At 44.1% G+C, this 57,496-nt stretch carries 53 protein-coding genes; 27 read left to right on the forward strand and 26 right to left on the reverse strand.

Annotated elements, in window-relative coordinates; translation table 11 throughout:
• Nucleotides 1-37: 37 nt before the first annotated feature.
• The 3 genes from rseP to EXU57_RS06015 all read right to left on the reverse strand — a co-directional run bounded on the left by rseP (nt 38) and on the right by EXU57_RS06015 (nt 4,335).
• Nucleotides 38-1,384, reverse strand: coding sequence for an RIP metalloprotease RseP (gene rseP / locus EXU57_RS06005; RefSeq protein WP_133267269.1), 1,347 nt, complete (start codon nt 1,382-1,384; stop codon nt 38-40).
• 239 nt (nt 1,385-1,623) lie between these two features.
• Nucleotides 1,624-2,781, reverse strand: a complete 1,158-nt coding sequence (locus tag EXU57_RS06010) for a 1-deoxy-D-xylulose-5-phosphate reductoisomerase (RefSeq protein ID WP_207955403.1) — start codon at nt 2,779-2,781, stop codon at nt 1,624-1,626.
• 51 nt (nt 2,782-2,832) lie between these two features.
• Nucleotides 2,833-4,335, reverse strand: a complete 1,503-nt coding sequence (locus EXU57_RS06015) for a GH3 auxin-responsive promoter family protein (RefSeq protein ID WP_133267271.1) — start codon at nt 4,333-4,335, stop codon at nt 2,833-2,835.
• A gap of 166 nt (nt 4,336-4,501) precedes the next feature.
• Here EXU57_RS06015 and rplU point away from each other — a divergent pair, with 166 nt between their 5' ends.
• The 3 genes from rplU (at nt 4,502) to EXU57_RS06030 (ending at nt 5,551) form a co-directional block, all read left to right on the forward strand.
• Complete coding sequence (gene rplU, locus EXU57_RS06020; RefSeq protein ID WP_133267272.1) at nt 4,502-4,807, forward strand: 50S ribosomal protein L21; 306 nt, start codon at nt 4,502-4,504, stop codon at nt 4,805-4,807.
• A gap of 161 nt (nt 4,808-4,968) precedes the next feature.
• Nucleotides 4,969-5,223 (forward strand): 50S ribosomal protein L27, encoded by a 255-nt coding sequence (gene rpmA, locus EXU57_RS06025; protein ID WP_133267273.1) that lies wholly within the window; start codon nt 4,969-4,971, stop codon nt 5,221-5,223.
• An 82-nt stretch (nt 5,224-5,305) separates the two neighbouring features.
• Nucleotides 5,306-5,551, forward strand: a complete 246-nt coding sequence (locus EXU57_RS06030) for a hypothetical protein (RefSeq protein WP_133267274.1) — start codon at nt 5,306-5,308, stop codon at nt 5,549-5,551.
• 178 nt (nt 5,552-5,729) lie between these two features.
• Here the strand turns inward: EXU57_RS06030 and EXU57_RS06035 are convergent, their stop codons facing one another.
• On the reverse strand, nt 5,730-6,338 hold the full coding sequence (locus EXU57_RS06035) for a tRNA-(ms[2]io[6]A)-hydroxylase (protein WP_133267275.1): 609 nt from the start codon (nt 6,336-6,338) through the stop codon (nt 5,730-5,732).
• Between the two features lie 202 nt (nt 6,339-6,540).
• Here EXU57_RS06035 and EXU57_RS06040 point away from each other — a divergent pair, with 202 nt between their 5' ends.
• The 4 genes from EXU57_RS06040 to EXU57_RS06055 all read left to right on the forward strand — a co-directional run bounded on the left by EXU57_RS06040 (nt 6,541) and on the right by EXU57_RS06055 (nt 12,640).
• Complete coding sequence (locus tag EXU57_RS06040) at nt 6,541-9,006, forward strand: penicillin acylase family protein (RefSeq protein ID WP_133267276.1); 2,466 nt, start codon at nt 6,541-6,543, stop codon at nt 9,004-9,006.
• A gap of 10 nt (nt 9,007-9,016) precedes the next feature.
• Nucleotides 9,017-9,388 carry a hypothetical protein gene (locus EXU57_RS06045; RefSeq protein ID WP_133267277.1) on the forward strand — a complete coding sequence of 124 codons (372 nt, stop codon included), beginning with the start codon at nt 9,017-9,019 and terminating at the stop codon, nt 9,386-9,388.
• Between the two features lie 322 nt (nt 9,389-9,710).
• Nucleotides 9,711-9,908 (forward strand): hypothetical protein, encoded by a 198-nt coding sequence (locus EXU57_RS06050; protein ID WP_133267278.1) that lies wholly within the window; start codon nt 9,711-9,713, stop codon nt 9,906-9,908.
• A gap of 296 nt (nt 9,909-10,204) precedes the next feature.
• Nucleotides 10,205-12,640: a DUF5686 and carboxypeptidase regulatory-like domain-containing protein gene (locus tag EXU57_RS06055; RefSeq protein ID WP_133267279.1), complete on the forward strand. Its 2,436-nt coding sequence runs from the start codon at nt 10,205-10,207 to the stop codon at nt 12,638-12,640.
• Nucleotides 12,641-12,841: 201 nt separating this feature from the next.
• Here EXU57_RS06055 and argS read toward each other — a convergent pair whose 3' ends face one another.
• Complete coding sequence (gene argS / locus EXU57_RS06060; protein WP_133267280.1) at nt 12,842-14,641, reverse strand: arginine--tRNA ligase; 1,800 nt, start codon at nt 14,639-14,641, stop codon at nt 12,842-12,844.
• 68 nt (nt 14,642-14,709) lie between these two features.
• On the opposite strand from argS, the gene EXU57_RS06065 reads away from it, so the two are divergent.
• The 4 genes from EXU57_RS06065 to EXU57_RS06080 all read left to right on the forward strand — a co-directional run bounded on the left by EXU57_RS06065 (nt 14,710) and on the right by EXU57_RS06080 (nt 18,481).
• Complete coding sequence (locus EXU57_RS06065; protein WP_133267281.1) at nt 14,710-15,222, forward strand: GtrA family protein; 513 nt, start codon at nt 14,710-14,712, stop codon at nt 15,220-15,222.
• A 95-nt stretch (nt 15,223-15,317) separates the two neighbouring features.
• On the forward strand, nt 15,318-15,941 hold the full coding sequence (locus EXU57_RS06070; RefSeq protein ID WP_133267282.1) for an exosortase/archaeosortase family protein: 624 nt from the start codon (nt 15,318-15,320) through the stop codon (nt 15,939-15,941).
• A gap of 243 nt (nt 15,942-16,184) precedes the next feature.
• Nucleotides 16,185-18,092: a molecular chaperone DnaK gene (gene dnaK, locus EXU57_RS06075; RefSeq protein WP_133267283.1), complete on the forward strand. Its 1,908-nt coding sequence runs from the start codon at nt 16,185-16,187 to the stop codon at nt 18,090-18,092.
• 128 nt (nt 18,093-18,220) lie between these two features.
• Nucleotides 18,221-18,481, forward strand: coding sequence for a hypothetical protein (locus EXU57_RS06080; protein WP_133267284.1), 261 nt, complete (start codon nt 18,221-18,223; stop codon nt 18,479-18,481).
• Between the two features lie 66 nt (nt 18,482-18,547).
• Here the strand turns inward: EXU57_RS06080 and EXU57_RS06085 are convergent, their stop codons facing one another.
• From EXU57_RS06085 to rocD, 3 genes are all read right to left on the reverse strand, one after another.
• The gene (locus EXU57_RS06085; protein WP_133267285.1) at nt 18,548-19,222 is read right to left on the reverse strand and encodes a hypothetical protein; all 675 of its coding nucleotides are present in this window, start codon (nt 19,220-19,222) and stop codon (nt 18,548-18,550) included.
• Nucleotides 19,223-19,368: 146 nt separating this feature from the next.
• Nucleotides 19,369-20,064: a hypothetical protein gene (locus tag EXU57_RS06090; protein WP_133267286.1), complete on the reverse strand. Its 696-nt coding sequence runs from the start codon at nt 20,062-20,064 to the stop codon at nt 19,369-19,371.
• A gap of 276 nt (nt 20,065-20,340) precedes the next feature.
• Nucleotides 20,341-21,573 (reverse strand): ornithine--oxo-acid transaminase, encoded by a 1,233-nt coding sequence (gene rocD / locus EXU57_RS06095; RefSeq protein WP_133267287.1) that lies wholly within the window; start codon nt 21,571-21,573, stop codon nt 20,341-20,343.
• Between the two features lie 404 nt (nt 21,574-21,977).
• On the opposite strand from rocD, the gene rpmB reads away from it, so the two are divergent.
• The 6 genes from rpmB to tpiA all read left to right on the forward strand — a co-directional run bounded on the left by rpmB (nt 21,978) and on the right by tpiA (nt 26,012).
• Nucleotides 21,978-22,214 carry a 50S ribosomal protein L28 gene (gene rpmB / locus EXU57_RS06100; RefSeq protein ID WP_133267288.1) on the forward strand — a complete coding sequence of 79 codons (237 nt, stop codon included), beginning with the start codon at nt 21,978-21,980 and terminating at the stop codon, nt 22,212-22,214.
• Nucleotides 22,215-22,238: 24 nt separating this feature from the next.
• Nucleotides 22,239-22,421, forward strand: a complete 183-nt coding sequence (rpmG, locus tag EXU57_RS06105; protein ID WP_133267289.1) for a 50S ribosomal protein L33 — start codon at nt 22,239-22,241, stop codon at nt 22,419-22,421.
• Nucleotides 22,422-22,478: 57 nt separating this feature from the next.
• Nucleotides 22,479-22,652, forward strand: coding sequence for a DUF4295 family protein (locus tag EXU57_RS06110; RefSeq protein WP_133267290.1), 174 nt, complete (start codon nt 22,479-22,481; stop codon nt 22,650-22,652).
• 100 nt (nt 22,653-22,752) lie between these two features.
• Nucleotides 22,753-23,718 (forward strand): signal recognition particle-docking protein FtsY, encoded by a 966-nt coding sequence (gene ftsY / locus EXU57_RS06115; RefSeq protein ID WP_133267291.1) that lies wholly within the window; start codon nt 22,753-22,755, stop codon nt 23,716-23,718.
• 315 nt (nt 23,719-24,033) lie between these two features.
• On the forward strand, nt 24,034-25,203 hold the full coding sequence (locus EXU57_RS06120; protein WP_133267292.1) for a putative sugar nucleotidyl transferase: 1,170 nt from the start codon (nt 24,034-24,036) through the stop codon (nt 25,201-25,203).
• Nucleotides 25,204-25,250: 47 nt separating this feature from the next.
• Nucleotides 25,251-26,012 carry a triose-phosphate isomerase gene (gene tpiA / locus EXU57_RS06125; RefSeq protein WP_133267293.1) on the forward strand — a complete coding sequence of 254 codons (762 nt, stop codon included), beginning with the start codon at nt 25,251-25,253 and terminating at the stop codon, nt 26,010-26,012.
• Nucleotides 26,013-26,147: 135 nt separating this feature from the next.
• Here tpiA and EXU57_RS06130 read toward each other — a convergent pair whose 3' ends face one another.
• Nucleotides 26,148-26,627 carry a response regulator gene (locus EXU57_RS06130; protein WP_133267294.1) on the reverse strand — a complete coding sequence of 160 codons (480 nt, stop codon included), beginning with the start codon at nt 26,625-26,627 and terminating at the stop codon, nt 26,148-26,150.
• Between the two features lie 983 nt (nt 26,628-27,610).
• Between EXU57_RS06130 and EXU57_RS06135 the strand changes: the two genes are divergently transcribed.
• A complete protein-coding gene (locus tag EXU57_RS06135) occupies nt 27,611-28,906 on the forward strand; it encodes a lipopolysaccharide biosynthesis protein (protein WP_133267295.1) in 1,296 nt (431 codons plus the stop codon).
• On the forward strand, nt 28,879-30,096 hold the full coding sequence (locus tag EXU57_RS06140; protein WP_133267296.1) for a glycosyltransferase: 1,218 nt from the start codon (nt 28,879-28,881) through the stop codon (nt 30,094-30,096). Before EXU57_RS06135 ends, EXU57_RS06140 begins: the two co-directional genes overlap by 28 nt.
• On the opposite strand, the gene EXU57_RS06145 is transcribed toward EXU57_RS06140, so the two are convergent.
• Nucleotides 30,093-30,350 (reverse strand): acyl-CoA-binding protein, encoded by a 258-nt coding sequence (locus tag EXU57_RS06145; protein WP_133267297.1) that lies wholly within the window; start codon nt 30,348-30,350, stop codon nt 30,093-30,095. The genes EXU57_RS06140 and EXU57_RS06145 overlap by 4 nt on opposite strands.
• 234 nt (nt 30,351-30,584) lie before the next feature.
• Here EXU57_RS06145 and EXU57_RS06150 point away from each other — a divergent pair, with 234 nt between their 5' ends.
• Entirely contained in the window at nt 30,585-31,691 is a 1,107-nt protein-coding gene (locus tag EXU57_RS06150) for an ABC transporter permease (RefSeq protein WP_133267298.1), read from the forward strand.
• Between the two features lies 1 nt (nt 31,692).
• Nucleotides 31,693-32,199 carry an SRPBCC family protein gene (locus EXU57_RS06155; RefSeq protein WP_133267299.1) on the forward strand — a complete coding sequence of 169 codons (507 nt, stop codon included), beginning with the start codon at nt 31,693-31,695 and terminating at the stop codon, nt 32,197-32,199.
• A gap of 599 nt (nt 32,200-32,798) precedes the next feature.
• Here the strand turns inward: EXU57_RS06155 and EXU57_RS06160 are convergent.
• From EXU57_RS06160 to EXU57_RS06170, 3 genes are all read right to left on the reverse strand, one after another.
• Nucleotides 32,799-33,443 carry an alpha-ketoglutarate-dependent dioxygenase AlkB family protein gene (locus tag EXU57_RS06160; protein ID WP_207955404.1) on the reverse strand — a complete coding sequence of 215 codons (645 nt, stop codon included), beginning with the start codon at nt 33,441-33,443 and terminating at the stop codon, nt 32,799-32,801.
• A gap of 237 nt (nt 33,444-33,680) precedes the next feature.
• Nucleotides 33,681-34,397: a GNAT family N-acetyltransferase gene (locus tag EXU57_RS06165; RefSeq protein ID WP_133267300.1), complete on the reverse strand. Its 717-nt coding sequence runs from the start codon at nt 34,395-34,397 to the stop codon at nt 33,681-33,683.
• 81 nt (nt 34,398-34,478) lie between these two features.
• Entirely contained in the window at nt 34,479-36,185 is a 1,707-nt protein-coding gene (locus EXU57_RS06170) for a M28 family metallopeptidase (RefSeq protein ID WP_243745526.1), read from the reverse strand.
• Between the two features lie 269 nt (nt 36,186-36,454).
• Between EXU57_RS06170 and EXU57_RS06175 the strand changes: the two genes are divergently transcribed.
• Nucleotides 36,455-37,000, forward strand: coding sequence for a hypothetical protein (locus EXU57_RS06175; protein ID WP_133267301.1), 546 nt, complete (start codon nt 36,455-36,457; stop codon nt 36,998-37,000).
• Nucleotides 37,001-37,119: 119 nt separating this feature from the next.
• Here the strand turns inward: EXU57_RS06175 and EXU57_RS06180 are convergent, their stop codons facing one another.
• Together EXU57_RS06180 and EXU57_RS06185 are read right to left on the reverse strand one after the other, a co-directional pair.
• Nucleotides 37,120-37,776 carry a head GIN domain-containing protein gene (locus EXU57_RS06180; RefSeq protein WP_133267302.1) on the reverse strand — a complete coding sequence of 219 codons (657 nt, stop codon included), beginning with the start codon at nt 37,774-37,776 and terminating at the stop codon, nt 37,120-37,122.
• Nucleotides 37,777-37,883: 107 nt separating this feature from the next.
• Entirely contained in the window at nt 37,884-38,075 is a 192-nt protein-coding gene (locus tag EXU57_RS06185; RefSeq protein WP_133267303.1) for a hypothetical protein, read from the reverse strand.
• Between the two features lie 345 nt (nt 38,076-38,420).
• On the opposite strand from EXU57_RS06185, the gene EXU57_RS06190 reads away from it, so the two are divergent.
• From EXU57_RS06190 to EXU57_RS06205, 4 genes are all read left to right on the forward strand, one after another.
• Nucleotides 38,421-41,495, forward strand: coding sequence for a two-component regulator propeller domain-containing protein (locus EXU57_RS06190; RefSeq protein ID WP_133267304.1), 3,075 nt, complete (start codon nt 38,421-38,423; stop codon nt 41,493-41,495).
• A 101-nt stretch (nt 41,496-41,596) separates the two neighbouring features.
• On the forward strand, nt 41,597-42,703 hold the full coding sequence (locus EXU57_RS06195; RefSeq protein WP_133267305.1) for an acyltransferase family protein: 1,107 nt from the start codon (nt 41,597-41,599) through the stop codon (nt 42,701-42,703).
• Between the two features lie 610 nt (nt 42,704-43,313).
• Complete coding sequence (locus tag EXU57_RS06200) at nt 43,314-43,946, forward strand: response regulator (protein WP_133267306.1); 633 nt, start codon at nt 43,314-43,316, stop codon at nt 43,944-43,946.
• 376 nt (nt 43,947-44,322) lie between these two features.
• Complete coding sequence (locus EXU57_RS06205; protein WP_133267307.1) at nt 44,323-46,146, forward strand: tetratricopeptide repeat protein; 1,824 nt, start codon at nt 44,323-44,325, stop codon at nt 46,144-46,146.
• 109 nt (nt 46,147-46,255) lie between these two features.
• Here EXU57_RS06205 and EXU57_RS06210 read toward each other — a convergent pair whose 3' ends face one another.
• The 9 genes from EXU57_RS06210 to EXU57_RS06250 form a co-directional block, all read right to left on the reverse strand.
• Nucleotides 46,256-46,651 (reverse strand): YidH family protein, encoded by a 396-nt coding sequence (locus EXU57_RS06210; RefSeq protein ID WP_133267308.1) that lies wholly within the window; start codon nt 46,649-46,651, stop codon nt 46,256-46,258.
• Between the two features lie 131 nt (nt 46,652-46,782).
• Nucleotides 46,783-47,319: a hypothetical protein gene (locus EXU57_RS06215; RefSeq protein ID WP_133267309.1), complete on the reverse strand. Its 537-nt coding sequence runs from the start codon at nt 47,317-47,319 to the stop codon at nt 46,783-46,785.
• Between the two features lie 148 nt (nt 47,320-47,467).
• A complete protein-coding gene (locus EXU57_RS06220) occupies nt 47,468-48,574 on the reverse strand; it encodes a PKD domain-containing protein (RefSeq protein ID WP_133267310.1) in 1,107 nt (368 codons plus the stop codon).
• A 2-nt stretch (nt 48,575-48,576) separates the two neighbouring features.
• Nucleotides 48,577-49,104: a type VI secretion system TssO gene (gene tssO / locus EXU57_RS06225; protein ID WP_133267311.1), complete on the reverse strand. Its 528-nt coding sequence runs from the start codon at nt 49,102-49,104 to the stop codon at nt 48,577-48,579.
• Nucleotides 49,105-49,280: 176 nt separating this feature from the next.
• Nucleotides 49,281-50,420, reverse strand: coding sequence for a hypothetical protein (locus tag EXU57_RS06230; protein WP_133267312.1), 1,140 nt, complete (start codon nt 50,418-50,420; stop codon nt 49,281-49,283).
• Nucleotides 50,421-50,430: 10 nt separating this feature from the next.
• Nucleotides 50,431-51,282: a TssN family type VI secretion system protein gene (locus tag EXU57_RS06235; protein ID WP_133267313.1), complete on the reverse strand. Its 852-nt coding sequence runs from the start codon at nt 51,280-51,282 to the stop codon at nt 50,431-50,433.
• Nucleotides 51,283-51,429: 147 nt separating this feature from the next.
• Complete coding sequence (locus EXU57_RS06240) at nt 51,430-52,803, reverse strand: type VI secretion system contractile sheath protein TssC (RefSeq protein ID WP_133267314.1); 1,374 nt, start codon at nt 52,801-52,803, stop codon at nt 51,430-51,432.
• A 44-nt stretch (nt 52,804-52,847) separates the two neighbouring features.
• Entirely contained in the window at nt 52,848-53,294 is a 447-nt protein-coding gene (locus EXU57_RS06245) for a hypothetical protein (protein ID WP_133267315.1), read from the reverse strand.
• 489 nt (nt 53,295-53,783) lie between these two features.
• A complete protein-coding gene (locus EXU57_RS06250) occupies nt 53,784-54,980 on the reverse strand; it encodes a hypothetical protein (RefSeq protein ID WP_133267316.1) in 1,197 nt (398 codons plus the stop codon).
• A gap of 474 nt (nt 54,981-55,454) precedes the next feature.
• Here EXU57_RS06250 and EXU57_RS06255 point away from each other — a divergent pair, with 474 nt between their 5' ends.
• Entirely contained in the window at nt 55,455-55,634 is a 180-nt protein-coding gene (locus tag EXU57_RS06255) for a DUF3606 domain-containing protein (RefSeq protein ID WP_133267317.1), read from the forward strand.
• Between the two features lie 17 nt (nt 55,635-55,651).
• Here EXU57_RS06255 and EXU57_RS06260 read toward each other — a convergent pair whose 3' ends face one another.
• Together EXU57_RS06260 and EXU57_RS06265 are read right to left on the reverse strand one after the other, a co-directional pair.
• Entirely contained in the window at nt 55,652-56,098 is a 447-nt protein-coding gene (locus tag EXU57_RS06260) for a hypothetical protein (RefSeq protein ID WP_133267318.1), read from the reverse strand.
• Nucleotides 56,099-56,159: 61 nt separating this feature from the next.
• Nucleotides 56,160-57,011 carry a type 1 glutamine amidotransferase gene (locus EXU57_RS06265; RefSeq protein WP_133267319.1) on the reverse strand — a complete coding sequence of 284 codons (852 nt, stop codon included), beginning with the start codon at nt 57,009-57,011 and terminating at the stop codon, nt 56,160-56,162.
• Nucleotides 57,012-57,496 lie beyond the last annotated feature (485 nt).

Consider the following 57,496-nt stretch of genomic DNA (forward strand, 5'->3'; position numbering starts at 1 on the left):
ACTTTTAACAAGATCTCAAACCAGGTTGCTGCAATGCTTACCTGAAGAGTCGCCAGAAATCGAGACCCAGCGCATACGCCATAATACCCAATAACAAGATCATTCCTACCATCTGTGCGTATTCCATAAACTTATCGCCGGGTTTACGGCCGGTTACCATTTCTACAATCGTAAACAGCGCGTGTCCGCCATCAAGTGCAGGTATCGGCAAGATGTTCATAAAGGCAAGTATAATCGAAAAGATTGCCGTCAGTGTCCAGAATTTTTGCCAGTCCCAAACACCCGGGAAAGTATTACCGATACTAATAACACTGCCAAGGGAATCGCTGGCGTTTACCTTTCCGGTAAACAATTGTTTAAGCCCGGTTACATATCTGCCCAGCGTTTCAAAACACTTGGTAAAACCAGCGGGGATCGACTCCATCAAGGTATACTTCTTCACGGTTGTGCCAAACAACTCGGCAGGGCTCTTGGGATAAAACAGCACTGTTTTCTTTTCGTCGGCAAAGTACCTTAGGTTAACCGTATCGGAGTTACGGAGCACGGCTACATTTACTTCCTGGTTTTTGATCTTCTGCCGCTCCGCCTTTATCTCATCAAAAAATTGTACGGACTTGTTATTGTATCCAACAATCTGGTCGCCGGCTTCCAACTTGCCGGAAATAAATTTTGCCTGAGGTCCTACACTGTCTACAATCGCCGGAAAACGAATGTCAACAAAGCCCTCAAGTTTGCTTTTGTTCAACTTTTTGATAAAATCGTCGGGTATGGCAATGTTAACCATTTCGTTACCCCTTTGAACCAACAGGTTTTTACCGTCTTTCAATACAATCTCTGCTTCAACTGTTCCAAAGTTTTCAAGTGGGCGTCCGTCGATGGAGATCAGTTTGTCACCATTTTGAATACCAATACTGCGGGCGAGTGAGTCGGCATAGACACCATACTTCAGGTTTTTTGCAGGCAGGTATTCTTCGCCCCATACGTACATAAGCATGATGAATAAAACAATGGCAAGTACAATGTTTACCACCACACCGCCGATCATGATAATAAGTCGTTGCCATGCCGGCTTGCTTCTGAATTCATGTGGCTCGGGCGGTCGCTTCATCTGTTCTTTATCCATGCTTTCGTCTACCATTCCCGAGATCTTTACATAACCTCCAAACGGAACCCAGCCCAAACCGTATTCGGTTTCGCCCTTTTTGGTTTTCCATAAACTAAACCATGGATTGAAGAAAAGGTAGAACTTCTCAACCCGGCATTTAAACCACTTCGCCGGAAAAAAGTGACCCATTTCGTGGAGCACTACAAGGATGGAAAATGATAATATAAACTGGCCTGTTTTAACTGCGACGCTGCTCCAGTCAATTGCTAATAATGTCATAGAACCGAATTCCGCAAGGCGGAAGATTTGTTAATTAAAAATTCAGACAGGGGATAGGCTGTCTATTACTAAAACTTTTTAAGCTTGCCAGAATACCTGATTGATATAGACCATGCGCCGGCAGCGTAACTCGGGTTTGTATTTTGTTGATATTGCCGATACCGTACAAGAGTGCGACGCAACGGCTGCCAAATAGCCAACCTAAAGCCGGGTCCATAAAAAACCGTTGGTTTGGCTGGTTACATTTGGATAAGCGATGCCGCAAAACTCCTGGCCTCACCGTCACTTTCAAAGTATTCATCAAGTGTTGGCGACTCTATAAACGCAACTTTACTCATTGTTTGTTCCACCACTTCTGTCATGTCGAGAAACCCAATCCGGTTGCGTAAAAATGCATAAACGGCTATCTCGTTTGCAGCATTTAATATGCTGGGCATATTACCGCCTTTGTTTAATGCCTCGATTGCCAGCGCCAGGTTTCTAAACGTTTTAAGATCCGGTTCCTCAAAAGTAAGTGTGGAAACAGATTTAAAATTGTAGCGTGGTAAGTCATTCGGTATGCGTTGCGGAAAGGCCAGTGCATACTGGATCGGCAGCTTCATGTCGGGTAAACCCATTTGCGACTTTATGCTGCCATCCTCGAACTGGACCATGCTGTGAATAATACTTTGCGGATGGACAACAACCTTTATCTGATCTGGTTTTAAATTGAACAACCATTTTGCTTCAATCATCTCCAGCCCTTTGTTCATCAGGGTAGCACTATCAATCGTAATTTTCGCACCCATGGTCCAGTTAGGGTGTTGCAGCGCGTGATCGCGTTTTACGTTAACCAAAAAATTGGGCTTCTTTCCCCTGAACGGTCCACCACTGGCAGTAAGAATAACCTGTTCAATTTTGTTACGAGTTTCGCCAACAAGACATTGAAAAATGGCAGAGTGTTCGCTATCGACCGGGATAACGGCGGCTCGCTTTTCAATTGCTTTTTGCATTACGATATCGCCCGCAACAACCAGGGTTTCTTTATTTGCCAGGGCAATAGGCTTGCCTATTTCGAGCGCCTGTAGTGTAGGTTTAAGCCCCGCATAACCTACAATCGCAGCCAGCATCAGGTCGTAACAGTCCATTGCAGCAACCTCTTCAAGCGCAATTTCACCTGCAAATACTTTGATATGTGTTTTTTCGAGGGCCGACTTTACCTTGTTGTATTTCTTCTCGTCACCAATTACTACAATATTCGGGTTGAATTGCAAGGCCTGGGTAATCAGCAGTTCTTCGTTGGTTTGGGCAGTAAGGATTTCAGCAGAAAATAAATTTGGGTTAGCTGCTATTACTTCTAGAGCCTGTGTACCAATGGAGCCTGTTGAACCAAATATTGCAATTCTTTTTTGAGACATGATTGTTTATTAGTCGGGCGGTAAAGATAATGGATGATGCAAACCCAATTGTTAATGATTATGGAATATAAATGGCTTCAGACTGTCGGCAAGTTTGCGATCGTTGCTTAGCCTCGGCACCTTATTTTGCCCTCCAAGTTTACCAATGCTCTTCATATAATCGCGGAAACCATTTTTATTTACCCTGGCTATTCTTAAGCGCTGAAGTATATTTCCTGCAATCAGGTCGTCGTAGTAAACGTTTTTTGCTCTAAGGCGATCGTCAACTTTCCTGGCGAAAGCGTCCATGTCGGCAGGCAGGTTTTCAAATTCGATAAACCATTCATGATAGCTTTTGCCCTGCGCCTGTTCAATAAACGGAGCAACGGTAAATTCTGTTACCTGCACGTTTTCTTCATTGGCAACCGTCAACAAGGCATGTTCTACTTCCTCGGCGATCACGTGCTCGCCAAATGCCGAAATGAAGTGTTTGGTGCGACCGCTAACCAGCAGGCGATAGGGGCGAACACTTAGGAATTTAACCGTATCGCCGATGTTGTACGACCACAATCCTGCATTATTGCTGATGATCAGTGCGTAGTTTTCGCCCACCTGAACATCGCGTAAAGTGAGCCTGGTTGGGTTTTCCCGGTTAATTTCATTTGCGGGTATAAACTCGTAATATATTCCGGAATTTGTGTTTAGTAACAGGCCCGGCTCGCGGTAATTATCCTGGAAGGCAAAGAAGCCTTCTGAGGCAGGAAATAGTTCAATGGTATCAACGGGCCGGCCGATACTATCCAGCAACTTTGCTTTGTAAGGTTCGAAGTTTACACCTCCCTGCACAATGACCGACAAATTCGGAAACAGCTCACCGATAGGCTTGCCACCGACTTGTTTAAGTCTGTCGAAATACATTTGCATCCAGGGTGGAATTCCGCTGATGAGGGTCATGTTCTGGTTGATGGTTTCTTCAACGATCTTGTCCAGCTTCGTTTCCCAATCTTCAATGCAGTTGGTTTCATAGCCTGGTAACTGGTTGGTGCGTAAATAGCCCGGCACATGGTGATTTACAATCCCACTCAAACGGCCGGTTGGAATGTCGCCAACGCGTTCAAGCACCGGTGAGCCGCTTAGAAAGATGAGTTTGCCCGAGGCAAAAGCATAGTTGCCACTTGCGGCCATATAGCATAACAGGGCATTCCTGGCCGTATTAATATGATTTGATATCGAGTCTTTGGTGATCGGGATGTATTTCACCCCACTGGTTGTGCCACTGGTTTTAGCAAAATAAATGGGCTTGCCCTTCCATAATACGTTTTGTTTGCCGGCCTTGATTTTTTCGATATAGGGCTTTAGCTGTTCATAATCCCTAATGGGAACAGCGGAAGCATAATCCGCATGGGAGCTTATCTTGTTGAAATCATGATCCTGGCCAAATTGGGTGATCATGCCGGTTTTTACAAGTGATTTCAGGATCGACTCCTGGTCCTCAACAGCACTGTCCATGCCTTTTTTCACCTGGTTGCTGATGTAAAGCGCAAAAGGTTTTGCAACAAGAGTTTTTACGTTCATCGTATTTTTGCGGCATATACCGGGCAACAAATATAATCAGGGCACACTAAATCCAAGGCCGGCAGGGTGGCGGGAAAGTTTAAAACAATTCGCCGGAAATTTTTCTTTTTTCGTGTTGCTTTAAACTGTAAACCCATACCTTTGCAAACCTAATTTTGGACTAGTTATGTTTGCAGTAGTAAAAATCGCAGGACAGCAATTTAAAGTAGAAGCCGGTCAGAGCTTATACGTACCTCACCTGCAGGGTAAGTCAGGAGACAAGGTGGAATTCAGTGATGTGCTCTTAGTAAATGGTGATGGCAACTTTTCTGCCGGTGCGGATGTGAAAGCAACTGTGAAAGCTGAGATTGTATCCGACCTGATTAAAGGTGATAAAGTAATCGCCTTTAAGATGAAGCGGAGAAAAGGCTTCCGTAAAAAACATGGACATCGTACGTTCTACACAAGAATTAAGATCGAAAGCATCGCTTAATTGTTAAAGCTTGTTAATTTATGCATGCGGATCTTAGTGGTCGGCAGGTATAAGATTAAGCTAACCTTAAAGACCTGGATCATTTAGTTATTTTGAGAACCGGTTTTATTCTTTTGAATATGCCGCTTTCGGAATTATAAAATTTATAAAAACAGTTTTGTATGGCTCACAAAAAAGGTGAAGGTTCGGTAAAAAATGGCCGCGACTCACAAAGCAAACGCCTCGGTGTAAAAATATTTGGTGGTCAACCAGCTACTGCCGGCAACATCATCATCCGTCAGCGTGGAACCGTTTATCATCCCGGTAAAAATGTAGGTGTTGGCAAGGATTTTACCTTGTTCGCTTTATCGGATGGCCTGGTTGAATTCAAGCGCGGACGCAACGAAAGAACAACAGTATCAGTGGTTTCCGCATAGTTACATACGTAAAATTTTTTTGGGATTAAAAAATAAGTAATTATTTTTAATACTTATTTACTAACCCACTAAATTTTACAACATGGCAACTGCAAAAAAAGCAGCTACTAAAAAGGCTGCTGCTGCGCCTAAAAAAGCTGCGGCCGCTCCTAAAAAAGCTGCTGCGCCGAAAAAGGCTGCTACCGCAAAAAAAGCTGCTGCTCCTCAGAAAGCTGCTGCTCCTAAAAAGGCTGCTGCTGCTCCTAAAAAAGCCGCTACCAAAAAAGCCGCTGCTGCACCTACAGCTAAGAAAGGTGCTACAAAGAAAGCTGCTGCCAAAGGCAAATAGTTTTCGAAGGCTGGTTATAAAATTTGTCCCGGGACTTTCCCGGGATTTTTTTTGTCTTATAAGGTCGTTGCAATGCTAATTGCGGGCCCAATGTTCATCTTCTTCATTGAAAGGCCTGTATGATCCAATAGTATAATGCCGCAAATACAATCATTATGATAGCCCGGTTATACCTGTATTAGTGCATCCGGTCGCCCCTTACTTCCATTTCATCCATCACCTGCTTTTCAAACTCCAGCCACTGCCTCCATCGCGTTCTCACTTTTGCCGGATCGATATATGTCTCAGCAAGGTCGATAAATAATGCATAATGGCCTGCCTCGCTTTCCATAAACCGACGGTAAAAATTGGAAAGATATTCATCGTTTAAGCCCTCACTGAGTCGTTTAAACCGTTCGCAACTTCTTGCTTCTATCAAAGCAAAAATCAGGAGTTTGTCAAGAAAAAAATCTTCCTCACTTCCTCCCTTCACCTGGAAGGTCATTAGCTTGTTTACATATTCATCTTTCCGCTGTTTGCCAAGCGATAATTTTCTTTTCCGCAATTCGCCGAGCACCAGCCTGAAGTGTCCCCATTCTTCAGTTACTATCGGTGATAGCTCATTCACAAGTTTTTCCTTTTCCGGGTATCTTTGAATCAGTGAAATGCAACTTGTAGCTGCTTTTTGTTCACAGTATGCGTGATCGGTAAGTATAGCCTGAAGTGAAATACTGGCAAGGTCAACCCAACGCGGGTCAGTTGGCAGTTGTAGCCCAAGAATATTCTTTTGGTATTCTGATTCTTCCATCACGGATCTTAGTTTTAAGTTAGCGGTTCCGACCCTGCCAGAAAAGAAGCAGGTAGTGCATTCGTTTCCCGGCAAGGGGCAGCAAAGATCAGCAAAGAACGAATAGTTTTCACATCAGTCATCAAATGCTTAATTCAATGGTATCTTGCGCGCCCGCCTGGCGGATACCCTTTAAAACATTCTTCCACATCAACCCCTACATATGAAATGGATAGCATTCCTGGTTTCCTTAATGCTAACAACAGGACTCATCATAGTTCTAAATGTTCCCCTTCCGGCAGGTGGAAATAAAACCCCGCGTATTGGGGCCTTCTTAAGTCCCCAACATGGCTGCTGGCAAAATGCAGAACCTTTAGATGCTGACTTCAATGCTGACCTTCGTCTCGCAGGCATTTCGGGCAAGGTCACGGTAAGTTTCGACGAGCGGCTTGTGCCACATGTAAATGCTGCTAACGATCGGGATGCCTATTTTGTACAGGGATACTTACATGCAAAATTCAGGCTGTGGCAAATGGAATTTCAAACCCATGCAGCAGCAGGAAGACTCAGCGAGATCATGGGTGCAAAAAGTGGTGGAACTGACTTCGTACAGATCGATAAGTACTTCCGTCGACTAGGTATGGTGTCGGCTGCCGAGGCTTCACTGATAGAAATGGAAAAGAACCCGGTTACCAAAGCTGAGTCCGATGCTTATACTGCCGGGGTAAACGCTTACATCAGTGCACTCTCCCCCAACAAATTTCCGCTTGAATATAAACTGCTGGGTTATCATCCCGAACCATGGACGAACCTTAAGTCGGTTTTGTTTTTAAAGTATATGTCGTTCGACCTTGCAGGCGGTGAAAACGACTTTGAAATGACCAATGCAAAAAGCCTGTTTTCTGTTAAGGAGATTGAACAGCTTTATCCTGTTGTTGCTGATAGCCTTGATCCTGTAATTCCAAAAGGAACGGTTTTTTCTAATCCCGGGTTAAGCTTGAAGGTGCCGGTAGGTGCGGACTCAGCTTACTATAACGAACGGGATACCGCCGCGGTTGCTGTAAACATAAAACCCGATCGCGACAATGGCAGTAATAATTGGGCAGTAGCAGGAAGCCGCACAGTAAGTGGTAAACCCATCCTTTGCAACGATCCGCATCTTGGCCTTAACCTGCCATCACTCTGGTACGAAATGCAGATCACTACCCCGTCTTACAACGCATACGGCGCAACGTTTCCCGGTTCCCCATCAGTAATCATTGGCTTCAACGATAGTTGTGCATGGGGCTTTACAAACGCTCAACGCGATGTAAGAGATTATTATGAGATCCGTTTCCGGGATACAACAAGAAAGGAATATTGGTTTAATGGATCATGGCACAAAGCAGGTAACAGGAGGGAGGTAATCAGGGTAAAGGGACAGCCTGACATTATAGAAAATATCGCCTTAACCCTATTCGGGCCGGTAATGTACGATCCCACCTACAGCAATAAACTTAACAATGGCAAGTCGTATGCTGTTCGTTGGAAGGCGCATGACCCCGGAAACGAATTGCTGACTTTCAACAAGCTTGAACACGCAAAAGTTTACAACGATTTTGTTGAGGCAATATCAACTTATAAATGCCCCGGGCAAAACATGTTGTTTGCAGCAAAAAACGGCAACATTGCCATCGTGCAGCAAGGTGAGTTCCCTGCCAAATGGCGAAGGCAGGGCGATTTTGTAATGCCCGGTAACGATAGTGCGTACATGTGGCAGGGCAACATTCCGATGAATGAAAATCCTATGATGGAAAATCCGGCGCGCGGTTTTTTAAGTAGTGCGAACCAGTTGCCTGTCGATGGCAGTTATCCCTATTACCTTGGTGGGAGTTTCACCCCGTATCGCGGCATTATCATCAACCGCAGGCTGGGCAATATGGTTAATGTCACCGCCGATAGTATGAAGCAGTTGCAAACTGACAACTATAACATTTTCGCCGAAATGGTAAGGCCGGTGCTGCTGAAGTACCTGGATGTTGCGAAGCTCCAAACCGGGGAAGCAGCATACGTTAACCAGCTGAAAAACTGGAACCTTCGGAACGACATCGATGAAACCGGACCCACAATTTTTAAAGTTTGGTGGGACAACCTTGAGTCAACGCTTTTTAATGACGAATTTGCAAGGGCAAACCTGCCGCTCAAGTGGCCTGATAACAGTGCGGTGCTGGAAGGCATCATCCGCGACTCTTTGTACCACTTTGCCGATGATATTCGCACACCGGTAAGGGAGGATCTTAAAATCGCTGTCCATCGTGCCCTTACAAAATCCACCATGCAGCTGGATAGTCTTAGAACAGCAGGAAAACTTTCCTGGGGCAAATACAAGAGTACTGCTGTCCGGCACCTGCTACGTATACCGGCGTTAGGCAGGTACAGTTTACCTATCGGTGGCGGCGTGCATATCATAAATGCAACAAAGCCTTACCACGGACCAAGCTGGCGAATGATCGTTCATCTTACTAATGAAATTGAGGCTTATGGGGTATATCCTGGTGGACAAAGTGGCAATCCCGGAAGTCGTTATTACGACAGCTTTATTGACACCTGGGCCGCCGGAAAATATTATAAGCTGCTATTTATTCCACGAGGTACGGCTTCCAAAAACGTGGGTCAGCTCAGGTGGACAATGACCTTTTCGAAAGCATAATCAACCAATCATGAAATTTACAGCTGCGCTTATACTTACGATGCTACTGGCTTTTGCCATGTGTTTATTTCTTCCCTGGTGGACGATTGCATTGGCAGCTATGATTGTGGCAGTTTGTATATATCAATGGCCATTAAGAGCTTTTTTCGCGGGCTTTCTTGCGCTTTTTTTATTGTGGGGAATGCAGTCCTTTTTCATCGATCAGCAAAATGGCCATCTGCTTGCGTCTAAGGTAGCCCAAATCTTACCCCTTGGTGGATCTCCCTTTGCATTAGTACTGGTTACTGCATTCGTAGGAGCATTGGTTGCCGGAATGGGAGCACTAACAGGCAGTTTGCTGCGACGAGCAATAGAAGGCTCAGGAGCCCGGCAGATGTTTTAATCCCTGGTTTGGTCCTGCTTTCCGCTGTAGCCCTCGCTGAGCGCGCAGCCAACCCACGTCGGGGCTGCCGCTCCAATCAGGGCTATGATCCCGGCCGCTGGTCTTTGGTGGTCATTTACCGGGTATCACCAAAATTGTTTTTCTAAATACTTGCTTTCCGGAAAGTCTGCTAATTGCTGCCGATGATCCAAAATCCTCAATCTCCTGCTGTTCACTACCCCGTGGTAAACGGTAAAACTTATTCAAGCAAAGAGTCTTTTACCGGTTCTTAATAAACCAACCTGGTGGCACAGTATTGGTACCCATTTATAAAAAAGAACTTATGCCAATTTCAAACGATAACCAGGACTATAAAGACGAACCGGTACAGCAGCAGAAAGATAAAAAGCAAGGTGAAGGAGCCGACAAAAACACTCCAACTCCAACACCGGAATTTGATTCAGACGACCTCAAAGGAAAAAAGATTGATGCTGACCTTGACCGGCCCGAGGATAGACCTGCGGATCAAAAAGGTAATTGATCTGTTCCTGCAAATGAAAACCCATTTGCAAATTTTAGTTTAAGCACGTCCTGGTATTTCGCCGAGACGTTTTTGTTTATCCCCTAACCCTCCGCTAATTATGGATCGTAATTTTCGACACTGTACCTTCCTGGGGGGTTATCCATTTTGAAAAGCTGCACTGTGACGAATGGTAAATTGGGCGTGGGTCAAAGTTGTTTAAATCGTTAGCCGATATCCAGTGATAACAGGGGATAAAGTTTGCTGCTAAACTTGCTTTACATAGTTAACATCCACCTGCTTATTTTCGTAAGTATATGCGGTTATTTCTTGTTTTTCTTTTGTTGTCTTTATATCAGCTTGCTATTGCCGGCAAAGTCACCGGGCTCATTACGGACTCTTTAAACGCGCCACTACCATTTTCCTCTGTAATCATTAAGGGCACAACAAAGGGTACCTCGGCAAACAACATCGGGGTCTATTCGCTTACCCTGCCAGCAGGTGAGTATACCCTCCTTTGTCAACACATAGGCTATAAACCGGCTGAGTTAAAAGTAGTTGTAGCCGGGGGAGATTCCCGGGTTGATTTCAAGCTTGCTGAGCAGCAGTATAATCTCGATGCCGTTACAATTAAAAATGGAGAAGATCCCGCATATGCGATTATCAGAAATGCTATTCGCAAAAGAAGCTATTATGAAAATGAGCTGAAGCGTTTCCAGGCTGATGTATATATCAAGGGACAGTTTAGTTTCCGGGACTATCCAAATCGTATTTTTGGCCGGCCAGTTGACCTAGAAGATGGTGATACGAGTAAACGAAAGATGATTTTCTTGTCGGAGACTTTGGCGAGGTACTCTGTAGATAACAAACGCAGTAAGGTAGAGGTTTTGTCTACAAGGGTAAGTGGTGATAAGGATGCGTTTGGCTTTAGCAACCCGCAGATTATCTCTTTTTATGCCAATAACATCAACCTGGTTACATTAAACCCAAGGGGATTCATTTCACCAATTGCATCGAGCGCATTGAATTACTACAATTACCATTTTGAGGGCACCTTCTTCGAGAGTGGCAAGATGATCAATAGGATTAAAGCCAGCCCGAAGAGAAAGTATGAACCCCTTTTTAATGGTTACATAAATATCATTGAAGACGACTGGCGTATACACAGTGTTGATCTTTTTCTTTTCCGCGAGAACCAGATGCAACTAGCCGATACACTTAAAATAGAACAGGTATATATTCCTGTCGGAAACGTTTGGGTGATCAAACAACAAACTATTTACCCTTCGATAGACGTGTTAGGGGTTAAGGCGGCAGGCAGCTTTGTTCAGGTCTACGAAAATTTCAACCTGGATCCGGCTTTCTCTCCAGGATTTTTCAACAACACTATCCTGAAGGTTTACGATAGTGCCAACAAGAAAACCGCCCTGTACTGGGATACCATTCGTCCGGTGCCATTGCTGGCAGAAGAACAACTTGACTATAAAAAGAAAGATAGTCTCGAATTAGCCGGGCAGGATCCTCGCTATAAGGACTCGCTTGACAGGGTAAGAAATAAACCCAACATTGTGGCACTGCTAACCACAGGGCAAACATTTTCCAATTCAAACCGGCATACCTCGGTTAAGGTAGATGCACTCGCCGATGTCTTAAACTTCAACACCGTTGAAGGTGCAGTTATTAACTTGTCTCCGGTAATCACTTATCGCCGGAGAGAAAATGGCCGCAGCTCGTTTTCGCTTACCCCGAATGCCAGGTTTGGGTTTAGTTCTAAACGGTTTAATGCACACTTAACGGGGACATACACTTTTGGCAAAAAGTATCTTTCATCGGTAACGCTTTCCGGTGGCCGGCGAATCTTCCAGGTGGATAACACCAGTCCGGTCGCCAGCCGTACCAATACCTTTAGCACATTGTTGTGGGAAAATAACCTGATTAAGCTGTACGAAGCCCGGTTTGGAAGATTAACGGTGAGCAAGGGTCTTGGAGATGGGTTGACCATTGGCGCAGGGTTCCAGTTCCAGGACAGGGTGGGCTTGCAAAACACCACCTTGCACAAATGGCGCGATATTAAAGAGCGGGAGTTTACCCCGAATCTTTATTTTCAGAACCACCAGGCTGCGATCGCATCCGTTAATCTTACCTGGCAACCTGGAGCAAAGTATATCGAATTACCTGGAAGCAAGATTAATGTAGGTTCGAGGTTCCCTACTGTTTCGCTATCCATTGTTTCGGGAATTAAAAACGTCCTTGAAAGCGACGTTGATTACACCAAATGGAAGGCAGGTATTACTGATAAGCTGGATATTAAACTTGCTGGTAGGTTTGATTACAGAATTACAGCAGGTGGTTTTTTAAACAGAAAACAGGTTTTTCTTCCGGATTACCAGCATTATTTCGGTAATCAAACCAACACCGCAGCACCCTACCTCAACAGCTTTCAGTTAATGCCATATTATTCATTCAGCAACACTGAAAGATTTCAGGCAACTGCCCATGTTGAGTACCACCTGAACGGATTTTTGACCAATAAAATTCCGGTATTTAAAAAGCTGAACTGGTTTTTAGTAAGCGGAAACAATACCTTGTACCTCAATAATCGCGACGTTTACACCGAAGTATTTGCAGGCCTCGAAAATATTTTTAAAGTTTTCAGGATTGATTTCGTGAAGTCGTTCAGCAATAGCAGGGTGGGGGCAACAACAGGTTTGCGGTTTTCCTTGCCTGGTGTATTATCAGGCGAAGCAGATTAACCGAAAAAAGCAGAATTTTAACACTTGAATTCTATCATCAGTTTTAATCGCCACTCACAATAATAATTCATGGCGTTTCCTACTTTTTACGTCTATTTACTGCATAGTAATAACAACATCTACTACAGATAAAGTTTTCTCATGTGCGTTTGAATTTTGCAAATGTACAACGGCGGGTATTTCAATACCTGCCCCTTTTTTTTACATACGTTCCGGTACGCTAATACCTAATAAGTGCATGCCGTAAGCGATTACTGAAGCAGTTAGTGAGGCAATTTTCAAACGTAATGCTTTCTTTCCCGGAGTTTCAGCATTTGCAATCGAGTGTTCAGTATAAAAGGCATTAAAGCCCTTTGCGAGGTTAAATACATAAATGGCAATCTTTGATGGGTCAAGTTCTGAACCCGCTTCCCTTACCACTACAGGAAATTGTTCAAGTTGCGAAATCACCTGTTTTTCCAGCGGCAGCAATGTATCCTGTCCATCCCCGAAAACAGGATTTGTTTGAATAGTTCCCTGGCCTTCTTCTATTTTGCGCAACACGCTTTTAATCCGGGCATGGGTATACTGCACAAATGGACCGGTAAACCCATGGAAGTCGATGCTTTCCTCCGGGTTAAAAACCATTTTCTTTTTTGGATCTACTCGGAGCAGGAAAAATTTCAGGGCACTAAGACCAAGCACATTATATAGCTCCGATAGTTCTTCAGGATTGAAATCTTTTACTTTTCCAAGTTCTTCTGTTTTCCCTCTCGCTACGGTGATCATCTCATCGAGTATATCATCTGCATCTACAACTGTTCCTTCCCGGCTTTTCATTTTACCGGTAGGTAACTCCACCATCCCATAACTCAGGTGATGTATGCCGTTTGCGTAAGGGGCGCCAAACTTCTGCAGGATGAGTTTCAAAACCTTCATATGATAGTTTTGCTCATCCCCAACTACGTAAATGCTTTCTTCAGCGCCAAATTGTTCATATTTCTGTTGCGCCAGCCCAAGGTCCTGTGTAATGTAAACAGAGGTGCCATCCTTACGCAATACCAGTTTTTCGTCAAGTCCGTCAGCAGTCAGGTCTATCCAAACGCTTCCGTCGTTCTTTTTATAAAGGATGCCCGTTTCGAGTCCTTTCTCTACAATGTCTTTGCCCAGTAGATAGGTTTGACTCTCGTAATAGACTTTGTCGAAGTCGCTGCCGATTCGTTTATAAGTAACATCGAATCCGGCATATACCCAGCTGTTCATCCGGGTCCAAAGCTCCATAACATCCGGATCACCCTGTTCCCATTGTTGCAACATCTCCTGGGTTGCCTTCATAATGGGCGCTTCTTTTTCTGCAAGCTCTTTTGCTATTCCGGATTGCACCAACTCTTCGACCTGGCGTTTATACTCATCGTTAAACTTAACGTAGTAGTCTCCAACAAAATGATCTCCTTTTGTGCCGGCGCGTTCAGGGGTGTCACCATTACCAAACATTTGCCAGGCAATCATGCTTTTGCAAATATGAATGCCCCGGTCGTTTACAATGCAGCTTTTAATCACTTCATTGCCATTTGCATGAAGTATTTCTGCAATGCTCCAACCAAGGAAATTGTTCCTGAGGTGGCCAAGGTGTAAAGGCTTATTAGTATTCGGTGAAGAGTACTCCACCATTACTTTGCTTCCTGTTGCGGGCTGTTTTCCAAACTGAGTTGTTGCGTTATGCGCTTCCAGGAAACTGACCCAATAGGCTTGATTAATTACAAGGTTCAGGAACCCTTTTATCACATTATAGCTTGTAAACAATGTGGGATGATCTTGCAATAGCTGATCTCCCAGTTCTTTTCCAAGCACATCAGGTGATTTCCTGAGAGGCTTGGTAAGCGCAAAGAGCACAACAGTATAATCGCCTTCAAACTCGGGTTTTGTAGCATTAATCAGGATATTGGTAGTTGCACCTTCATATTGGTATAATGCGGCAATAGCGTCGAAGGCGGCTGTTCTTATTTTATCTACGATACTCATTCTCATCAATTGGGGGGCAAAAGTACAAATTTAAGCGCCTAACTTCGCAGGCATTCAGATGTGATGCAATGGGAAAGTATATACTGCAATTTATTGATCTGTTTTATCCGTTCTTTCGAAGGTTGATGCCACTTCAGACATTCCGTTACGCCGCCTGTGGTGGTTTTAACACTGCACTCGACATCTTCATTTTTTTTATCAGCTACAATTACCTTTTTAGAAAGCAAAATGTCGATCTCGGCAATTTGGTTATGAGTCCGCACATTGCCTCCTTTGCTACTGCCTTCATCATTACCTTTCCCATAGGATTTTACCTCAGCCGTTATGTTGTTTTCACGTCCAGTAACCTCCGAGGACGGGTGCAGTTACTCCGGTATTTTCTGTTAGTAATGGCATGTATTGCCTTAAATTATACCTTCATCAAAATTTTTGTCGAGCAGCTCAATATCTATCCAACTGTTTCGAAAATGCTTACTACTGTAATTGTGGTTACGTTTAGTTACTTCACCCAAAAACATTTTACGTTTAAAACCGCTCCCCGGCCCGCAACAAAAACCATCAAGATCCACCTGCCCGATTAAGGATATCTGAAAACCTTCGCCACATACGTCAGGCAAAGATCAAGGATTGGTCCCCTGCTGTCATTCTGCCGGGCAAATCAGCAAATTATTATTGTATGAGTTGGTTACCACAAAACAAAGGTTTCATTTACATTATTAAATTCCTGTGTTGGTTTGCTGTGTTATATGGAGGCACTATTTTCTTTATTGGTTTAACCTCACCGGCAGGAGGTTTTTACAGCTCCTTTCTCGACAACAACCTCAATTACATCAACTGGTGGCGTACAGCGATTCTGGAAGTCTCCAACATTTTCGCTCATCTTTTTGGAATGAACACTTTTGTACAACATCCTATGAAACTGAAGGCGGTTGATGGTGCCGGGGTAAGAATGGTTTATTCGTGTATCGGCTATGGTGTAACAAGCTTCTGGTGTGCCTTTGTGCTTGCTAACGAGGGCAAGTGGCAAAAAAAGTTATTTTGGGCGATTGCGGGCGGGGTAGGTCTGTTCTTAGTTAATTGTCTTCGTGTATCCTTACTATTACTCGCCGTTCAGAGCCGCTGGCAGGTCAACCGGTTCTTCGACCATCATACCTTGTTTAACATCGCAGCTTATGCGCTGATCTTTTTCTTGATGTACATATATACACGAAACTCCGCCAGCGACCTTGCTGCTGCCGACCATTTGGCTCTTCAGAAAAAACTGTCTGAACCAGGAAATGTAAGTCATCCCGAACGATAGTAATCGGCTGTGTTTACCTTTTTATTCGTGCTTAAATCAAGGCGGTTACTATTCGGCTAAGTTGGCGTGATTGGGCGTTCACTTGCCTGACTGATTTTGCAATACAGTTGTTTATTCCCTGCCATATGTAAGTGTGTACCCGATGTTTGTTCGCCCTATGACATTTTTACATTGAAAAATCCGTTGGCACAATGATTGAACACTTGCCTAGACAATTCGAAAATCAATTTAAAAGCATATTATATGGGAAAAATTATTGGCATTGACCTTGGAACCACCAACAGTTGCGTGGCAGTTATGGAAGGTAATGAGCCAGTGGTGATTGCTAACGATGAGGGTAGGAGAACTACACCGAGTATTGTTGCTTTTTTACCAAACGGTGAACGTAAAGTGGGTGACCCGGCCAAACGCCAGGCAATTACCAATCCATCAAAGACCATTATGAGCGTAAAACGCTTTATGGGTCATAAACATGATGAAATTACCCAGGAAGCCGGACATTGGAGTTATAAAGTTATTAAAGGTGACAATAATACGGTACGTATTGACATAGACGGCCGTCAATATACCCCGCAGGAGATTAGTGCGATGATCCTGCAAAAGATGAAGAAAACAGCCGAGGACTACCTGGGACAAGAAGTAAGCGAAGCAGTGATCACTGTTCCTGCCTATTTTAATGATGCTCAGCGCCAGGCTACCAAAGAGGCAGGTGAAATTGCTGGTCTTAATGTTAGACGTATTATAAATGAGCCTACAGCAGCTGCACTGGCGTATGGTCTTGATAAAAAACATGCTGATCAAAAAATCGCTGTATTCGACCTTGGAGGCGGTACATTCGACGTATCTATTCTTGAACTTGGTGAAGGCGTATTTGAGGTGAAGTCAACAAATGGTGATACACATCTTGGCGGTGACGACTTTGATAAAGTAATCATGGATTGGTTGGCCGATGAATTCAAAAAAGACGAGGCAATCGATCTTCATAAAGATCCAATGAGCTGGCAGCGTTTGAAAGAAGCTGCCGAAAAAGCAAAAGTGGAATTGAGCTCCTCAAGTGAAACAGAGATCAACCTGCCTTATATTACTGCAGTTGATGGTGTTCCTAAGCACCTGGTTAAAAAGCTTAGCCGTGCTAAATTTGAGCAGTTAAGTGATAAACTTTTCGAAAGGTGTTTAAAACCTTGCGAGCTGGCATTGAAGGATGCAGGTTATTCAACTAACGATATTAATGAAGTAATCCTAGTTGGTGGTAGTACGCGTATCCCTAAGGTGCAGGAAATTGTAGAAAAGTTCTTTGGCAAAAAACCAAGTAAAGGAGTAAACCCGGATGAAGTGGTTGCAATAGGTGCAGCTATCCAGGGTGGAGTACTTACCGGCGAAGTTAAAGACGTGTTGTTGCTCGACGTTACACCACTTAGTCTTGGTATCGAAACCATGGGCGGCGTAATGACCAGGTTAATCGAAAGCAATACAACCATTCCTACCAAAAAGACCGAAGTATTCTCCACTGCCAGCGATAACCAGCCAGGTGTACAAATTCATGTACTGCAAGGTGAAAGACCTATGGCGACCCAAAATAAAAGTCTTGGAACCTTCAACCTGGATGGTATTCCTCCGGCGCCAAGAGGTGTTCCACAGGTGGAAGTTACCTTTGATATCGACGCAAATGGTATTTTGCACGTGACTGCAAAAGACAAGGGAACCGGCAAATCGCACAACATCCGGATTGAAGCAGGTAGCGGATTGAGCAAAGAGGAGATTGAAAAAATGAAGAATGAAGCTAAAGCTAATGAGGCTTCAGATAAGGAAGCAAGAGAGAAAGTCGAAAAAGTCAATGCGGCTGATAGTTTGATTTTCCAAACGGAGAAGCAATTAAAAGAATATGGCGACAAACTGCCTGCTGACAAGAAACAGCCTATTGAATCAGCGCTCACTCAATTAAAGGATGCCCACAAGTCGCAGGACCTGTCGCAGATAGATACTGCCATGGCGGCCTTAAATGCGGCATGGACCTCAGCAAGCGAAGAAATGTATAAAGCAACGCAAAATGCAGGTGGACAGCCAAGTGCCGACGGACAGTCTGCAAATGGTACAGCAGATGCGCAGGGTAGCGAAACCGTAACTGATGCAGAGTTTGAAGAAGTAAAATAAACTAACGTTAACCTGTTGGTATACCGGCCCCGCAATATGCGGGGCTTTTTTTTGCTCCTGCCCATGTTAGTTCATCCTCGTGGATCGCGAGGGGTATAAAAATTGATACAAGCCTTAAAACAGCAGTTATGTCATCATGTAATTTTTCTATTCCGTTTACCGGGCAGGCAGAAGATATACTCAGGAAAGCAGATAGCGCAATTAAAGCCCAGGGTGGTTCATTTGCAGCTAACTCGTCCGGAGGTAATTTTAATGTAAGCGTATTAGGGAATTCTATTCGTGGCAGTTTTACGGTTACAGGTAACTTGCTCAATGTGGTGATTGACGCTAAACCCTTCCTGGTGCCATGTAGTACAATCGAAAGCTTTCTAAAAAGCAGGCTTGTTTGACTGGCTTTACCAAACAAAAACGGGCGCATACCTACTGGTATGCGCCCGTTTTACATAAACTAACTGTTATAACTTTATTGCAATTCCGAGATCGATATCGTAAATGCGATATTCATAAGCACCAATAACATCAGCACCGAGATTGCCGAAATAGTTCTGAAAGCCCGGTAGGGTAACGTTATAAGGTGACAGGGAGCCACTCGCAAACCAAACGATATTTTTCGATTGAACAGAGAAGTTTGCTTCCACAAACGAATAGCTCGATCCGGCTTCACTAAGGCGAATCATCTGACCTCCGGCTAAGCCAACCTGTAATGTTGTATTTCTGCCCTGAACAAGATCGTAGCGTACACCAAAGTCAATTTTCAGTCTTGGTATAAGGGTCGAACTATATTCTTTTGAATAACCCACCACCCCTGGAACAGCGGCAACGCGTTTGAACCCTGACTCAATGTTTAGTTGTTGCATATCAAGTCCTGCCGTATTGGTGATAGCGAAACGGTTGTTTACTTGTTTAGAACTCTTTAGCGAGGTAAAAAAAGAGTAGCTGTTTTTAACGAGCGGTGTTATCAATGATTGATCATAGTTCGGCGTGGTATTGAACGCCATGATGTCTTTTTTAACATTTTCAAAAATGTTTCTTTTTACCCCTGCCGCTAAACTAAATTCAATCGGACGCGATGTTTGTGCTCCCGCTGCAAAGCTTATTGTTACCAGGAATGCTGCCAGTTTGATTCTCATTTTGTTTCTATAATTTTTGAGGCGCGAAAATAGTACACGAAGGAACATGTCCTTGAAAAACTGCCCTAAACATCTGCAGCTTTCTTGAAAGAATCAACAAAAAAAGCCGTTTGGCTTAAACGGCTTTTTAAAACTTTCGAAACAAACTAGAACCTTCTGTAAGGGCGACCCTCTCTTCCGGGATTACCGGTTTCCCTTAGGTCCGGACCCCGTCTGTTATCCCGGAAAGACTCATTTCCCCGCGGAATAGGGTTAAACCGCTTTACATCATTGTTGTTGAATTCACGGCTATCAAATGATCGATTATTGTTGCGATCATTGAAGGAACGGTTGTAGTCCCTGTTGTCATAGCGACGCGGATTATTAAATTCATCATTCCGGTAGTTACGACCGTATTCGTTTGATCTTCTACTTGCAAGCCAGCGACTATGTTCAGGATGTTTTTCGATTATATAGTACCGGGGATCGCGGCTGTCGTAAATGATGGTTTGCGATTGGCCCCTAAAATTGCCGTACCTGCTGCGGTAATAATCGTTCCGGCGGAAAGGATCCGGATCATTGACAACAACCTTATAGGAGCGAAACAGATCATAATTGCTGTACCGGCCGGGAAGTGCGTAAGCGGAAACCCACCGTCGTCCGTCGAAATAGATGAACTGCTGTTGCGGAACGTTATAGTAGAAATCTGCTTCCGGAAAATAGTAGTAGTCCACAAAGTCGTATCCCACAGGTCCCCATACTGGCTGGTCGCCAATGTTTACCCGGATACTAACCTGGGCGTTAGCGCTTTTGTACATTGCTGTGGCTAACAGAACGGAGGTTAAAAGGAGTATTTTTTTCATGTGTTCGTTTGCCCATACTATATGCTAAACAAGTGCCGGATTTTGATAGTTTAGTTAGGGAAATGTGAACCTGAAAGCTGTTTCGGTTAATTTAGTCCCGTTGTCGGTGACAGTGGAGGATTGCTTATTAAATTGATCCCTGCTCAGCACTTCAGGCTGCTCTAAATTACCAGGTAGTGTAGGCACATACCTTACAATAATGCCGGCTACAGCTAATATCGTTGGCTCTAAACCGGGCAGTTTTTCAAGCCAAACGCAAACCTTACTGCCGGAATATTATTTTAGTGTCTGCAGTGAACGTTTAATAAGGTCAAGTGCTTCTAAGAGTTGCTCACGATTGATTATCAATGGGGGCGCAAAACGAATCTTGTTTCCATGGGTTGGTTTTGCAAGCAAGCCTGTTTTCTTGAGGTTCATGCATAGTTCCCATGCGGCATCAGGGTTTGGATGTTCGATAACGATGGCATTTAGAAGACCCTTGCCGCGAATTTCCTTGATAAACGGTGACCCTATTGATTGAAGGTTATGCCGGAATAACGAACCCATCTCCATGGCATTGGCCGCGAGATCTTCGTCTTTAAGTACCTGTAAAGCAGCTATTGCCACGCTGCAGGCTAGCGGGTTACCACCATAGGTTGAGCCATGTTCGCCGGGTTTGATATTCATCATAATCTCATCGTCGGCGAGTACGGCTGAAACCGGGAACACACCGCCGCTAAGAGCCTTTCCTAAAATGAGAATGTCGGGTCGTACGTTTTCGTAATCGCATGCGAGCATTTTGCCGGTTCTGCAAAGTCCTGTTTGTATCTCATCTGCAATTAACAGTACTTCGTATTCGGTGCAAAGCCGACGAACACCAGCCAGATATCCGTCAGTTGGAACAACTACACCTGCTTCGCCTTGTATCGGCTCAACCATAAAGGCTGCTACGTCGTGGTTCTGAAACGCTTGTTCCAGTGCAGGAAGATCATTGTAAGGCACCAGGTCGAAACCGGGCATGTAAGGTCCAAATCCCCGGTAACTTGAAGGATCTGTAGAGGAGGAAATGGCTGCAAGGGTTCGCCCCCAAAAATTATTTTCTGCAAAGATTACCCGGGCCTTATTTTCCGATATGCCCTTGCTTACGTATCCCCAGCGGCGGGCAAGCTTAACGGCTGTTTCGCCCCCTTCAACTCCGGTGTTCATCGCCAGCACTTTGTCGTAACCAAAGTAGCTGGTAATATATTGTGCAAATTCACCGAGCAGGTTATTGTAAAAAGCCCGTGAAGTAAGGGTGAGTTTTTTGGCCTGTGTTGTTAGCGCATGGATGATTGCGGGGTGGCAATGTCCCTGGTTAAGCGCAGAATAGCCTGAAAGAAAGTCGAAGTACCTTTTTCCTTCGACATCCCACATATATATTCCCTCACCTCGCTCGAGCACAACGGGAAGAGGATGATAATTGTGTGCATTAAATTTTTCCTCCAGGGTCATGTAGTGCCCCGGGTCTGCTTTTACTTCAGGTGTGCGCATAGAATAGTTTGAAAAAAGAAAATTGGTTACAGATCAGTACGTCGGTAACACGGATGGTCGAGAAAGTCGAGGTTAAGCAGAAGAAAGGCCATAATAAAAGTTGCGTATGCAAGATAGTGTATTAACAGGTTCGTTTCTAGCACTTAGCGTAATGGCTGGTCTATGGTGTGACCTGGTAGGAAATCCAGGATATGCATGATGATTTCTAAGGTATTTTCCAGGTTTAGTCAATGCAGTGCAAAAGAAGTATACTTTTATATGCTTGTTTGTTGTGTATAGCCTATCCTGAGCGGTTAAAATAATAGGTGGAAGAATTGGATTGATAAAAACTTGCGTAAAAAACTGTTTTTCTTTTTGATTGTTCGTTGGATTTTCCGACCTTCGCCGTCCGAAAATTTATCATCATGTCGAGAGTATGTCAGGTTACAGGTAAAAAGCCAATTACGGGTCATAAGGTATCGCACTCGAATATAAAGACCAAGCGTAGGTTTTTACCAAATTTGCAAACCAAGCGTTTCTTCTTGGTTGAAGAAGATCGTTGGATCACGCTTAAGGTTTCTACCGAAGCGATTCGTACGATCAACAAAAACGGTTTGTCTACTGTAGTGAAAGAACTCAGAGCCAACGGATCGAAAATCTAACATTCGTTTTTAAATAATTATACAATGGCAAAGAAAGGTAACAGGGTTCAGGTAATCATGGAGTGTACGGAGCATAAAGCAAGCGGTATGCCCGGTACAAGCCGTTACATTACCAAGAAGAATAAGAAAAATACCCCTGAGCGTCTGGAGTTGAAGAAGTTTAACCCCATTCTGAAGAAAGTAACCGTTCATAAAGAAATCAAATAGGTCTTTCGGTATTCAACAGGTTTCTATAAGGTTTATCATCCTATCAAGTAATATATCATGGCAAAAGCAGCGAAAACCGCGATCAAAACAAAGGACCAAAAAGCAGCAGCTGAGGCAAAGAACTGGAGTAAAGTTATCAAAGCTGTTCGTAGTCCAAAGACCGGTGCATACACTTTTAAAGAAGCAATTGTGCACAAGGATAAAGTGAAAGATTTTTTATCAGCTAAATAGTTTTACGCTGAAACCTATGTTAAAGCTGTCCGTTTTTAGCGGATGGCTTTTTGTATTTTACACCGGTGGTTAATCCAAACTAAAATCAAACAAAAAGACAATGAGTTTTTTCGGAAAGTTATTTGGGAAAAAAGAAAAGGAAAGCCTTGACCAGGGTTTACAAAAGACAAAGGAAAACTTTCTTACGAAGATCACAAAAGCCATTGCTGGTAAAAGCACCGTAGACGAAGAAGTGCTGGATAATCTTGAAGAAGCACTTGTTAGTGCCGATGTAGGTATCGAAACCACGGTTGAAATCATTAAGCGAATTGAAGATCGGGTTAGCCGCGATAAATATGTAAATACAAGTGACCTGAACAGGCTTTTGCAGGAAGAGATCCGTGCGGTGCTTGTTGATGCTCCTGAGCAGAGTTACAAAGACTTTTCTACCCCAACCGGAACCAAGCCCTATGTAATACTTGTGGTAGGTGTAAATGGAGTAGGTAAAACAACTACCATTGGTAAACTCGCTTATAATTTTAAGAAAGCAGGTAAGTCTGTTTTGCTTGGAGCGGCTGATACTTTCAGGGCGGCGGCTGTTGATCAGCTTACCATTTGGAGTGAGCGTACAGGTGTTCCCATTGTTAAACAATCTATGGGCAGCGACCCGGGAGCAGTGGCGTTTGATACAGTACAAAGTAGTATTTCGAGGGGATCTGATGTTGTTATTATTGACACGGCAGGCCGCCTGCACAATAAGGCATACCTGATGGATGAACTCGGAAAAATCAAAAGAGTTATCCAGAAAGGAATACCAGATGCACCACATGAAGTTTTGCTTGTGCTTGACGGATCAACCGGCCAAAATGCCCTTGAACAGGCAAAACAGTTTACAGCAGCCACCAATGTTACCGCATTGGCGATTACCAAGCTTGATGGTACAGCCAAAGGTGGGGTTGTGCTGGCTATCGCAAACCAGTTTAAGATACCGGTAAAGTTCATTGGTGTAGGGGAGAAAATGGAGGACTTGTTGATCTTTGATAAAAACGAGTTTGTTGATACGCTCTTTAGTTTGGCAGAGGAATAGCTGAAGTGCTTTTTCCTGCATCATATAACACCCATTTTATTATTGTTTTACCTGGCGCTTTCTTTATCCTAAGGATCGTTGTAGGGTTTGTATGAAGGATATCAGGGACGAACGCCCTTACATCGAAGAATTTTCCGTGAACTTTTCTTGATCCTACAGTAACAATATTAAACGATAAACCAGATTGGGTAGGTGCTGTTGCCAGGAAGCTGCGCAATGGAAATAAAGTACAAGAGTGCGACGCAACGATGTTTGGCAGAATTACACACGCCGGGTTCCAAAAAAATTTCTTGACGAATAGACATTGATCTACCTATGGACATTCTTCTGTTTGATACAGCCATCCGGGATCAGCTGATGCCCCTCACGCTTACTAAAGCGCTTTCCGGAATTCGGATGGGTATTTTTACTGGGATGGAGCGCTGGAACTTAATATCTGGTACACGTGTACAGGTATTGACGGATACTTACCTAGCTGAACTTTACGACCCTTTGGAGCTGCGGGATTTTCTTATGATTGACAGCAGTGTTATTGTAACCGAAGCTCTCGTGGAGTCGCTTTTGAGCCTTGATAACGGCGAGGGTTTATTCGACAATAATGGATTAATTGGAGGGAGGGTACTGCCAGGCGCACTGCCCGAATTTGGCGACGATTTTTCGTCATTGTTTTCGCAGAAGCGTTCCTTTGAATTGGTGAAGCGGATAGATCTTCCATGCCATGTATTTCAATGGAACGCCGAAGTGCTTGAATTTGACTTTCGGCTGGTGACGAAAGGGCGGGCGTCCGCAGGAGGGTACGATTCGGTTCAAATGTCCAATCCATCAAACATCTTTATCGAAGAGGGAGCCGTTCTTGATTTTTGTATACTTAATGCTTCGCATGGCCCGATTTACGTTGGAAAGGGTGCTACGATTATGGAAGGGTCGACAATACGTGGGCCATTTGCGTTGTGTGATACGGCAACGGTGAAGATGGGTACAAAAATTTATGGTGCCACAACGATAGGTCCGGGCTGTGTTGCAGGAGGAGAAATCAAGAATGCGATTATGATGGGTTATACCAACAAAGCGCATGACGGGTACCTTGGTGACAGCGCGATTGGTGAATGGTGTAACCTTGGTGCAGGAACAAGCAACAGTAATGTAAAAAATACCGCTGGTGAAGTGAAGCTTTGGAATTATCACCAACGCGCCTTTGTTTCGGCAGGTAATAAAGGGGGACTGGTGATGGGCGACTACTCCAGGACAGCGATCAATACATCCATCAATACAGGAACAGTGGCAGGTGTGTGCTGCAACATTTTTGGAGAGGGCCTGACGCCTAAGATAATTCCCAACTTCACGTGGGGCACAAAAGAACTGAGCCGTTATGAGTTCGATAAAGCCCTAAAAGACATCTCGAAATGGAAACAAATGAAGAATAAATTATTCTCGGAAAGTGAAATTTCGATTTTGAAGTATGTGTTCGATAATTACAATGACTAACTTTCGCAGGTACATAACAACCATAAATTAAACTTAAACCGGATAATATGCGATATCAGATTGCGGCAGCCAACTGGAAAATGAATCTAAGCTGGGATGAAGCCGATAACCTTCTTACAGAAGTGCTTTCTTTAACTGCTTCAGTAAAGGAGAGTCAGCGGGTTGTTTTTGCCGTACCGGCACCTTACCTTGATATGGCGGTGGGTCATATTGCCGACAAGTTTCACATGCATGTTGCTGCGCAAAATTGTCACTCTAAAAAATCCGGTGCCTTCACTGGCGAGATCTCTGTTCAAATGCTTAACTCCGTAGAGGTGGAATACGTGATAATCGGTCACAGTGAGCGAAGAGAGTATTTCAACGAGTCTAATCAATTCCTTGCTGAAAAAATTGATATCGCGCTTGAATACGGGATCAAACCAATTTTTTGCTGCGGTGAAGCTTTACCCATTCGTGAAAGCGGAGGACAAAATGAATTTGTGAGCACCCAGCTTCAAGAGTCGCTTTACCATCTTTCGGCGGAGCAGGTGAAACAAGTGGTTATTGCTTATGAACCGATTTGGGCAATCGGAACGGGCAAAACAGCCTCGAGTGAGCAGGCACAGGAAATGCACGCGCACATCAGGAGCGAGTTAGCTGGTAAATACGGCCGTGAAATTGCGGACCAAATATCCATTTTATACGGTGGAAGTGTAAAAGCTTCAAATGCGAAAGAAATATTTCATCAGCCCGACGTTGATGGGGGACTCGTGGGAGGAGCATCGCTGGTTGCTGAAGAATTTGTTGCCATTATAAATGCACTTAAATAAATGAAAGTGCCGGCGGGGCTAGTCCTGCCGGCACTTTTACAATTCATGTTGGGAACCTGAACGGCCAGGTTACTCTTAGGGATAGATGAAGAATCCTATGACTGTAGATGCTTCTGTCAGGATGTGTATCCCAGGTTACCAAAGCATCTTCTTACGCTCCATAAGCACAAACTCGTCTTTCGCTTTTATAGCATGCCTGGGTTTACCAATGGCTGAAAAAAGTTGTTCCAAAATGTTCGTTAATCCGCTAAGGGTGACCGGCTTTATGAGGTAAAAGTCTGCTTGTTCTTTGTAGCAAGTGTCAATATCGCGCATGTTATGCGATGTAGAATAAACGATAACCCAGGTGGTTTTAAGTACAGGATTTAGCCTGATCTGCTTCAAGCATTCCACTCCGTTTCGCACTGGCATATTCAGGTCCAGAAAAATCAACTCCGGTGGAGGGTTTGTTTTCAGATAGGTAATACATTTTCCGCCATCGGTGGCGTGAAACACCTCATAACTGGAAATGATTTTTGAAATACCTTCACTAAGGAAGTCGGCATCATCTTTATCATCATCCGCTATGAGTATATTGATGTTTGGGTTCATAGAATTATTCAGGTTTACGATCATTGTAAAAGGTTTCGAAAATCACCTATAATCGTTGTCATGATTTTGGTTTCGTAAAGAGAAGATAATAAGCCCAATTGGATGCTTTTACCAGGTTATCGGCTTATTAAATTCTTTCTAACTCGCTCGTGTTCAGTTCTTGTAACACCACTGTCTTGTGAAAAGTTTACCGTACAGTTGAAATTTGCTCATGCCTGTTTCGGTCATAAAACCTGTTAATTGTAGGTATGTGATGGAGAAACACCGCAGAATGTTGCAATCACATCATTTTTCCAGTCCGACAGATAGAAACAGCTCAAAAACATGATAAGGCTAAGCAGTCATCCGTCCTTATAAATTCTTCCAATTGAAAGCGCTAATGCAAGCTTAACAAAAGGAACTTTTTCAAGTACCTGGCATACGCAAACAATCATTTTTTAAGGTTGACAAGCCTTTACGGGTTAAGTTTGTTTAAGTGTGTTATAACAAATCACTTCTTTTTCTACTCATATCAAAGTTAATCATATTTGTTGATCAGAAAAGTTTTGGAGTCCTTAAATTAGAAAAAGTATAAGGTGTAACTCACTGTTCACCAGGTGAATGCATGTTTTAAGTGGGGGTGAGCTAAATGTGGAATATGGGATCAGCCAGTTGCCCCGTTTGGCCGGGCAAGACTGTAATGAGATTACGGTGTACTTGCTAGATCATGGTGGGGCAAACGAATTAATAATAAACCAAAGAAGGGGCGTGTTATTCCCGGCCCTTCACTGAGCTGGCATTCTAATAACTCGGACGGAAGTAACAGCGAGGAGTAGCTATTGCAGTTGTTCTTTCTGCCGGGAACAAGTGTTGTCAACAGGGTACCCTGTACATGGATGGCGTTATAACAGATACATTCAAACCGATGATCTTGCTGCATGCCGTAAAAACCCTTGACTTACGGAGTAATGCTTTACAAGTGCTTGGGAAACCGTCGTATTTTTAGCCATTAACACTGCGTAGCATAAATGAGCTTTCAACAACAGGTTATACAAGGTCTGATATGGAGAGGGATGTATTTTCTAACCGTTCTGTTGATAAACATATTTGTTTCCCGGTATTTCGAAGCTGAGAATGCGGGTTGGATATTTTATTTCTGTAATAATCTGTCGTTACTGATGCTTATCGCCGGATTAACAATGGAAAATGCGGTAAATTATTATGGGTCGAATGGTCAGATCAATCGCAATAGCCTTGCCTGGTTTTCTTTGATCTGGTCCCTGGTGGTGAGTATCATTGTCGGTCTCTTCCTGGTCATATATTATACCTGGATCCATACCGTTACAACAGAGCAGCGGAATGACTACCTGTTCTATTCCCTTTGTTATATTGCCGGTATACAGCTGACCAGTCTTTTTACTGTCCAGTTTTATTCGCTTAAAAACTTCATTGTACCTAATGTCCTGATGATCCTCCTGAATATGTTGTTGATCTTGTCTATTCCAAAAAAACAAACGATCGCACAGACGGGTTCAGGCTTTTCTGTAGACATTTATTTCGCGTACTTTCTTGCAACAGGTGTTTTACTGGCGGGAGGATTTCTTGTCTATAACAAAAGTTGGCAGCAGGTTTCATTGCCCACTTGGCCGGAGTATCGTAAGCTTTTTAAATACGCGCTGCCGGCACTTGGGGCAAACCTGGTTTTTTTTCTGGTATACCGGGTTGATTACTGGTTTGTGGAGAAGTTCAACAGCGATGCGGCGTTAGGCAATTATATACAGGTTTCGAAGCTTGCTCAGATGCTCTTGATTATTCCGGCAATTGTTTCAAGCGTTGTATTCCCGCATACAGCCAGCGGAAGCGAGCGTTCGACCATAAAAGATAACATCCTGAGAATTGGTCGTTTTACCTCTGTAGGGTATGTTGTGTTATTTTGCCTTGTACTCATTGCCGGCAAATGGTTATTTCCCTTTGTGTTTGGTAAAACATATGACCTGATGTATGTGCCTTTTTTGTTTATTCTTCCGGGTATATGGGCACTTAGTAATCTTACTGTTTTGAGTGCGTATTTTGGCGGCATCAACAAGGTAAGTGTCAACCTCAAGGGGGCAGTATTGGCTCTCGTGCTGATACTTGTTCTTGACGTCATTTTCATTCCCAAACATGGTATTATTGCTGCGGCCATGATAAGCTCAGCCGGCTACATGGTTAACTTCCTGTATTCCTTTGTTCATATGAGGAAAGAACACGGGATTGCTTTTAAAGATTACTGGACCATTAAAAAAGGTGACATACAATGGCTGAGATCCTTGACGCAATCTTAGGGAAGGTAAACTTTCCGTATAAGGATTATGTGCTGGTGTTGCCGGGCTGGTACCCTACCTGGCTGGATCCATACCCAGGCGACTTCAACCAGCGCCAGGTTTTCGCCGCGGGATTACATGTTCCGCAACTTGTTTTGTACATCGGTAAAGACACGAGCGGAACCTTAAAGTCAGTTGAAGCGAGGGTTTACCAGCCAAAGGAGACCGTAACGGAAATCATCGTGGTTTATCCTGGTTCAAATGGCATCCTTGAGCCGGTAAAGTCAAATTATACTTTCTTCAGACTGCTGCTTCAATACAGTCTGTCTATCCGGAAGCGGTGGGGCAGACCCTTGCTTTTGCACAGTTATATTGTCATTCGTGGTGGTTTGGCCGGCTGGCTGCTGTCCGTGAAGTGGAACCTTCGACTCGTTCTTTCTGAACACTGGACAATTTATGATCCGGAAGATCCCGGGTACCTGCCTAAGAGAAATCCGGTATTTCAATCGGCGGTAAGATTGGTTTTTAAGCGTATCAGCAGGCTCTTGCCAGTCTCGGAAAAACTTGGCATACAGGCGGTTAAGTTGAATAGGGAAGTGCCATACAAGGTTATTCCTAACGTAGTAGACACAAGGCTGTTTTACCGGACCAAACGTGATACGGCTCCCAGCCGACACTTCCGCTTTATTCATGTATCAACCATGACCTACCAAAAAAATGCAATTGGGATTATAAAAACCTTCAATCGTTTTAGTCAACATCACGACAGTTGCAGCTTGCATATGGTTGGTCCATACCCGGCTGAAGTTTTTGAGTATGCAAGCAGGTTGAATGCGCCAGGAAAGATTCTTTTCTCAGGCCCGGTTACCTACAGCGAGGTGGGGGCTTTCATAAGGCAAGCCGATGCACTGGTTTTATTTAGCAGGTATGAAAACCTGCCATGCGTGGTTTTAGAATCGCTATGCTGCGGGGTTCCGGTGATCAGTACCGGGGTTGGTGGTATACCCGAAGTAATTAATGATACCAACGGGATTTTGATTGATAACGAAAACGAGCAGCAGTTGGAACGCGCATTCGAAAGAATGCTTAATCAGCACTTTGACGTTAACAGCGAATTGATGGCACAAAGGGCCTGTGCGCTTTACAGCCTTGAAAGTGTGGGTAAGCAAATAAAGGGAGTGTATGAAGAATTATTGCATAGGCGACTTTAGTTCTTAAGTTTATTGACCAGCCGAATGTAATCGTTCTGGGCTTCCTGTTGAGTTTTACCTTTTAGCGCCGACCAGGCTTCGTATTTTGCTTTAGCAACAAAATCAAAAGGGTTTTCCGGGGGAGCTACATTTACATCTCCAAGGGTTGACTGCTTATAAAGCGAATACAACTGGAGCAGGGTTTCATTACTCGGTTTTTGACCAAGCCTTTCACTTTCTTTTACTGCTTTTTCAAATAGCGACAACACTTCCATACGATCTGATTTTCAGTTCGAAAATAAGTAATTCTACCACCAACCATTCGAAGTTTTATTAACAGCATTTGCAGCGGCTAAACTAAGGCAGCGGAAGCTCAGGCAAATACTGAATTGCTGTTGTTTTGATAACAACCAGGAATTGTTTCGCCCGGGGTTTTAGGCTTCCTGAAAGGCAGAATGTTGCGTAGGCAACTTAATATAAGATAGATTTGCGCCCCATAACCTTAATAAATGGCCGAAAAGTATAACCAGGTAAGCGCAATGCTTGCAATTACAAGAGCGAGCCTGCAGGCCATCAGGCGAAGTCCTTCTGCTATCATTTTCAGCCTTGCGTTCCCAATGATCTTCATCCTCATTTTTGGTTTCATAGGTGGTGGTGGAGCAATGTCATTCAACCTCTCAATTGATCCCGTTTCCGATACTTTGAACCCCGTCTACTTTGCCTTGAAGTCGGTGCCGGGAGTTACTATCATTAAAAAAGGTGAGCAGGAAACCCGGGAGGATCTCGAAAAAGGGAGAATTACCGCTGTACTCAATATCCGCAACAACCCGGATGGTGATATCCCCTATGAGATCAATATTCGAAGTTCTGAGTCAGTAAACCCCCAGAACTTACAGGTGCTGCAATCTATTCTAAATGCGATTATCGCTGAAATAAATAAGCAAAAGTTCCCGCGGGCACCTACTGTTGCCACCATTAATAATGATATACAAAAGATACCCGGAAGAACATTCAGACGAATCGATTTTATATTACCAGGCCAACTCGGTTTTTCCCTGCTTAGTTCAGGTGTATTTGGGGTTGCATTCCTGTTCTTCAATCTACGGCAACAGCTTGTGTTAAAACGATTTTTTGCAACTCCGATTAGCCGGACCTACATTGTACTGGGTGAAGCGTTGAGCAGGGTTATTTTCCAGATGATCACGGCTGTTGTCATCATACTTATGGGCTATTTCGCTTTCAATTATACACTAGTGAATGGGTTTGTTACTTTCCTCGAGATCATGGTGCTTAGCTTTATCGCCTTGATTGTATTTATGGGATTGGGTTTTGTTGTAAGCGGGCTTTCAAAAAGTGAGAGCACCATCCCGCCCTTTGGCAACCTGTTTACATTGCCGCAATTTTTACTGGCAGGTACCTTTTTCCCCATAGAAGTTTTCCCGGCCTGGTTGCAACCCATTTGTAAAGTATTGCCGCTTACTCATTTTAATGCAGCCATGCGTAAGATTGCATTTGAAGGGGCGGGGCTTGTTGATTGCTCTATGGAGATTGGGATTCTTGTTGTTTGGGGAATTGTTATTTATACGGTTGCCATAAAAGTATTTAAGTGGGAATAATATGCGCTATCTAAAACTTGCTCTGATAAGTGTTTTTGTGCTGTTTGCTCTACTTACGGCGATCTCCTTACTGATACCTTCTACAATTGTAATCTCACGTTCCGTTACAATCAAACGTAATCCTGCTGCTATTCTACCCTTAGTGAATAACCTTCGCAACTGGCCTTCCTGGATCCATGATCACGACACCACACCTGTGGCAATGAAGGCAACACAAGCCGGTATGTCACCCAGGCTGATGATTGGCCAAACGATGGTACAACTAATATCGGCCGACAGTGCCGAGGTTAAAACAACATGGCGTACAAACAAGGGTAGGAGCATGGACGCGTCTTTCTATGTATTACCGCGTGAAGACGGCTCATCGATGTTGCAATGGCGGTTCATTCAAAAACTCAGGTGGTACCCGTGGGAAAAATTCTCGTCTGTTGCTACAGAAAAGGTTCTTGGTCCCTATATGGAACATAAACTTAACCAACTCAAACTAGTCGCAGAAAACGCCACGTAAAAGAATTTTCTAAAGGTTTGAAAACAGCAATGGCGTTCGGATGAGGAAAGGCTTTGCTGTTTAGATGCGATAGTTGCTTAAATATAGATGGTATGTATGCCTGCCCCGGACCCCTTGCTACCTACCCCGCTTGTGCCAGCGGAAAAGGTCAGGTTACTTGAATTAAAAGTGATGTTGAAGCTTGCTGTAGCGGTTGCCCAACCGTAGCCCCATGCCATCTTTGACACAGAATACCGACTTAATGAATTGTCGGCCACCCCGCACTTGCTGAACCCGCACTCATCCGGGCATCAGTGCTTCCACCGTGATCGTTGATGTAGCTGCCGTTCCAGAAAGATATATTTGGCTCGTTGGTGGCTAATGGCTTATATGGTGATTTTACGGTCTGTATGATTTCAATGCCGAACACGTCCGGGCTTAAACCGTTAATAACTGCCCGGCTTTTCTTATCGCACGATAAAGGCTAAGAAGTGATGCAGGTTATCCTTCTCAGCTCAGGTTCACCCTTCATCCGGGCATTCCAGGCAATTAACAGTTCATTTGCGCAGATCGGTTTTTTAGATAAAGCGTTTTTATGCGCTTAAAGAACCGATGTTCCATCAACCGGTAAATGTTCTGAAGGTAAGATTCACCCGTGGGTTTGTTACCTTGATTGACTTTGGAAGACTATGCATCCAATTGGCCTGGGTATCCCTTTTCATGATCAACAGGCTACCATGCTCAAGCATGATGGATAGGGATGCTTTGGTTTGTTTATGTTTAAACGAGAACTTTCTTTCCGCACCAAAACTTAGGGAAGCTATAGCGCCATTTTTTTTAAGTGAGCTTTCGTCATCACTGTGCCAGCCCATTCCTTCACCACCATTATGGTAGAGATTTAGCAGGCAGGAGTTAAATGTTTCACCACTGGAGTCTTCAACCAGCTGCTTCAATGCAATCAGTTCCGATGTCCAGGGTAACGCCAGTTTTCTACTGTTCGAATAGGTATACAAAAAGGGCTCATCCCCATACCAGGCAACTTTCCGGCTGGTAACAAAGCGTTTCCCAAATATGACTACTTCATCACTGTTCCACGCTATGTTGCCCATCAACTTCTTAAAGTAATCGTCAGCTTGCCCTGCTGGGAGAATGGTGCCATGATAAGTAGCAAGCCCATCATATGGTAGTAGGTTGACGAGTGGATCGTTTTCGAATAATGTCACTACGGAGTATATTTTAAAGGAACAGCCTTTATTTGTTATCATGCTTGTTGTTAACCCGCTCACCATGGTAAGATGGTACTCAATGTCGCCAACTTAGCCCTTTAAAATGGTTGTTTTCGCAGCTAAGTTATACATAGGGCAGCGCACGCATTTGTATAAGCGTGCAATGCGCCAGGGGTGATAGGAATTGCTATCGGATCCGGAAAATGATTATTCCGCAGATAAAGCTTACCGATACTGATACTTTGGGAGGCATTTTCAAAGCGGATGTCGTCCCGGTCAATCCCTTTTTCTCCAAACGTGATAAACGTGTTCGACCGAATGTAGGCGAAAACCCGCGCTTTCGTAAAGCTTACAAGCTGGCTTGTTCGCCAACTGAGTGACGACTTCTGCCTGGCTTAAGCCCTGCTTAATAAACCAGTTCTCTGCAGCATTGAGCAGCCTTTTCCCAATACCTTTATTGCGGTATCCTGGATCTACTGCGAGCAGGCCGATCTTCCCCAGGTTGTTTTTCTTGCTCAAAGTAATAAAAGCAAGTATTGCTGTACCCAGGGTGTACACCAACACCGCATCCGCAATTTGTTTCTTTATCGACGCGTCAAGCCATGAAGTATATAAGCCCTCAAACTGCTGGCGGTTAAAATGTGGATCTACATTGAAGCGTGAGTAAAATCCACTTTCAAGCGCAAGCATCTGCAGCTTATCGTTAGCATAATTCTGTGTATAATCCGTTATATGAGGGTTTGCTTCTGTGGTTCCAACAACCTGTTTGTGGTACGTGACTTTTTGATCAGCTAATATCATTTCGAACCCGGTTGGTATAACCAGGTTAAAGGGACCTTTTGTATACAAATATGCAAGGTCGAGCTGCTCCTGTCTCATTAAGCTGGCGAGGTCAACAAGATCGTCGGCTGATGCAATTTGCTGGTGAGCAGCGATTATTTCAAGATTAAAGAACCTGCTGTCCCAATCAAGTCTTTTGTAGGTGAAACTCATCGTTGCTTTAGTTTATAGCAGATGCGACTAAACGCTATTCATTATTAGATTCTATTGGGGGACTGTGTTACCCGTCCATTCTTAATTTTTTTCACGGAAAGCTTTAAACTCCGAACCTTCCTTCCACTTTGGCCAGGTGGTTTCATAAGCAAGGCGTTTACCTACCAGGAAGAGTAGTTTTAAATCGTCAATTGCACCTTTAAGCGTCCAGGTTTTTGGATCGTATTCGTCGGATGGCCGGTGGTAATGTTTCGAGCGGTATTCTTCTTCGGCTGCTTCACCGAAGGTCGCTCCTTTCCCTGGCACATCCACTCCCCGCTTGGTGTACAATGCCGGAACACCCACTTTTGCGAAATTAAAATGGTCGGACCGGTAATAGTAGCCGGCCTCAGGATGTGTTTCAAAGGCAAGCACCCTACCAGCTTTCTTTGCTGCCACTTCAAGGTAGTCCTCTAAATCACTTTGTCCTTTGCCAATGGTAATGATATCATGTGTCGCATCACCGGGGTTTAGCCCATCCATGTTGATGTTTGCAACAGTTTTCGCAATAGGGTATACCGGGTTTTGTGCATACCATGCTGATCCCCACAAACCTTGTTCTTCGGCAGTCACGCTAAGAAAAACAATGGTTCTTTCTGGTTGTACCTTTAGTGATTTGAATGCCCTTGCCAGTTCTAATAAGCCGGCGGTGGCACTGGCATTATCAAGTGCACCGTTATAAATGCTGTCACCCGAAAGATCAGGCTTACCAAAGCCAAGGTGATCCCAATGCGCCGTGTAAATGATCGTCTCGTCGGGTCGCTTGCTGCCCGTAATCTTTGCAATAACATTGTGCGACATATTATAGGTTGCCTGTACCTTCATGCTGGTGGAAACTTTAAGGCTCAAAGGCTCAGCTTTAAAGCCGCGCTGGCTGGCTTTCGCGAACAACGTACTGTCTTTCCCGCCTGCTGCAAGTAGCCTGCTTGCCGCAGGACCTGAGATCCAGCCGATAATATCACTATATGGTACATTTTTCCCGCGGTCATCCAAATGCAGGTGTGAACCATTCCAATTGTTTTGCGGCACCGTAAACGGGTAGCTGGCACCTGCCTGGTTATGTATCACAAGACACCCTTTTGCACCCTGGCGTGCTGCTTCTTCAAACTTATAGGTCCACCGGCCATAGTAGGTCATTGTCGTACCTTTAAATAGTGAAGTATCGCTTGTGGAAAAACCAGGATCGTTGACCATTACCAGCACAATTTTTCCCTTTACATCAAGCTCCGCATAATCATTCCAATTGTATTCCGGCGCAACCACACCATAACCTGCGAATATCACGTCCGCCCGTTGCACATTGATCACCGGATCAGTTTTGTCGGTCCACACTACGTAATCATGAAATCCCCGGAGCGTAAAGTTGCCGCCTGGAGCCTCTACCTGCATGCTTGAGTCGGCAATTGTAGAGATGTTTACCATTGGAACATCCTGAAAATAGCTGTCCCCGTTGCCAGGTTCAATACCTGCTGCTAAAAATTCGTTTTTTAGAAAATTGATCGTCTTGGTTTCATAAGGCGTAAACGGTTTTCTGCCGCCGAAAGAGTCCGATGCAAGCACAGCGATTTTTGCCCCAAGGCTGTCTGCAGAAAATGCAGCAAGGCCATCTTCACCGGTTTGCTCTCTGCTTTCTTTCTGACTACAAGAGGCTATAAACAATAGTACAGTAAGCGTGATGAACATTGCTGCTTTGTCGCGCAGCATGTTTCCTGTCACCGTAGCATTTTTCAACAATTCTAACGTTTTCATTAGCCAGGATTTTAAAGGGATAAGATAAGCAAAATGGTTTAAACGGGGTTCTGGAAAACGCAGTCCTAAAAGCAGGAGGTGTATGAATAACGGCTTAGTCGACTAGTGTTAAAGCACCTTCATAGAATGCTAAACCATACGAATGCAAACATTAAAGAAGGCTGGCATTTTGTTAAAGTCGTTACTTGTTTGCTGTTGCAAAGGCGGGCGAACCTAAGCGCTGTGTTCCTCCGGTATGGTAATTGGAAAGAAAATGTAAATGACTGATCATGAAAAAGTTATTGTTTTTTCTTCCGGTGGCAATTTTACTCTTTAGCGTGTCTTCCTGTAAGAAAATTGTCGAACAGTTCTTCTCCCCAATAGATGTGAATATGCCGTCCTTTCAGCTCGTTATACCCCCGGTTCCTGTTGTTTCGCCTTCGGAGGTTTCCCTGGGAAGTTATACTGTTTATTTTAACCTTGACAGCGCTATAAAGGCGAACACCCGTGGTGTTTTTGGCGTGTCTACGATTAGCACTATAAAGGTCAGGCAGATGAACCTTGAAGTCCTGAATGCCGACCAGCAAAATAACCTTGCGAATTTTGAAACTGCAGGGATTTCGCTTGCATCAAATTCCAATACCTCGCAGGCCAACGTAGCTGCCTTCACCTTTGCTGATGTATATGCTATATCCGCTTCATCGCAGATAGATGGAGCCGAGCTTAAAAATTATTTCGCCGGCAACGAACTTTCGTTTACCCTGACGGGAAAAAACCGCCGCCCAACACAGAAGGCACTAACCATCCTGGTAAAAACCACCTTAAGTGTTAAGTAATACAGTTGCCACCATCCTGATTTAAAAGGATGATGTATAGTACATTAACGGTATGTTACCGGAATCAAAACGGCAACCCGCCGGGTTGCCGTAATTATAGTTGGATGACCTGTTAGGTGCTATTGCCGCTTTACTTTACCACTGCCGCTTATTTGAACATCAAGGTTCGGATCGCCCCAGTACCTCACACTGCCACTTCCCGAGATTCGCGCCTTCAATGTTTTTTCGCATTGCGTTTCTATGTCGCCACTACCGTGAATGGTTGCGTCTGCATGATTCACTTGCATACCTGCAGCCCTGATGTTGCCACTGCCATTTACGTCGAACACAGCTTTGTTGTAATTGCTGTTTCCAATGTGTAAACTCCCGCTGCCATTAATCCTGGCCTCCACCTGTGTACCCGTTTTAAAGCCATCGATATGCGTATCTCCACTTCCGTTGACCATTGCCGCGTTCAAGCTAGGAACAGTAATATATACTACAGCATTGCTATTGCGTACGTTAAGGTAATCTTTGCTATACCTGATGCTTAGCATTTCATTTACTACATCGGTTTCAACGATGTTGATGATGTTATCGTATGCCCTTACTTCAACTTTCGGGGTGTTTCCTTCGCTAATGTGCACACTGATATCGCCACTGGTATGCACCCGGTTAAAACTTGCTACGTTCCGCTGTTGGGTGGTATTGTTCCCGTTGCCACGGATCACATCTTTTTCGCATGCACTGAAAAAAACGATTATAAGTAACGCGAGTATTCCTGGTAATTTCTTCATTGTTTGGTATCCTCTTGATTTTTAGATTTATGTTGATTGTTTAATGGTGTTTTTTAAACCCATTGTATAGGTGGTGCTGGTTAACGGCCAGCTCAAGCCTGGTTAGGTTACAGGTATCTTTCTGCAATTACCGACTGCTTGGATGCACCGTTGTATTTGCTCCAGAGAATTTGATGTGCCTGCATCATTGCCTTGGTTTCTTTTACTTCGTCGGTTTTCCTGATGTTGATCCCGGCTTGTTTTTTACCACCTGCGAGCAATGCAAGTCTTATTGTGGTAGATATGAATTTGCCTGACATTTTAAAAAGTTTTATGAGTTTAAAATCTTGTTTGTAAGCTTTGAAGCGAAGGGGCCAGTTAGTAACCCGGCCGAAAAAACGAAATCGCTACTATCATCTCGTCTGCTATCCTCGTTCGATTTTGATAACACAAAGATGATCGATGGCAAGTGCTTATACAATCACACAATGATGTGAAGTTCAGGAGCGTCTGTTTTTACAAACGGCTTGCGGCTGTCTCCGAACGGTAACAGGGGTGGTCGGGACACAAAAAACAATTGATACCATTGAACACTAACCACATAAATGGGTGAATCTGTTATCGGCAGAAACAACATATAAATCCATTTGTTAGATTTGCCGGTTGTGAAATTTGTATTCCTGATAGCCCTGCTTTTCTGCCAGATCATCGGCCGTTCGCAGCAGGGTTTTGCTTTCACCCGAATTACTACTGACGACGGAATGGGACTTGCCAGTAATGTCGTCAGCAGTTTGCACCAGGATGCAAGAGGGTTCATTTGGGTTGGCACCGCAAATGGACTGCAGCGGTTCGATGGCAGTAAGTTCATTCAGTTTGGAACGGAAAAAAGAGGTAGCGATCTGCTTCCGCATTCCGGAGTCTCGCAAATCATACCCATTGGTAAAAGCCACCTGATCTTGTCATTCCCATCCTTAAGGGAATTCGGTCTCTTTAATACATCAACATATAGTTACCAGAAAATTGCGTTTCACCTGGATAAACCATTACCCGCACGCGCAGAGTTTTGGATGTGGAACGACTCCCATGGCGATGTGTACCTGAACGTATTGCGGTATGGAATGTTGCGCTTTGATCGTGTAACCAAAGCCTTTATCAACTCCCGGTCCTTTGGCATACCTGCCGGTTGGCAGGTAAGTCTTGCAGGCATTCATGAGGACGTTAAGCTGAAACAATATTGGTTTGCCTGCGACAGCGGCCTTGTCATTTACGACCGGCCCAGCGGTCAAACATTTACCAGGGATAACAATCCTAAGCAATTACCGGTACTAAAGCATAAAGAACTCCGCGAGAGGCTAACTGAAGTATACCTTGACAAACAGCGAAGGATTTGGGTTTTTGGCTGGCCATTAGCAAAAAACGGGGTACAGGATAAGTATTGTCTCGACCCAACAGGAAGCAAATTTCTGCACGCCGATACTGCAGGCATCAATATGGGCCCGGTCGGCTATACCGAATACCGGCACTTTTACGAAACAAAAGAAGGCGACCTGTGGATTTATGGGAATGGGGTGTTGTTTAATTTCGACAAGCTGAACCGACGCTTCATCTATACCAAAAACGAAGCGGAAAGTGAAAGCGTTGGTATCAGCTACGGGGTGGTACACCAAATGATCGGCGATCGTGATGGTAACATCTGGCTGGCAACCGACCAGGGTTTATATTTTACGGTGCATGGGGACGGGGTTTTTTCGGTGGTTAACCTTAGGTTTAGCAACAGAACCGAAACAACTTCGATAACCGACATACTAGAATTGCCCAATGGCGATTTGTGGTTTAGCTCATGGGGTTCGGGTATAAAGTCGATCGATCGGCTGATGAATAAAAAGCAAAACTATGTTTATGAACAGCCGCCGCCTGGTTCATGGAACGAGGTTCTTCGTGCGGCTACCCGTCTCCCCTGGAGTATGACAAGGCAAACTGGAACGGGCAAAATCTGGATTGGCTGCAATATGGGTGTGTTGATGATTCATGATCCTGCAACAAAGCAAACCCAATACCTGCATCCTGATGAACTGGCAAATTCGACGGTTCGTTTTATAACCGAAGATCAAAAGGGGCAAATGTGGCTCGGAACTCAATCGGGCCGGTTGCTTAAGTGGACGAATAATGAGATGCAGGTTGTAATGGATTTCGGGACCATCATTTATAAATTGTTTTTCGACCGCCAAGGGTGGCTTTGGATCGCCACACACGAGAAAGGCCTGTATGCCATTAACCCGGCAAGCGGCGAACTAATCCAGCATTATACAGCCGGCACCTCAAAAAGCAGGCTGTTTAGTAATACCGGAAACGATATCGAGCAGCTGAATGACAGCATTATCGTATTTGGTGCCGGCGCGTTGAATTTCATCAATAAGAACAATGGTCATGTAAGGCTCTTGACATACGAGGAAGGCCTGCTTTCAAATAACGTGAGCAGGCTCCGGATGGATAAAAATGGCTTTTTATGGATCATTACTTCAAATGGCTTGTGCCGGTACAATCCAAGGAATAACCGTATAACACCTTATGGTCGTAAAGACGGTATCGTGCTTGCGGAACAGGCGAGCGAGTCTGATTATGTATCGCAGGACAATTACCTGTTGTTTGCCGGTAGTAATGCGGTTATCATGTTTAATCCTGATGTATTCCTCAATACGGCTCCTCCACCCGATGTAACCATAACCGACTTCAAGGTTTTTAATGATTACCTGCCGGTAGACTCGCTGCTCATGTTTCCACAGGTAAGTCTCAAGCCCGATCAAAACTCATTCAGCATCTATTTCTCGTCATTGAGTTATATGCAGCGCGATAAGCTAACGTACTACTACAAGCTCGAGGGTGTCGACAATAGTTGGATAAAAGCGGATCGTTCATTTTTTGTAAACTATTCACTCTTGCCCCCGGGTAAGTATACGTTCTCCATCTATTGTGAAAGCCTGGAAGGACTCCGGAGTTTAAACACAACGAGGGTGATGATTTACATAAAGCCACCATTCTGGCGCACCTACTGGTTTTATACTTCGCTCTTGTTTATCGTGGCTTTGCTTGCGTACGCAATCCACGATATGCGCGTGAATAAATTACTTGCAGTAGAACAAATCCGCAACAGGGTTGCCCGCGATCTGCACGACGATATGGGCAGTACACTTAGTACAATCAATATCCTCAGTTCAATGGCTAAAACAAAGATGACAACTGATGCGGTCAAAACTGCGGAGTACCTCAGTAAGATCAGCGATAACAGCCAGCGTATGATGGAAGCAATGGACGATATTGTCTGGAGCATTAAGCCTACCAACGACAGCATGCAAAAGATCATCGCCCGTATGCGCGAGTTTGCCACAAGTGTACTGGAGGCAAAAGATATCGAACTCCAATTTACAACCGACGAGGATGTGTATGATGTTAAACTCAATATGGAAGCCAGGCGCGACTTCTTCCTCGTTTTTAAGGAAGCTGTAAATAATGCAGCCAAGTATTCACATGCTTCAAGGGTTACCGTTAAACTGGCGCTCAAAAATAAAAAACTAACAATGCTGGTAGAAGATAATGGTAAAGGGTTCGATGTTCCAAAAGCCGACGGCGGTAATGGCTTGGGTAATATGCAAAAGAGGGCAGAGGCAATGAACGGCACCATCGACATCGAGTCCAGACCCGGTAATGGCACCCAGGTAAAGGTTTCAATATTCGTTGATTAATACCTTAAGAAATCACCAGGCATCCTTGCGCGTATTGAATGGTAATGGATGCTCCTGTAACAACGTACGCATTTAGCTGCGGCCCTAAAAACATGAAGTAAATGAATCGGTTCCTTAGTCAGAAATTCAGGTTCTACTCTTTTGTCTGCATCGCATTGCTGCTGTTTGTACATGGGTATAACCTGAATGAAACATACCTGCAGCCATTCAGCCTGGTAAGGGAGCGCATTACGTTTACCACATTTTTTGAATACCTGTTTGCTAACGGCTTGCTGCGTTTTCGGCTGCCCGTGCTGTTTATTATTTCGGGATATATTTTTGCTTTACAAGACTCCCAACCCCACCTTAGCCGCATAAAAAAACGCGTCAAAACGCTTGTTGTTCCTTTTCTTATCTGGAGTGCTGCCGGGTTGGCCATGACCTGGCTCTGGCAACAACACCCGGTTACCGCGAAAGCTGTAGCCGAAGCGCAGCTCGACCAGTTGGGCGACAACAGGCCTTATAGTGAGTTGAGCTGGGGCGATCTGATTTACAGGTGGCTGCGTTACCCGGTCTCATTTCAACTTTGGTTTATCCGCACCCTTTTTGTGTATAATGTATTTTACCCTGTTTTCAGGTGGGCGATCGTGAAATACCCGGTAATTTGGTTTAGCCTCATGCTGCTCTTTTGGATCACCATGTTCAACGGGCTCTTCTTCGAAGGCCAGGGTATGTTGTTTTTCTCACTGGGTATATGGTTATGCAAAACCAATTACCGCATCGATAAAAAACCCGAATGGTTCAGTCATTACCTGAGTTGGTTATTCTTCGTTGGTATCTCGGTAATAAAAACCTTTATGGCGTTTGAATTCGAATTGTATTCCACGGTTAACATATGGGTGCTGGCTACGCTGCACATTATTTCCGTAGCTGCTGGTGTGCTTGCAATATGGTTTAGCTGCGATAGAATTGTACGTTGGTGTATGCGGCGCAAATGGTTTGTATGGGCAACTGCTTTTGCTTTCCTCATCTATGGGCTACACGTACCCTTGCTGCCTTATATGAACCGGCTCGCGTTTATGTATATGAACCATATTCCAAACTACCGCTTGCTGGTCTACCTGGGTGTGCCAATCCTTGTACTGTTTTTTTGCATTGGCTTTGGTGCCGCTCTGAGGGCTGCAGCCCCAAAGGTTTATCGTATTGCAACCGGTGGAAGGGGATTCTAGTTCAATTTGCAGATGCATTTTTCAGATTATGCTCAACCGTAAAAAAAGTTTCCAGTTGATTGGTGTAACAGCTAGTGCCCGCAATTGTGCCTCGTGAAGTAAGCATTTGTCGAAGCGGATGCTTCCGGTTACCAACCATTTCTGTTTCATGGATTTTTTTGGAGACCGGCTTCAGGAAGGCTATTTAACATCGTTGTGTCACTCACTTGTACGGCATAATTACAATTCACCGGGCTGTAGACCGGGCCAATTGATAACGCGAATTGACCGGGTGTAGATTAGTGCAGGGTTTACTACCTGGCGGCTGATTTCTGAGAGTCGACCAGCGCTGTGCCTTGGTTGGTGAAGACTTCCGGTACAGCAAACCGTCTTTGACTTTCGCATGGTATTATTTCTCTACTCACGAGGCGAAAAGGCGGATGTAGGAGGGGAGTTGCCGATAGATTATTGGAAAAATCAGCGCGACCCGCATGTTGCATCAGTCGAAATCAGTCTCCCCGGCAAGCGCCCTATCCTGAAGTTTTATACGCTTGAATGGACTTCTTTAACATGATTATGTGGTTGGTTGCCATTTCTGGCTAATGTACTTTTGTTAAAATGATCGCAACTTATGATTAAGGTTATGCTATACGAAGACAATCCACAACTCCGGGAAGGTCTTACAATGCTTATAAATGGTTCAGAAGGGTTTGAAGTGCTCGCAGCTTTTAAAAATTGCGATCATGCAGTTCAGGAAGTATCAGCTTTCAAACCAGACGTCGTGCTAATGGATATCGATATGCCTGGCACGAACGGCATAGAAGGTTTAAAAAAGATCAGGTCGGTAGATCCGGACGTAAAAATCCTGATGCTTACCGTTTTCGACGATAATAAAAATGTTTTCCAGGCAATCAGCAACGGCGCAAACGGGTATATTCTCAAGAAAACACCTCCCTCGCGTTTGCTCGAATACATCTCCGAGGCGCAAACCGGCGGTGCGCCAATGACTGCTTCTGTTGCCACCCAGGTTTTAAAGATGTTTTCATCTATGAATAACGAAAAGGGAGAGGACTATAATCTCTCTGATCGTGAAAAGCAGGTGCTTCAACTGCTTGTTGATGGATACAGTTATAAAATGATCGCCGGCGAAATGTTTATCGCCATCGATACTGTTCGCAGCCATATTAAAAAAATCTACGAGAAGCTTCATGTCAACAGCAAAAGTGAGGCTGTTGCAAAAGCATTCAAGGACAAGATCGTATAGTAATAGTTGTTTTAGAGTTTAGTTACACAGGATTGCCGCTGAAAAGCGGCTTTCTTGTTTATAACATATTATACAGCTTTCCTCTTTTTGCGGTGGTTATAGCAATTCTTCTCATTCAAACAAGTGCACCGGGGCTAGTATTTCTAAATAGTATTCTTTATTTTTCTAAGTGTTGTGGTAAAGCGGTGGCAAAGTAGAACCGGTTTGGCTGAGACCGAACGACAGATAAGCTGGTTTAAATAATGGTCCGGCTTGCTAAAACAGGATCAAGTCAAAACGACGGTATCGTAATGCAGAGAAACTGCACACGAGTTTGCCGGGCCGAAAAGTGCCTCGCCAACCATGTTGATTGATCATCCAAAACTTGAACCCGGGCATGAAAACAGGTCCTGCAATTTACCTAATGCTTTTTCTTGTGCTTTCCGTTAAAGTATCAAAGGCTCAACCATTGAACATCCAGGGTGATACGGTTTATGTTCACACCAATTTTCCTGTTGAACTTCGCTTTCCGTCTACAAACAGCATCTTGCGGTGGCTAGCATCTGATCCTGCCTATAAGACTGAACCAACAAGTATTGGCTTTTCGGTACGTGCCATCAACGAGCTAGCTTCTCCTGCCGTGTTGCTCGTAACAGAAGGGCCAGGACAAATACCAAGGCAACACCGTTTTATAATCGTGTACAAAAAAGAACTTAAGCAACTGCCTGCTGAAACAGTTAAGGATTGGTCGACGAAGGAGAGGTTGCAGAAACATATTGATGAGCTTGCCCGTAAAAGGCCAAGGGAGTCTCAAAATACCGCGTTTGCGAATGCCGGTTCAGCCACCCCGGACAGTGTAGCCGACAACGCCCCTGACGCTTACCGGGCCTTGATTAAACAAGCGGATGAGGCGTATGAAAACAAGAAGTATTCAGATGCAAGAAAGTTATACCTGCAGGCTTCCGACGTGCAATCACAGGAAGTTTATCCCGTTTACCAGTTGATCCAGATTGCACGTATCCTTGAGAGTCCGGCGACCAACAATCTTACAAAGACCGACAGTATTGCGGCCGCAGCTAAGGCCAACCGGAACTTCGAAGCAACTATGCAGAAAGCCGAAGCTGCTTTTTCAAAAAACGACCTGGTTAGTGCCAGGAGCCTGTATATGCACGCTTTGCAACTTAAGCCAACCGAAATTGAGCCAAAAGAACGGCTGCAAATGATCATCAAGCGGATTGCTGAACAAGCCCAACGATTAAAATACGATTCCGCTTTAGCGAAGGGGGGTATCGCTCTATCAAATAAGCAGTATGATGCTGCTCTGCGGCAATTCAGGGAAGCCCTGCGCATTAAGCCGGGTGATAATTATGCATTAAACCAGGTAAAGTGGATCGAAAGCGTAGTGGTAAAAAGCAGCTCACAGCAAGCAGAAAAGCAAAAAGCGGTCGAATTTAATATATCTGAGGAGATGTACCGTAAGCGCTTCGAAGAGGGAATGCGGGCTTATTCGAATTACGAGAAAGCTGCGCAATTAGCGGACTACGAATTACAACTGCATTACCTTAAGCAGTTTCTCAATATTATACCCGACAATTCGCTTTTTAACAGGCTACAGTACAGCGAGGATCCCATCGGCTTTGCAAAAAACAAGATAAAAACAATCCGCGATTACCTCACCCGCACAAAGGGCTCACAATACCAGGTAGAAGCGATACCATTTTCGAACCAGGAACTGGAAAGCAAATATGCCAACATAAACTTTGGGGTTCCGCCTCCTGAGCAACTTTACGATGCTGACCAAGCAAATAACGGGGAAGAAAAGGTGGCAGTTTGCAAAACATTGCTGGCGAACAAACCCAACCTCCAGTTATCCGATAGCGCAAACAACATAAAGGTAGTTTGCGAGGCTATCAGCAAGAAAGGCAGCGATGCCTATTTCGTGTTAAGGCTCCGTAATTCGGGCAGTAGCGAGTTCATCAGCGGTCCCGTAATCCTCACCCAGCAGAAAAAAGACAAAACGACCATACACCACAAGGCAGGCTATATTTCGGCTTTCCCCATTGTACTTCCAGGTAAAGAATTTTCAATGGTCTATCAAACAAAGTATTTTCAGCCAGATAAGTCTGATGTGCTTCGGCTTGAGCTCGCCGATCGTTTAATGAAGCAGAAGTTTTCCATCAGGATACCTGCAACAACCTTTGAGGCGGAGTCTGCAAAATAGTAAGGGAAAAAGAGGCCTCCAGAATAGAATATACAGTTTAGCCTTTGAGTCGATTGTCATTGTGGTTCCGGTGCCCGGAGCATGCAGTTAGGTTTATAATGATGGGCTGCTAAATGTTCGGAAGAAGGTACAGCACCAATAGAATACTCCCGAAAACAATACAGAGGGTGACTAAAGCGGACAACCATTTTGATGGGAAGAATTTATTTTTGATCAACTGTTTCTCAATGTGTCGATAACGCAGGTAAGACAATGACGCCATTACAGCCCCTAGCGCAACCATAAACACACCGATCTCACCGGAATATCCCTGCCCGGTAATCATAACCTTTCCGCCAATTGCATAGCCAACTTGCCTGATGAATACCGCAAATTTTACAATTACAAAGCCAAAGCCCATCAAAGCAATACTCGTACGTATCCAGGCAAGAAATGTTCGTTCGTTGGCCAGGTAGTCGGCGGGCCCTGCAGGTTTGTTGTTCTTGAGGTTCTCTGGTGCTTCCATTGTTTTTAACGCTGTGGTTGCAAACATAGTACCTGCAAACAGCTGCAGTACCCTGGTTTATACAAGAACGAGAAAATTGATCTGGTATGATTGTCCACCGTACTAGAGCCAGAACAGCCGACCCTTTCCGCTTATCGGTAGTGTTTAAGCAATTGTTCGTACGTCCAAATATTGCCTTTTACAAAAAAGTTATAGGTATCGTTCCATTCCTTACCAGTTCCAAAGCCAACCATGGTAGAAATGATCCGGGTTTGATTTTCTCCTGTTTTTCGAAATTGTATAAGTTCCTGGAGGTTGCCATCGCTGTTTCTTACAGCAGGAGGAAAGAAGTTATTCAACTTTACTTTCAAGGTAATTAACTCCTGGTCTAAAAAGTTTACTATGCCAAGCCGAATGGAGGTACTGTCTGACAAATTTTTTGATGTATCATAATTTGTCAACATGTAGCCGCCTGTTTTTAGGTCTATGTGTACGACTGGTGCAATCCAGGTTTTCAATTTTTCGTTTTTTGTAAAGAGCTCCCATGCCGACTTAATATTGAGTGGAAGCAAAAATTCAAGCCGCAATAATTTTTCCCCAGCCTGGTTAGTATAAGATGTGTTTTTAACCTGCTGGCAAACGGTTGTTGCGGCTATTAACAAGAGTAGGGTGGTCAGGCAAGTTTTCACGTGTTTGGGTTTGGGCTTGTGCCACAATTTACTCCCATTTAATTACGATAGTAATCTTCTTTAACGTTTTCCTGCAGAACAGCCTTTATCAGGCTGGCAAACCAAAGTATGATGATCCCTGAATGCCGGCTTTGAAGATCCCCGAAACCTATAAGTGTATGGATCGGCCGAATAATCCTTTGCGCCGGATAGCAATGTTTAGCACAAGAACACAGCGATTGTTTTCATTGTTGCGCGCGGCTTTCAAAGACTCTATTTTATACTTTTTGTGCTCGATCTTTTTGCATAATTCTTCAAACGTGATAAAGTCTTTGGCATCATTCAACAAAACGTGGGTTTGTGAACCGTTACACAAAAGGTCAGCGAAGTCCTCCATAGTCTTTGAACCATCCATTACGTTTTCGAGGCTTCTTTTGATATAGGCATCAGGTACATCTAAAAATTGGCGTTTAACGGTATTTGTCTCTATTTTAGCAATGGTATCGGTTGGCGAGCTAGCCGTCTGATTGGGCTGAATAACTGATTTTTCCGGGACCAATGGCTGAAACGCGAAGTTGTTTTTAGGGGGTTTTGATGTTGGCATCCGTAGTGGTGTACCTGCAAGTACATAAACGTTTTTGACGAAGGTGCGCTTTCGATCCTTATCCAGTTTTAACTGAATGGTGTATGTTCCGGGAAGAGGAAAGGTGAAGGAAACAATTTTACCGTACTGTGTATTGAATTCATTCCGGTTGAGCACTGTCCACTCATAGGTACTGGCAATTTCATTGCTGATGAATACCACCCCTTTATTTGCGGTAGTCGAAGACTCTGATATAATTGCGGCTTCATTGTTCGGGTAAGCAGCCCACTCGTCAAAGCTCACTTCCCTTGCTTTTACGAGTATTGCAACACTCTGGCGGCAACCGCCACCGTGGTCAGCAATAACATTATACCTGCCTTGCTTTTTATAACTATGGGATACAACAGACATCCCGTCGACTAAGCTAACCCCATCACCAAAGTCCCAACGCATTTTGTTGCTGCCGGCTGAAGCAGTAAAACGGATGGTTTCTCCGGTGACCACTTCATTTCCAACTCCGTTTATGGTTCGTGTTTGGATATCATAGGCCGGGCACGGTTCAACGGAGAGCAGCTTATAGCTAAGCAGCCCCGTGCATACAATAGTAAACAAGATCATTGTAATCCAAACCCGGAAGTCCAGTGCGCCGAACATTCCGGTGTTTATATGGGAGGATTTAATTTGACCGGGCATAACTACCTGGTTTTAATCTGGTTTGTAAGCAGTATCTGGCACGACTGCAGATCGTTATTTGCCATCTGGAGCCGGGTGTGCAGGTCGGCATTTTCCTTTTGGAGGTTGCCAAAAGCAACATCTTTCCCACTTACCTCCCGAAGTTGTTTTTTTGCATGCTGCAGGTCGTAACAATTCTCAATAACATTAGAATACAAAGTTTTCAGTTGCATCGTTGAGTCGCTGTGGACTATCGACTTCATCACTTTTAGGTTTTCATCAATGTCACCGTCGATCAATGCGGCTTGTACCCCGGCCAGGTTTACGCTGTCCAGCAATCGTATAGTTCGGTCCATACGTTCTAGAAAAAGCATGGTGGTATGCTGATGTTGATCAACCGTTGCCAGCTCATTCCGGAGTTTTTCGTTTTCTTTAAGTGGTACCTGAAAGCTGTAGAATATACATGCTGAAATTACCGCTGTGGTAAACAGGAAAAGCACCAGGAAATTGACGAAGGCCCTTCTTCTTTCACGATGGTTCTGAGGTTTCATAGAGAGGAAAATTGTTATTAGTTGATGTACCAGACGAGCACTCCAAGTGGCTTATCCGGGCTTATTTGTTTGCCTTATCTGGCCCTTGCTCAATGGCATATATCTGAAACAGATCAATCCTTTTGTGGCCTTAGGTCAGTCGGCAGAGAATTCCTGCACCGGCTAGTACAATGCGGTTAGCCAAAAAATCGTCTTCGGGGAACCTGCTCCTCCACTTTGATAAAAGTTTCTACGGCTTTCCTGCGCTTGCCGATAAACTCCAATTCGGTAAGCGTATTAAAAAGTGTTGTGATAACTTTTAAGAAGGTTGAAATTTTTTCAATTGCTTCTGTGATATTGTGGTTGTCGTACCATATTGATACGACTTCGTTGATCAGACCCTCTAAATTACCGGGATTAAGGTGGTTCCATTCGCTGAAATAGTTCATCAGTTCTTCTTTGCCGCAACCTATCCTGGTATCGATGGTGCCTTTTATGATCCTGGCAAAGCCGGTTACCGTAGAAAGCATTGCTGCCGGCGAATCATGCAAGGCATTCCAGTGAAGGTCGTTAAGTGTTTTTGCGGTAAACGGTAACAACTTATCGCATAAATCCTTGACCATCTTTGCCACTTCGTTATCCTGGTTTTTGCCATAGATATTTTGCAGGATAACCAGGCAGCTGTTTTCCAAACCTGCATAGAATTGATCGAGATCTGAATGTAATGCGGTCAGGTCCGGGTGAGCAGCATTTGAAAAACATGGTGGTATGTATTCCTGAACCGCTATGCTGTTTACATCCGCGCTTATCCTGCCAATAGGCAAGGCGAATGGATGATTTGCAAATTGCCGGTACTCGTTTGAAGAGAGCATCTGCACCGAGTACGCGGGTGCTACATACGGTAACCTCGGTGGGAAATCTGCAGGATCGGGTTCGCCAAAAGGAACTCTTTCAAATGGATTGGTGATGAGGAAAATCCAGAAATTTGTTGGTGTAACTGCAGGTGGTACCTGGAATGACCACGTGGATAAACTTTCCTGCTGCAAATGCTTGTTGGATGATCGAATGGAGATTCGTGCCCCTCCCCGGGTTATTGCATCAAGCGACAGGACAGTTACGCGAACCTCCCTGTGACCATCAGCAATAATCTTAACGTTAAAGCTTTCGTTTGCGCCCCCTGCTGATGGAAGCAAGCCATACCGGATTGCGGAAAGTTGCAGAGCAGCAACGTCGTGAAACTGGCACTGTACCGCATTATCCTGGCGGGTGAAATGATCTTTAGAGATCTTCATTCCGTCTACCCAATTAACCGGGAAATGTCTGTGGTGTTGTAGCATATGGTCGGCATTAAATTCTTTCGCAAATGATTATTGCATTCTCGCGGATACCATTTTCAGCCAGCGTTAGAGCAGGGTCAAGGACTTGATAGCCGTTCAGCCATTTCCGCTTCAGGCGGAACCACCAACTATATGGTTGATGCCCCGCGTCTGCGTACGCGATTGGCAATTGGTGGTGTAGTTCGTTATAGTCATTTATAAAGTAATAATAAAGGTCGCCAAGAGGCATGTTTGCAGGCCCCTTCGCACGGAAATGGGTGGTGTTACTGCCCCCAATATCCCGGCTTAATTCAAAACCCAGTACTACCAGTGCATCTGTGGAATGTGCGGGTGGTAATTGTTGCTGTAGGTTTACAGGATAGCTCCAGGTGGAATAGAAAGGTAGCGGAATGCGGTATGCTGCTTCAAAGGTTTGTAAGAAAAGCACTGGAACAAAAAACATTAAGGTGCTCATCAATAAAGGATAAAATAGAAAACTTTTGTCAACCAGGAAGTACTGGATTGTAGAAAAAACGGCTACTGTAAAAAGCAAGACTGAAAGAACAAAAAGGAGCTCAGCAACAAATTTCTTGAAACCTGGTTGTAACCTGCCCGCATAAAATCTGCGTACCAGGTAAACATGAACAATGCCAAATAAAAGAAAAACCAGGCAAAGGATCCAGAAAGTAATAAAAAGATGTGTGCTGATATAAGTAGACAAATATGCAATTGCAGATACTACTGCAGACGAAACAGATCCGTATAAAACAGGTTTCTTGCCTGTTACAAAAAAATCGCTGATAAATTGTTTTATGCAAATAATTATTAAAGCGCTTATTGTAACGAGGCTACCAATATATACCAGAAATAATTTGATTGCCATCTGACAATTCTTAGGTCAACGGGAATTGAAGTCCTGAGTTAATTAACAACAATAGGTTGTTATTACCGGCACAACATGGCCAGTACAGCTAACAAAAGTGTACACCGTCAAAATGATTACTGCTAACCGGATGTTTCTAGTTAAGAATTACTTTTGTTTGTACGCAGCTTTCCATTCTTCGCCATCATCCCCTTTATAGCCATCTAGAGAAACAATAAAACTTTTCGCCGGAAAAAAAGGTGTGATATGCATGTCCAGATAAATGTGATCTTTTTGCGTGTCATCTTTTTCAAATCGAACAATTTGAAACTTCTCAATTAATTTATCAGGACCTTGAATGCCATCCAGAAACTTTACAATTTGTGATCGCAGGTTAACTTCCATTTTTGTATTCCAAAGTTCAAATGCACGACGATTTAAGAAGTCAGAAACCACTTTTGCAATAAAATCGAAGACCCGAACAACCGAATAGGTTTGCATGCCCAGGTTGTCCCCGGTAAATAAGGTTTTCGCACTGAATGGCATAACCTTGCCCCACTCACTTACAAACGGTATTAGTCCAACGTTTTCGAGTTCTGATATTTCCGCTTTCTTTTGATCGAATCTAACGGTATCGGCTTCATCGATTGTACCATATGTTTTGCCCGCTACAGGTTGCGATAGTTTTGTAGCATATAGCTTGCCCGCAAGCGCCGCAGATCCCGGAACATAGATATCATCTTCTTCACCAAGTTGTTCATTTTTGCCCCGTGCGATGATGTAGTTGCACGTCATCATTACATTTGCCTTGTGTGGCTCGGCACCGGTGTGGTTAGCATCGGTAAACATATCAAGCACATCTTCGGGCGTTTCGATATTTGCAAAGTCAGTAACCAGCATTACCTTGTTCTGGTGCGCAATCTTTGCCCATTTATTTAATACCATCTCCGACTTAAGATATCCGGGAATTACCAGTAGTGAATAATTTTGTCTTAGATCAAGCCGGTCATACTTCTGCTTAAGTTCTTGTTCAATGAAGTTGATAAACCGGGGTTCATCCATGTCGGTTAGCTGGTTCAGAGATGCATTTATTAGTACTACATTCGTGACCCTCGATGTCTCTGTATTCGTGTAAAACAGCTGCACCGATCGGTATGCGGCTTCCAGTTCTCTTGTCCTTTCCAGGATGGTCTTAAGGTTGGCCTTAATAAGACGGTTGCCCGAGTCGGTTTTTGTAATACATTCGTTGACCATTTCTGCTACGCCCGTGTTTTCTTCCAACAAGCTAAGCCACAATTCCATTCGTTTTTTCAGGTCCTCGCGTTGATCTCCTTTTAAGTTGTCTGTTAAAAATATGTTTCTTCTTGCTTTGCGAACCGGATTGAGATTATCTACACCTTCAATGATAGACTCTAAAAAGTCGAACCCACCTGCTTTGACCAGTGTATTCAACGATGTGTCGAGTACGAGCTCCGGTTTAGATTCTACAGGTGTGTCCACCCGGTAATCAAGTGCAGTTACACTTTTGGCTTCCTCGGTCATATATCTATATTTAGGTTGTTGAATATTGGTGAGCAGGTATTTATTTATTCCAATTCAGCAATAAGCGCTCTTAGCGAGTCGATCAATGCTTTTTTAGTTGCAGGATTTTCGATTACATTTTTTAGGGACTTGTTTGTGCCGAGCTGTTTTCGCATTTTTAAATACGCCTCGTTTTGAAGATTTAATTCACGTAAATGGTTGCTCTTTGATATTAGGTGTTTCACGTCAAAATCGCCTAAACTGTGAAACGTGTATTGCTCATTAACAGTTGAGCCGTCTTCTGTTATTAATTCTACCTCGCATCCCGGTTTAAAATAATTAAAAACAGCTTCCACACTATGCAACCCTTCAACGACTACAGGTTTGAGGGGCTCTTCGTCTGTGAGCTTTTGAACAAATAATGTTTTATTTGGCGTTATTTCGACGAAACCTTCACCTACAGGATCAGGCGCAAGAATAGTTGTGGCGATACCAGGTTTTGTTTGTGGCATACACAATATTTAATAATTAAAAATGGAGGACTTTTATTGCCGTCAGGGTTAAATAAACTTAGAAATTATCATTTGTATTTCCTAGTGTTTTAACCTGCTAATTAATTTTATTTAGTTTTTGGCTTGCAAACCTTTCTATCAATATAATAATTAAAACAAGTTTGTAAAATTATTTACCCCTTTTTTTTATTCCCATTTTTCAACTGGAAGCTTCTGATGTAATAACCAATTGGTCAACAAAGCGTAAGGGTGAGAAAAGAACGCGAGCGGGGTGGTAGCGGCGGCACAATAAAAAGAAATTATGAGGGCGGATAAAGTATCAGGCCGGTAATCAGCAGTAAAGAACTGCCGTTTTTGCGCTATTTTGGGCAAAAAAAAACTTCAATTTATTTCATTTGCAGAACAATCGGGGCATGATACTGCAGTGTGCGATGCACAATTGCAAAGGCCTGAATGTCGACCATAATTTAGTTGGTGCGGTTGACTCGTTTACTGCTCGAAAAAAGCAAGGCTTCCACCGACCCACTCTTTGTCTTTATTGTAACGTACGCCGATCATCTTGCCCTTACTAAGCCTTGCAAGGTTGGTGGTTGCTATGGGACGAGGATCGCCTTTTTTCCAGAAGTAAAATATCCTGATTTCTGCTTTCGCCGGCACATCGGGGGTGGGTATCACTTCTGCATAACGTACCTTCTTTTGCAGAATCCAGTTTTCGGGATCTTTTACGTTTTTAATATCGTCCGGTGTAACGTCGATGACAACACCCTGACCTGCAAAAGAAAAAAGTGGTTTTAGTACAAAATTTTCCAGGTCGGAGGGAACATCGGCTACCTCGTTGAGGAACTTTGTTTCGGGTACATAGGGATGGTTAATAAAAGGAAGGGTGTATTTGCTTATGCGGTAAAACCAGTTCGGATGTGGTGCCCACTCCACGTCAAGCTCCTCGAGCAGGAGTTTGCCGAAGTCCTGCACCTCCTGTGTTTGTTGCTGTAAGTCGTCGAATATAACCCGGTTATAGATGCGTTTGATTGGAGTTTTCTCACCGTCTTTCATATAAAACAGCTTTTTCCCTTCTTTGATCAGGTCTGTAAGGCTAACCGGCTCTATGCCCAGGTATTTTTGGGTACAATAAAAGTCGATCCTGGTTTTTTGCTGATGAGGGAAAATTTCCAGCAGGATCACATTTTCCGGGGCGTGATCACCGAGAATGATCTCGCTAAGTAGTTGCAGGTAAGTTTCTTTTTTATAGCCGTTCAGGTATGCAGAATACCCCTCAGGAACCGGGAAGTAACGTTCTGTGACTTCAATGTGATGGACCTGGTAAGCAAAAAGTGTAGGAAATCCCTGCATCTCGATTAGCTGTGGTTCAAGTTCGCCCCTTTCGTTTTCGCAAACGCCAAAGTCGAAGGCTATGAAGGCGCTGTATTCGTTTTCACCAGGTACGAGTACAGAACCAGGTATTGCACGTTCAGTAAGTTTTTTGAAATCGGGTGCAACTATAATGTCGACAATGCTTTCGCAAGCAGAAATCATTTTTTGCGTAAAAGCGCGGTCACAAAAGATTGGCGTTTCCGCAAGTCTAAAATCAATTTTTCCCGGGAAAAGGTTGTCCAGCTCGGCAAGGTAGGCCTCGTATTTAGCTTTCGTAAAACTGCTGTTGAATGCCTTTCTTATCGCTGGAACCATAAGTGTTAGTTTAGTGCTTTTTACAAAAAAACATCGGCAATGCCAACCATATTCTTACAGGTTTATACTGCGATGTAGTAACCACAATATTAATCAAGTATAATTAAAGGCAATAAACTATAGCCTTCTTCGCTAAACTTCTTTTTGGTTGGGTATACAGCAAACACTTTTACCCCGTTGCACCCCGGCCTTGTTGGTGAGGAGCGATGTTGCCCTTCCGTGTGGTGCTGGTTATCATAATGAGTGGAGTTTATGTAATGCAATCTTCAATTAGTTGTTGCTTTGATTGTTGCTGTGCATAGGTTTTTGTTTTCCTATGCTGCATAAAGTTATCCGGTACAAGTGTGCGACGCAACGGCAGCCGCATAGCCTTACTATAGCCGGGTCCATAAAAAAGGCAGGCAAGCACTTTTAACCCGCAGACGCTTGGCGGAAACGGTATGATTTTTTTATTATATACATAAACTTACTAACATGGCAAAATCATCAAATGGCAGAAGCCAGGACCGCGCAAAAGTTGCCGGCGGGCAGGAACATGAAGTGAATTATGCGAAAGACAAATTAAACACCAGTAAAGATGCGGTAAAAGGTGCGATTAAAAAGGTAGGTAACAGCCGTAAGAAGGTAGAAGCGGAAGTAAAAAAGGGCAAATAGCCGCTTTGCGCCGACTGCTAGCGTGCCCGGTATTTGCCTGCCCCGCCCGTGTTCTGGATTAATTGTCCGGTCGCAGGTGGTTGAGCCGGTTTAGAAACTGGGTTTTCTCCTTCTTGTCGCAGCAGGAGTTCCCCGGTAAGGTCGTAATAGAGGTTTTGTAACTGGTGGATATTTAAGATGTGCTTCAACCTGATCTCCTGGTTAAGTACCAGCAGCAGTGCATTGGTCCTGGTCCGGTGAAAGTCGAAACAGAAGTTATTGCAAATTTTTTGCAGCATCCTGTTCTGACTTTCGCCTGCAGGACTAAAATTTAAACGGACAAGTCGCTGTGGTGTTATGGAAAGCGGGCGGAGTTCCGGTAAAATAGCCTGGATGTTTGCCAGGTCCCGCTCTGTAATCTGCAGTACCGCGTTGTTCCGGGCGAAATAGTTAGAAGCCCTGACTTCGATAATGTCTGTTTCCATACCACTAAATTACTAAAAGATTTAGCAATTTACCAAGAGCATAACAACAAAGATTTCCTGGTTAAGCTACTGCGGGAACAGTTTGATTTTCAAAGGCAAGAACGGCCTGGTTGAGAAAATTTGGCAGAATGTGGCTGTAGGTAGACAAGATTTTGCCCGGATCATTCAATTGTTCAACCATGCTGGCCCACTTGGCTTCTCCATGGTTTTCGATCACCATTTTCTTTTTATCGTCACGCTGAAGATACATGCTCATACCTTTTGCATCTGCCTCAGGGTGAAATTGTGTGCCGACAAAATAATCATTAAAGCGAACAGCCATTACAGCGCGCTCATATGGAACGTGCATCCTTTCTTTTTCGATTGCCAGCAGGGTAGCCCCCATTTCGTTGATGCGTTGCAGATCCGGTGAGATGAGCTGGTAGTCGCGGCTATCCACCGCATAAAAGGGATCTTTCAAACCCCCGAATATGTCTTCTTCGTGATTGTCGAGCCGGTGAATGGGGAATACGCCAAATGAGGTAGACTTTCTCTTGCAAACTGTTCCGATCTTATAATGCCTGCTGACGAGCTGGAAACTGTGACAAATAAAGAAAACGTGTTTTTTAGGAAAGTTATCGCTGGTATTCCAATCCTCAATTTGATGCAGCCAGTCGAAAAAGCTGTTCTCCCATGCTGTGCCCTCGCTTTCAAGCGGAGAGCCAGGCCCACCTGATGATATGTAAACGTCAAACTCAGTTCCGGGAAGTTCTTCTTTTAACCGCACCTCGAATTCCTGCATATTCAGGTTATAATTATGCTGTGCGGCCCATTGTGTAACAATATCCTTGATACAACGCATACCCTGGTTGTCAAAACCTGCGTTCATATCGAGAACAGCTACGTTTATACTTCTTGATTCATTCCAACTCATGTGCAAACATACAATTTTTTAAAAAGTGGGGATTTCAGCCCGGTTGTTATTGGCCCGTTGTACAGTCATACACCTATACGTGCCGGAATTCCGGGCATGTCTCCCCGTTATAGATGCGACAACAAACGGTAATAGTTTGATGCGAATTGTATGCCACGGAATAGTAGGGCAGATGGGGTGTTAAAAGCATTGCTATGGAGCAACCCTACTTTAAGTTAAAGTTTGTGCGTTAATTTCAGAGGCGGCGGAAGGATGCTGTCGCCGCGAGTTGGATTGCTGGTAAAACGTGCCCTGGCCAGGGCAAGGACTTCAACCGTACATGATGGGTAGAAGATCCGGTACATTCAGATCCAGGTGGGGCTTGTTAAAGCAGGGCGCTCCGAACAAGCTCCGGGAACCCGGCTGAAACTACATTAACCCACATCTGTTTAGGCGTCGTGTGCCAACCGGAAGGGAACTGCACGCTTGTACTTCCGGGGTGCTAA

This window comes from Segetibacter sp. 3557_3 (genome assembly GCF_004354985.1).
In the GTDB taxonomy this organism is placed as follows: domain Bacteria; phylum Bacteroidota; class Bacteroidia; order Chitinophagales; family Chitinophagaceae; genus Segetibacter.

What these genes read in the sequence shown, in the direction of transcription:
- EXU57_RS06065 (WP_133267281.1), top strand. Translation starts at nt 14,710, where the DNA reads ATGGGAAAGTATATACTGCAATTTATTGATCTGTTTTATCCGTTCTTT.
- EXU57_RS06055 (WP_133267279.1), top strand. Translation starts at nt 10,205, where the DNA reads ATGCGGTTATTTCTTGTTTTTCTTTTGTTGTCTTTATATCAGCTTGCT.
- EXU57_RS06180 (WP_133267302.1), bottom strand. Translation starts at nt 37,776, where the DNA reads ATGAAGAAATTACCAGGAATACTCGCGTTACTTATAATCGTTTTTTTC.
- rpmG (WP_133267289.1), top strand. Translation starts at nt 22,239, where the DNA reads ATGGCAAAGAAAGGTAACAGGGTTCAGGTAATCATGGAGTGTACGGAG.
- EXU57_RS06170 (WP_243745526.1), bottom strand. Translation starts at nt 36,185, where the DNA reads ATGAAAACGTTAGAATTGTTGAAAAATGCTACGGTGACAGGAAACATG.
- EXU57_RS06145 (WP_133267297.1), bottom strand. Translation starts at nt 30,350, where the DNA reads ATGGAAGTGTTGTCGCTATTTGAAAAAGCAGTAAAAGAAAGTGAAAGG.
- EXU57_RS06245 (WP_133267315.1), bottom strand. Translation starts at nt 53,294, where the DNA reads ATGCCACAAACAAAACCTGGTATCGCCACAACTATTCTTGCGCCTGAT.
- EXU57_RS06205 (WP_133267307.1), top strand. Translation starts at nt 44,323, where the DNA reads ATGAAAACAGGTCCTGCAATTTACCTAATGCTTTTTCTTGTGCTTTCC.
- EXU57_RS06265 (WP_133267319.1), bottom strand. Translation starts at nt 57,011, where the DNA reads ATGAGTTGGAATGAATCAAGAAGTATAAACGTAGCTGTTCTCGATATG.
- rpmA (WP_133267273.1), top strand. Translation starts at nt 4,969, where the DNA reads ATGGCTCACAAAAAAGGTGAAGGTTCGGTAAAAAATGGCCGCGACTCA.
- rplU (WP_133267272.1), top strand. Translation starts at nt 4,502, where the DNA reads ATGTTTGCAGTAGTAAAAATCGCAGGACAGCAATTTAAAGTAGAAGCC.
- EXU57_RS06195 (WP_133267305.1), top strand. Translation starts at nt 41,597, where the DNA reads ATGAATCGGTTCCTTAGTCAGAAATTCAGGTTCTACTCTTTTGTCTGC.
- rpmB (WP_133267288.1), top strand. Translation starts at nt 21,978, where the DNA reads ATGTCGAGAGTATGTCAGGTTACAGGTAAAAAGCCAATTACGGGTCAT.
- EXU57_RS06080 (WP_133267284.1), top strand. Translation starts at nt 18,221, where the DNA reads ATGTCATCATGTAATTTTTCTATTCCGTTTACCGGGCAGGCAGAAGAT.
- EXU57_RS06185 (WP_133267303.1), bottom strand. Translation starts at nt 38,075, where the DNA reads ATGTCAGGCAAATTCATATCTACCACAATAAGACTTGCATTGCTCGCA.
- rseP (WP_133267269.1), bottom strand. Translation starts at nt 1,384, where the DNA reads ATGACATTATTAGCAATTGACTGGAGCAGCGTCGCAGTTAAAACAGGC.
- tpiA (WP_133267293.1), top strand. Translation starts at nt 25,251, where the DNA reads ATGCGATATCAGATTGCGGCAGCCAACTGGAAAATGAATCTAAGCTGG.
- EXU57_RS06165 (WP_133267300.1), bottom strand. Translation starts at nt 34,397, where the DNA reads ATGAGTTTCACCTACAAAAGACTTGATTGGGACAGCAGGTTCTTTAAT.
- EXU57_RS06200 (WP_133267306.1), top strand. Translation starts at nt 43,314, where the DNA reads ATGATTAAGGTTATGCTATACGAAGACAATCCACAACTCCGGGAAGGT.
- EXU57_RS06050 (WP_133267278.1), top strand. Translation starts at nt 9,711, where the DNA reads ATGCCAATTTCAAACGATAACCAGGACTATAAAGACGAACCGGTACAG.
- tssO (WP_133267311.1), bottom strand. Translation starts at nt 49,104, where the DNA reads ATGAAACCTCAGAACCATCGTGAAAGAAGAAGGGCCTTCGTCAATTTC.
- EXU57_RS06110 (WP_133267290.1), top strand. Translation starts at nt 22,479, where the DNA reads ATGGCAAAAGCAGCGAAAACCGCGATCAAAACAAAGGACCAAAAAGCA.
- EXU57_RS06260 (WP_133267318.1), bottom strand. Translation starts at nt 56,098, where the DNA reads ATGGAAACAGACATTATCGAAGTCAGGGCTTCTAACTATTTCGCCCGG.
- EXU57_RS06040 (WP_133267276.1), top strand. Translation starts at nt 6,541, where the DNA reads ATGAAATGGATAGCATTCCTGGTTTCCTTAATGCTAACAACAGGACTC.
- EXU57_RS06160 (WP_207955404.1), bottom strand. Translation starts at nt 33,443, where the DNA reads ATGATAACAAATAAAGGCTGTTCCTTTAAAATATACTCCGTAGTGACA.
- EXU57_RS06130 (WP_133267294.1), bottom strand. Translation starts at nt 26,627, where the DNA reads ATGATCGTAAACCTGAATAATTCTATGAACCCAAACATCAATATACTC.
- EXU57_RS06085 (WP_133267285.1), bottom strand. Translation starts at nt 19,222, where the DNA reads ATGAGAATCAAACTGGCAGCATTCCTGGTAACAATAAGCTTTGCAGCG.
- EXU57_RS06235 (WP_133267313.1), bottom strand. Translation starts at nt 51,282, where the DNA reads ATGGCAATCAAATTATTTCTGGTATATATTGGTAGCCTCGTTACAATA.
- dnaK (WP_133267283.1), top strand. Translation starts at nt 16,185, where the DNA reads ATGGGAAAAATTATTGGCATTGACCTTGGAACCACCAACAGTTGCGTG.
- EXU57_RS06090 (WP_133267286.1), bottom strand. Translation starts at nt 20,064, where the DNA reads ATGAAAAAAATACTCCTTTTAACCTCCGTTCTGTTAGCCACAGCAATG.
- EXU57_RS06220 (WP_133267310.1), bottom strand. Translation starts at nt 48,574, where the DNA reads ATGCCCGGTCAAATTAAATCCTCCCATATAAACACCGGAATGTTCGGC.
- EXU57_RS06210 (WP_133267308.1), bottom strand. Translation starts at nt 46,651, where the DNA reads ATGGAAGCACCAGAGAACCTCAAGAACAACAAACCTGCAGGGCCCGCC.
- argS (WP_133267280.1), bottom strand. Translation starts at nt 14,641, where the DNA reads ATGAGTATCGTAGATAAAATAAGAACAGCCGCCTTCGACGCTATTGCC.
- EXU57_RS06010 (WP_207955403.1), bottom strand. Translation starts at nt 2,781, where the DNA reads ATGTCTCAAAAAAGAATTGCAATATTTGGTTCAACAGGCTCCATTGGT.
- EXU57_RS06015 (WP_133267271.1), bottom strand. Translation starts at nt 4,335, where the DNA reads ATGAACGTAAAAACTCTTGTTGCAAAACCTTTTGCGCTTTACATCAGC.
- EXU57_RS06230 (WP_133267312.1), bottom strand. Translation starts at nt 50,420, where the DNA reads ATGCTACAACACCACAGACATTTCCCGGTTAATTGGGTAGACGGAATG.
- EXU57_RS06175 (WP_133267301.1), top strand. Translation starts at nt 36,455, where the DNA reads ATGAAAAAGTTATTGTTTTTTCTTCCGGTGGCAATTTTACTCTTTAGC.
- EXU57_RS06135 (WP_133267295.1), top strand. Translation starts at nt 27,611, where the DNA reads ATGAGCTTTCAACAACAGGTTATACAAGGTCTGATATGGAGAGGGATG.
- EXU57_RS06070 (WP_133267282.1), top strand. Translation starts at nt 15,318, where the DNA reads ATGAGTTGGTTACCACAAAACAAAGGTTTCATTTACATTATTAAATTC.
- EXU57_RS06155 (WP_133267299.1), top strand. Translation starts at nt 31,693, where the DNA reads ATGCGCTATCTAAAACTTGCTCTGATAAGTGTTTTTGTGCTGTTTGCT.
- EXU57_RS06120 (WP_133267292.1), top strand. Translation starts at nt 24,034, where the DNA reads ATGGACATTCTTCTGTTTGATACAGCCATCCGGGATCAGCTGATGCCC.
- EXU57_RS06035 (WP_133267275.1), bottom strand. Translation starts at nt 6,338, where the DNA reads ATGGAAGAATCAGAATACCAAAAGAATATTCTTGGGCTACAACTGCCA.
- EXU57_RS06240 (WP_133267314.1), bottom strand. Translation starts at nt 52,803, where the DNA reads ATGACCGAGGAAGCCAAAAGTGTAACTGCACTTGATTACCGGGTGGAC.
- EXU57_RS06255 (WP_133267317.1), top strand. Translation starts at nt 55,455, where the DNA reads ATGGCAAAATCATCAAATGGCAGAAGCCAGGACCGCGCAAAAGTTGCC.
- EXU57_RS06250 (WP_133267316.1), bottom strand. Translation starts at nt 54,980, where the DNA reads ATGGTTCCAGCGATAAGAAAGGCATTCAACAGCAGTTTTACGAAAGCT.
- EXU57_RS06140 (WP_133267296.1), top strand. Translation starts at nt 28,879, where the DNA reads ATGGCTGAGATCCTTGACGCAATCTTAGGGAAGGTAAACTTTCCGTAT.
- EXU57_RS06030 (WP_133267274.1), top strand. Translation starts at nt 5,306, where the DNA reads ATGGCAACTGCAAAAAAAGCAGCTACTAAAAAGGCTGCTGCTGCGCCT.
- EXU57_RS06045 (WP_133267277.1), top strand. Translation starts at nt 9,017, where the DNA reads ATGAAATTTACAGCTGCGCTTATACTTACGATGCTACTGGCTTTTGCC.
- EXU57_RS06150 (WP_133267298.1), top strand. Translation starts at nt 30,585, where the DNA reads ATGGCCGAAAAGTATAACCAGGTAAGCGCAATGCTTGCAATTACAAGA.
- ftsY (WP_133267291.1), top strand. Translation starts at nt 22,753, where the DNA reads ATGAGTTTTTTCGGAAAGTTATTTGGGAAAAAAGAAAAGGAAAGCCTT.
- rocD (WP_133267287.1), bottom strand. Translation starts at nt 21,573, where the DNA reads ATGCGCACACCTGAAGTAAAAGCAGACCCGGGGCACTACATGACCCTG.